Below are 50,729 nucleotides of genomic sequence, written 5' to 3'. Positions count from 1 at the left end.
GCCGTCTCGTATTCGACGTGCGCCGTCGAAATCGTGATGCCGCGGGCCTTCTCTTCGGGCGCCGCATCGATCTGGTCGTAGCGCTTGTACTCGCCAAAATACTTCGTGATCGCCGCCGTCAGCGACGTCTTGCCATGATCGACGTGGCCAATCGTGCCAATGTTCACATGAGGCTTGTTACGCTCGAATTTACCTTTTGCCATGTGATGTCTCCAATCTGCTCGCCCGTACGGGCCTTGAATTAAGTTACCGATGCAACCCGTTCAGGTTACGCGTATTTCTTCTGGACTTCCTGGGCGACCGCGGTCGGCACAGGCTCATAGTGATCGAACTGCATCGTGTAGGCCGCGCGGCCCTGGCTCATCGAGCGCAGGTTGTCGACGTACTTGAACATGTTGGCCAGCGGCACCATCGCGTTGATGACGACAGCCACGCCACGCGCTTCCTGGCCCTGGATCTGGCCGCGACGGCCGTTCAGGTCGCCGATGACGCTGCCGACATAGTCTTCCGGCGTCACGACTTCGACCTTCATGATCGGCTCGAGCAGCTGCACGCCAAGCTTGGGTGCGGCTTCACGGAAGCAGGCGCGGCCGGCGATTTCGAAGGCCAGGACGCTGGAGTCAACATCATGGTACGCGCCGTCGATGAGCGTCGCCTTGACGCCGATCATCGGGAAGCCCGCGAACGGACCCGACGACATGACGCTGTTGATGCCTTTTTCGACACCCGGGATGTATTCCTTGGGAACGGCGCCGCCGACGATCTTGGTCTCAAACTCGAACTCCGAGCTTTCCGGGTTCGGTTCGAACACGATCTTGACGCGAGCGAACTGACCGGTACCGCCGGTCTGCTTCTTGTGGGTGTAGTCCTGCTCGTGCCTGCGGGTGATGGTCTCGCGGTAAGCCACCTGCGGCGCGCCGACATTGGCCTCGACCTTGAACTCGCGACGCATGCGGTCGACGATGATGTCGAGGTGAAGTTCGCCCATGCCCGAAATGATGGTCTGGCCGCTTTCCTCGTCGGTCTTGACGCGGAAGGACGGATCCTCGGCGGCCAGGCGGTGAAGGGCGAGGCCCATCTTTTCCTGGTCGTTCTTGGTCTTCGGCTCGATGGCGATCTGGATGACCGGATCGGGGAATTCCATGCGCTCGAGGATGACCGGGTGCAGCGGATCGCTGAGCGTGTCGCCGGTGGTCGTGTCCTTGAGGCCGGCCAGAGCAACGATGTCGCCGGCAAAGGCTTCTTCGACGTCGGCGCGCGAATTCGCATGCATCTGCAGCATGCGGCCGATGCGCTCTTTCTTGCCCTTGACGGTGTTATCGACCGAGATGCCCTTGGTCAGTTTGCCCGAATAGATGCGGGCAAAGGTCAGCGAACCGACGAACGGGTCGTTCATGATCTTGAAGGCCAGCATCGACAGCGGCTCGTTGTCGTCGGCATGACGCTCGATCTCGGCGTCGGTCTTGGCGTCGACGCCCTTGATGGCGGGAACATCGGCCGGCGACGGCAGGTATTCGACGACGGCGTCGAGCAGCGGCTGCACGCCCTTGTTCTTGAAGGCCGAGCCACAGAACATCGGGTAGAACTTGACCGCGATGGTGCCCTTGCGGATCAGCGCGCGGATCTCGTCATTCGACGGCATCTTGCCTTCGAGGTAATTCTCGAGTGCCGTCTCGTCCATTTCGACAGCGGCTTCGATCATCTTCTCGCGGTATTCTTCGGCGCGAGCCTGCAGGTCGGCCGGGATCTCGACGACGTCCCAGGCAGCGCCCAGCGTCTCGTCGCGCCAGACCAGCGCGTTCATCTCGACGAGATCGACGACACCCTTGAACTCGGTCTCAGCGCCGATCGGCAGTTGCATGACGACGGCATGCGCACCAAGACGCGAGCCGATCATCTCGACCGAGCGGTAGAAGTCGGCGCCGATCTTATCCATCTTGTTGCAGAAGATCATGCGCGGAACTTTATACTTGTCGGCCTGGCGCCAGACGGTTTCCGTCTGCGGCTCGACACCGGCATTGGCATCGAGCAGCGCAATGGCGCCGTCGAGCACGCGCAGCGAACGCTCGACTTCGATGGTGAAGTCGACGTGTCCGGGAGTGTCGATGATGTTGAAGCGGTACATCTTGCCGCTGCGACCCTTCCAGAAGGTCGTGGTGGCGGCGGACGTGATGGTGATGCCGCGTTCCTGCTCCTGCTCCATCCAATCCATGGTGGCAGCGCCGTCGTGGACTTCGCCGATCTTGTGCGACTTGCCCGTGTAATAGAGGACGCGCTCGGTGGTCGTCGTCTTGCCGGCGTCAATATGCGCCATGATACCGAAATTGCGGTAGTCTTCGATTTTGTATTCGCGGGCCATCGTGGATGCCTTCTCAGTCTCGTTCGCGCTTTACCAGCGGTAGTGCGCGAAAGCGCGGTTGGCTTCTGCCATCTTGTGGGTGTCTTCACGCTTCTTCACGGCGGTGCCGCGGTTATTGGCCGCGTCCATCAGCTCGCCGGAGAGGCGGTCGACCATGGTGGTCTCGTTGCGGTTGCGCGCAGCTGCAATCAGCCAGCGGATCGCCAGGGCCTGGCGGCGCTCGGGGCGCACATCGACCGGAACCTGGTAGGTAGCGCCGCCGACGCGGCGCGACCGGACTTCCACATGCGGCGCGACATTGTCGAGCGCCTGATGGAAGACGGTGACCGGCTCCTGCTTGGTCTTCGACTGAACCTGGTCGAGCGCACCGTAGACGATGGTCTCGGCAACCGACTTCTTGCCGTCATACATGACGGCGTTCATGAACTTGGTGACGATCAGATCGCCGAACTTCGGGTCCGGATTGATCTCACGCTTTTCTGCACTGTGACGACGCGACATGGCTTTTGTCTCTCAATCTCGTAGCCCGACGCATTCAAGCAGCGCCAGGGCCGGAAAATCTTACTTCGGACGCCCCTTACTTCGGACGCTTGGCGCCGTACTTCGAACGGCGCTGCTTGCGGTTCTTCACGCCCTGCGTGTCGAGCACGCCGCGGATGATGTGGTAGCGCACGCCCGGAAGATCCTTGACGCGGCCGCCGCGGATCATGACCACGGAGTGTTCCTGAAGGTTGTGGCCTTCGCCGGGGATGTAGCCGATCACTTCAAAGCCGTTGGTCAGGCGGATCTTGGCCACCTTGCGCAGTGCCGAGTTCGGCTTCTTCGGCGTCGTTGTATAGACGCGCGTGCAGACGCCCCGCTTCTGCGGGTTCTGCTGCATGGCCGGGACCTTGTTGCGCTTCACCGGCGCAATGCGCGGCTTGCGGATCAGCTGGTTGACGGTAGGCATTAAACCCTCTTGTCTCTCAATTCCGTGTCTCGCCCGGTCAGGGCCGCTCAAAGCGCCAATTCCATACGCAAATTCGGGCCATAAACCGCGCCTCGCGGTCCTGCCCGAACAAAATGCAGAGGAAGCGGGAACCGCTTCATGCGCGCCGGAAATGTCTTTTCGCTCGTAAAACGAACCCTGTTTGAGGCAAACTCCAAAGCGTGTCGCTTCGGAAGGGAGAGCCTCACATCGGTTCTGACTGGGCGGCTTCTACTCGCAAGACCGTGAACCGTCAACCCCGGCACGCCAAATATTGCGCGCTGACGACGGCTTGGCAGCCATGTGAAAGACGCATGTAATTTTCTTTCTTCATTTTGCAAGGCAGAGGAAGAAAGTGACCCGCGCAGACAAGAAAGTGACCGGCTTTTGGCTGTCATGCGCGGGTTCTTCATGGCAAAAGGCACCATGGACAGCGCAAATCCCCTCGCCCGCACCCGTCTCAAAAGGAATCAGCCCGTGAACGACAATGAGGAGCGCCCGGTCACCATCATCACCGGCCGCGTCTGGAAAAAGAAGGGCGGCAAGCCGGAAGGCGTGCATGTGATGCTGGTCGCGCCCGACGACGATTCGGCCGTGCGCCGGGCGCTCGAATCGCTCGCCGCCGAAGGCTATGCCGAAGCTGAGCTCGACCAGATCGGCGATATGGAGGGCGTACCCGACGAGGAGCCGCATCTGTCGGCCTTCCAGGGCGCGCTCGAAGGCGAAGTGTCGATCGTTACGTTCGAGGTTCCGCTCTGAGCGTCGCCGGCTGCTTGCGCCTGTCACCGCGCCGGCTTGCCCGGCACCGGTTCTCTGCTAAGAACCGGGCGACTTAACCAGCCAAATTCGAATCCGCGGAGTTCCCATGCCCTCGAACAATGGTCCCATCAAGCTCGGCATCGTCGGCGTCGGCAAGATCGTGCGCGACCAGCATCTGCCGGCAGTGGCCAAGGATGCGGACTACCGCCTCATCGCCGCTGCCAGCCGGCACGGCAAGGTGGACGGCATCCCGAATTTTCCGACCATTGAGGCGATGCTCGACGCGGTGCCCGACCTCGAGGCCGTCTCGCTGTGCATGCCGCCGCAGTTCCGCTACGACGCGGCACGCACCGCGCTGATGGCGAAGAAGCATGTTTTCCTGGAGAAGCCGCCGGGCGCTACGGTCAGTGAGGTCGAGGACCTGAAGCAGCTGGCGGCAGCCAATGGCGTTTCACTGTTCGCCAGCTGGCATTCGCGCTACGCGCCGGCAGTGGAGGCCGCGCGCGCCTTCCTAGCGTCGGCCAAGGTCAACTCGGCTGCCATCGCCTGGAAGGAAGATGTCCGCCGCTGGCATCCGAACCAGGATTGGATCTGGGCGCCGGGCGGTTTCGGCGTCTTCGATCCCGGCATAAACGCACTGTCGATCGCAACCCACATCCTGCCGGCGATGTTCATCACCTCGGCCGTCCTCGACTTCCCGGAAAACCGCGCCTCGCCTGTGGCGGCCCACGTGACCTTCCGTACCTCGGATGGGTTGCCGGTGACCATGGAGCTCGACTGGCTGCAGACGGGACCACAGAGCTGGGACATCCTGGCCGACACCGACAAGGGCAAGATGGTGCTGTCCGGCGGCGGCACCAAGCTCGCCATCGACGGCAAGGTGGTTCACGACGAGCCGGAGGCCGAATATCCCCAGCTTTACCGGCGCTTCGCTGAAATCGTACGCGCCGGCGTCTCCGATGTCGATTTGGCACCCCTGCAGCACGTGGCCGACGCCTTCATGCTCGGCAAGCGCAATGTGGTGGGAGCGTTCTTCGATTGAACGATGAGTTCTGCCGGACCGCAGTCCGGACACTCACCATGCAGCCTTACTCGATGATCGCAATCGCAAAGCCGTCATAGCCTTTGGCGCCGACGGTCTGGATGGCGGTGCCGTCCAGGCGCTTGTCGCCGCCGATGAAGGAAAACGCACCGCGTGCGCCTTCGACATACGCGTCACGGCCATCGTCGTTGAGCACGGTGCCGTCGCGGATGACGTTGTCGCAGATGATGACCGTCCCCGGCCGCGACAGGCGCATGGCCCATGACAGATAATTCGGGTTGTTCGGCTTGTCCGCGTCGATGAAGATCAGATCGAACGGACCGGCATTTTCGGCAGCCAGCGTCTCAAGCGACTGAAGCGCGGGGCCGATCCTGAGCTCGACCTTGTCCGGCACCCCTGCCCGCTCGAGATTCGAGTGCGCGACTTTTGCATGATGCGGCTCGAGTTCGAGCGTCACGATCTTGCCGCCGACGGGCAATCCCCTTGCCATCCAGATGGTCGAGTAGCCGCCAAGCGTGCCGATCTCCAGCACCTTCCTGGCGCCGCTGATGCGGACCAGCAGCGACAGCAGCTTGCCCTGCGCCGGCGATACGTCGATGGCCGGCAGGCCCTGGTCGCGGTTGGCCGCAAGCACCGCTTCGAGGATGGGATCTGCCTCGAAGAGAGAGGAAACGATGTAGTCGTCGACGTCAGTCCAAACCTTCTTGCTCATGTTTTCCTCGATTCGATGGGGGTCAAAACGCGAAAAGGGGCCACTGGGGCCCCCTTCCTTCTTCTCGTCCTACCGCGCTTACTGCGCGGCGTTGACCATGTCGGTCAGCATCGGCTCGGCGACCTCGACACCGGACGCCTTGCGGCGCTCGTCGATGATCAGTTCGTCGCGCGAGGTGGCGATGCGCCGGATCTGGCTCATCGTGCCGCCGGTACCGGCCGGGATCAGCCGGCCGACGATGACGTTTTCCTTCAGGCCCTGCAGCATGTCGGTCTTGCCGGCAACCGCAGCTTCGGTCAGCACCCTGGTCGTCTCCTGGAAGGAGGCGGCCGAGATGAAGGAAGGCGTCTGCAGCGAGGCCTTGGTTATGCCCAGCAGCACCGGCTGGCCTTCGGCCGGCTTCTTGCCGTCCTCGACCAGGCGCTCGTTGACCTCTTCCAGTTCGATCACGTCGACGTGGTCGCCCGGAATGTAGGTCGAGTCGCCCTGTACCGTGATCTCAACCTTCTGCAGCATCTGGCGAACGATCACCTCGATGTGCTTGTCGTTGATCGACACGCCCTGCAGACGGTAGACTTCCTGGATTTCGTTCACGAGGTAGGAAGCAAGTGCTTCCACGCCCTTGATCGCCAGGATGTCGTGCGGCGCCGGATTGCCGTCGAGGATGTAGTCGCCCTTCTCGATGACGTCGCCGTCCTGGAGATGGAACGGCTTGCCCTTCGGGATCAGGTATTCGACCGGCTCAAGCGTCGAGTCATGCGGCTCGATGATGATGCGGCGCTTGTTCTTGTAGTCGCGGCCGAAGCGGATCGTGCCATCGATCTCGGCGATGATGGCGTGATCCTTCGGACGACGTGCCTCGAACAGCTCGGCAACACGCGGCAGACCGCCGGTGATGTCCTTGGTCTTCGCGCTTTCCATCGGGATACGCGCCAAAACGTCGCCGGGACGAACCTGCGAACCCGGCTCGACCGAAAGAATGGCCTCGACCGAGAGCAGGAAGCGGGCGTCGCCGCCCTTCGACAGCTTGCCGACCTTGCCCTTGGGGTCAAGGATGGCGATCGCCGGCTTGAGGTCGTTGCCGCGTGGCGTCGAGCGCCAGTCGATGACCTCGCGCTTGGTGATGCCGGTCGATTCGTCGGCCGTTTCCTGAACGGAAATGCCGTCGACCAGATCCTCGTACGACACCTTGCCTTCGATTTCGGTAAGGACAGGGCGGGTATAGGGATCCCATTCGGCGATACGCTGGCCCCGCTTCACCTTGTCGCCATCGTCCACGAAGATGCGCGAACCATAGGTAAGGCGATGCGAGGCACGCTCCTTGCCGGCTTCGTCGAGGATCAGCACCGCCATGTTGCGGCCCATGACCATCTGCTGGCCGTCCGAGTTGCGCACCACGTTGCGGTTGCGGATCTCGACCTTGCCCTCATACGAGGCTTCAAGGAACGAGCTGTCCACCACCTGCGCCGTACCGCCCATGTGGAAGGTACGCATGGTGAGCTGGGTGCCCGGCTCGCCGATCGACTGCGCCGCGATGACGCCGACGGCTTCGCCCTGGTTGACCGGGGTGCCGCGGGCAAGATCGCGTCCGTAGCAGACCGCGCACACGCCGATCCTGACCTCGCAGGTCAGTGCCGAGCGAATGCGGACCGACTGCACGCCGGCCTTTTCGATCTTTTCCACGTCACGTTCGTCCATCAGCGTTCCGGCCTTGACCAGAACTTCGCCCGAAACCGGATGCGTGATGTCGTCGAGCGAGGTGCGGCCCAGCACGCGCTGACCGACCGAAGCAACGACCTGACCGGCATCGACGATCGGCTGCATGGTGAGGCCCTTGTCGGTGCCGCAATCCACGGAGTTGACGATGCAGTCCTGCGCCACGTCGACCAGACGACGGGTGAGGTAACCCGAGTTCGCCGTCTTCAAGGCGGTGTCGGCCAGACCCTTGCGGGCGCCGTGGGTCGAGTTGAAGTACTCGAGCACGGTCAGGCCTTCCTTGAAGTTCGAGATGATCGGCGTCTCGATGATTTCACCCGAGGGCTTTGCCATCAGGCCGCGCATGCCGGCGAGCTGACGCATCTGGGTGGGCGAACCACGCGCACCCGAATGCGACATCATGTAGATCGAGTTCATCGGCTTTTGACGGCCACTGTCCTCGAACTCGACGGCCTTGATGCGGGCCATCATCTCGTCGGCGACCTTTTCCGAGCACTTGGCCCAGGCGTCGACGACCTTGTTGTACTTCTCGCCCTGAGTGATCAGGCCGTCATTGTACTGCTGCTCGTATTCCTTGGCCAAAGCTTCGGTGTCGGAAACCAACTTGATCTTGGCGTCCGGGATCAGCATGTCGTCCTTGCCGAACGAAATGCCGGCGCGGCAGGCGTGGCTGAAGCCGAGGGCCATGATGCGGTCGCAGAAAATGACCGTCTCCTTCTGACCGCAGTGGCGGTAGACGGTGTCGATCATCTTGGAGATGTTCTTCTTGGTCATCTCCTGGTTGGCGGTCTCGTAAGGCACGTTGACGTTCTTCGGCAGCAGTTCGCCGATGATCATGCGGCCAGGCGTGGTGTCGTAGATTTTCGACACGACCTTGCCTTCGGCGTCGACCGTGCGGAAGCGACCCTTGATCTTGGAGTGCAGCGTCACCGCCTTGGTCTCGAGCGCATGCTGGAGTTCGCCCATGTCGGCAAACACCATGCCTTCGCCCGGCTCGTTCTGATTGACGATCGAGAGATAGTAGAGACCCAGGACCATGTCCTGCGACGGCACGATGATCGGCGCGCCGGAAGCCGGGTGCAGGATGTTGTTGGTCGACATCATCAGCACGCGGGCTTCAAGCTGCGCTTCCAGCGACAGCGGCACGTGAACGGCCATCTGGTCGCCGTCGAAGTCGGCGTTGAAGGCCGTGCAGACCAGCGGATGCAGCTGGATCGCCTTGCCTTCGATCAGGATCGGCTCGAACGCCTGGATGCCGAGGCGGTGCAGCGTCGGCGCACGGTTCAAGAGCACCGGATGCTCGCGAATGACCTCGTCGAGGATATCCCAGACTTCCGGACGCTCCTTCTCGACCAGCTTCTTGGCCTGCTTGACGGTCGAGGAGAACCCCTTGGCGTCGAGGCGGGCGTAGATGAACGGCTTGAACAGTTCGAGCGCCATCTTCTTCGGCAGGCCGCATTGGTGCAGCTTGAGCTCCGGACCGGTGACGATGACCGAACGGCCCGAATAGTCGACGCGCTTGCCGAGCAGGTTCTGGCGGAACCGGCCCTGCTTGCCCTTCAACATGTCGGACAGCGACTTCAGCGGACGCTTGTTGGCGCCGGTGATGACGCGGCCGCGACGGCCGTTGTCGAACAGCGCATCGACGGCTTCCTGCAGCATGCGCTTTTCATTGCGCACGATGATGCCGGGGGCGCGCAGCTCGATCAGCCGCTTCAGACGGTTGTTGCGGTTGATGACGCGGCGATAGAGATCGTTCAGGTCGGACGTCGCGAAACGTCCACCATCCAGAGGAACCAGCGGGCGCAGGTCCGGCGGGATCACCGGAACCACCTTCATGATCATCCATTCCGGACGGTTGCCGGACTCCATGAAGTTCTCGACGACCTTGAGTCGCTTCAGATACTTCTTCTGCTTCAGCTCGGACGTGGTCGAAGCCAGTTCCGAACGCAGGTCGCCGGCGATCTTCTCCAGGTCCATGCCGGCCAGAAGGTCATGAATGGCCTCGGCACCGATCATGGCGGTGAACGAATCCTCGCCATATTCGTCGACGGCGATCATGTACTCTTCCTCGCTGAGCAGCTGGTGCTCCTTCAGCGCGGTGAGGCCAGGCTCGGTGACGATGTAGTTCTCGAAGTAGAGGACGCGCTCGATGTCCTTCAGCGTCATGTCGAGCAGTGTGCCGATGCGCGACGGCAGCGACTTCAGGAACCAGATGTGAGCGACAGGTGCCGCCAGCTCGATGTGGCCCATGCGTTCGCGGCGAACGCGCGACAGCGTGACTTCGACGCCGCACTTTTCGCAGATGACGCCCTTGTACTTCATGCGCTTGTACTTGCCGCACAGGCATTCATAGTCCTTGATCGGGCCAAAAATGCGCGCGCAGAACAGACCGTCACGCTCCGGCTTGAAGGTGCGGTAGTTGATGGTCTCCGGCTTCTTGATCTCGCCGAACGACCAGGACAGAATCTTCTCAGGGCTGGCGAGCGATATCCGGATGGAATCGAACACCTGCGCCGGCGCCTGCGGATTGAAGAGATTCATGACCTCTTGGTTCATGCCGTTCTCCTTTTCGGGGTCCTCGAAAACCCCTTGCATCTAACGCGGGCCAAATGCCCGCTGAGTGGTCGGCCCACTGGCCGTAGAATTTGTTGCATCCGGTCGCGGCGTTCCGCGACCGGATGTCTTGCTTACTCGGCCGCGCCCCTATTCGGCAGCATCTGGCAGCCGGACAGGGTTGTCGTCGAGCTTGGTATTCTCCAGCTCGACATTGAGGCCGAGAGACCGCATTTCCTTGACGAGCACGTTGAAGCTCTCGGGAATGCCGGCCTCGAACGTGTCGTCGCCGCGCACGATCGCCTCGTAGACCTTGGTGCGGCCGGCGACATCGTCCGACTTCACCGTCAGCATTTCCTGCAGCGTGTAGGCGGCGCCATAGGCTTCCAGCGCCCAGACCTCCATTTCGCCGAAGCGCTGGCCACCGAACTGCGCCTTGCCGCCCAGCGGCTGCTGGGTAACGAGCGAGTACGGACCGATCGAACGCGCGTGGATCTTGTCGTCCACCAGGTGGTGAAGCTTGAGCATATAGATATAGCCCATCGTCACCTTGCGATCGAACGGCTCGCCGGTGCGTCCGTCATAGAGCTGCGACTGACCGCTGGTGTGCAGGCCCGCCTGCTCCAGCATGATGTTGATGTCGACTTCATGCGCGCCGTCGAACACCGGTGTCGCGATAGAGACGCCGCGGCGCATCTGCTCGCTGAGGCGAACGATGCTCTCGTCGTCATATTCGCGGACCGGCTCGTTGCGGTCGTTGGCTGGGATGAAGCTCTCGAGCGTCTTGCGCAACGGCTTGATGTCTCCAGCCGTCTTGTACGCGTCGATCAGCTCGCCGATCTTCTTGCCCATGCCCGCGCATGCCCAGCCCAGATGCGTTTCCAGGATCTGGCCGACATTCATGCGGCTCGGCACACCCAGCGGGTTGAGCACGATATCGGCATGCGTGCCGTCCTCGAGGAAAGGCATGTCCTCGACCGGAACGATCCGCGACACGACACCCTTGTTGCCGTGACGTCCCGCCATCTTGTCGCCCGGCTGCATCTTGCGCTTCACGGCCACGAAGACCTTGACCATCTTCATGACGCCCGGAGGCATTTCGTCGCCGCGCTGGACCTTCTCGACCTTGTCCATGAAGCGCTGCTCGAGCGCCTTCTTGGAATCGTCGTACTGGCCACGCAGGGCTTCCAGTTCGCTCTGGAGCTTTTCGTTCTCCACTGCAAACTGCCACCACTGCGAACGCGGATACTCGTCCAGCGTATCCTTCGACAGCTTCGAGCCCTTCTTGAAGCCCTTCGGCCCGGCAATCGCTTCCTTGCCGACGAGAACGTCGGAAAGCCGCGAATAGACGTTGCGGTCGAGGATCGCCTGCTCGTCGTCGCGGTCCTTGGCGAGGCGTTCGATCTCCTCGCGTTCGATCGCCATGGCGCGCTCGTCCTTCTCGACGCCGTGGCGGTTGAAGACGCGCACTTCGACGACGGTGCCGAAGGTGCCCGGAGGCATGCGCATCGAGGTGTCGCGAACGTCGGACGCCTTTTCACCGAAGATGGCGCGCAGGAGCTTTTCTTCCGGCGTCATCGGGCTTTCGCCCTTCGGCGTGATCTTGCCGACCAGGATGTCGCCCGGCTGCACTTCCGCGCCGATATAGACGATGCCGGCTTCGTCGAGGTTCTTCAGCGCTTCTTCCGAAACGTTCGGAATGTCGCGTGTGATTTCCTCCGGTCCAAGCTTGGTGTCGCGGGCCATGACCTCGAATTCCTCGATGTGGATCGAGGTGAAGACGTCGTCGGCCACGATGCGCTCGGAGAGCAGGATCGAGTCCTCGTAGTTGTAGCCGTTCCACGGCATGAACGCGACCAGCACGTTGCGGCCGAGCGCCAGATCGCCGAGCTCGGTCGACGGACCGTCGGCGATGATGTCGCCCTTGTTGACGCGGTCGCCCATGCGCACCAGCGGACGCTGGTTGATGCAGGTGTTCTGGTTCGAACGCTGGAACTTCATCAGCCGGTAGATGTCGACGCCCGACTTGCCGGGATCGAGATCTTCCGTGGCGCGGATGACGATACGCGTCGCGTCCACCTGGTCGACGATGCCGCCGCGGCGGGCGCCGATGGCGGCGCCCGAGTCACGGGCAACGATCGGCTCCATGCCGGTGCCTACGAACGGCGCTTCGGCGCGCACCAGCGGCACGGCCTGACGCTGCATGTTGGAGCCCATCAGCGCGCGGTTGGCGTCGTCGTTCTCGAGGAACGGGATCAGCGCCGCGGCCACGGACACCATCTGCTTGGGCGACACGTCCATCAGATCGACGTTTTCGCGCGGCGCCATCATCACTTCGCCGGCGCTGCGGCAAATGACGAATTCGTCGACGAAACCACCATTCTTGTCGAGCTCGGCATTGGCCTGCGCGACGTGGTGCTTGGACTCTTCCATAGCGGAGAGATAGACGACCTCATTGGTCAGCTTGCCGTTGACGATCTTGCGGTACGGGCTTTCGATGAAGCCGTACTTGTTGACGCGCGCGAAGGTCGCCAGCGAGTTGATCAGACCGATGTTCGGGCCTTCCGGCGTCTCGATCGGGCAGATGCGGCCGTAATGCGTCGGGTGCACGTCGCGCACTTCGAAGCCGGCGCGCTCGCGGGTCAGACCGCCCGGGCCAAGTGCCGACAGGCGGCGCTTGTGGGTGATCTCCGACAGCGGGTTGGTCTGATCCATGAACTGCGACAGCTGCGAGGAACCGAAGAACTCGCGCACGGCGGCAGCCGCCGGCTTGGCGTTGATCAGGTCCTGCGGCATCACCGTATCGATCTCGATCGAGGACATACGTTCCTTGATCGCGCGCTCCATGCGCAGCAGGCCGACGCGGTACTGGTTCTCCATCAGCTCGCCGACAGAACGCACGCGGCGGTTGCCGAGATTGTCGATGTCGTCGATCTCGCCCTTGCCGTCGCGCAGTTCGACCAGCGTCTTGACCACGGCCAGGATGTCATCCTTGCGCAGCACGCGCACGGTATCCTCAGCCTTGAGCTCGAGGCGCATGTTCATCTTGACGCGGCCGACGGCCGACAGGTCGTAGCGCTCCGAGTCGAAGAACAGCGAGTTGAACATGGCTTCGGCGGTTTCAAGCGTCGGCGGCTCGCCCGGGCGCATGACACGGTAGATGTCGAACAGTGCGTCCTGGCGGCTCTCGTTCTTGTCGACGTTGAGCGTATTGCGGATGTAGGCGCCGACATTGACGTGGTCGATGTCGAGAACCTTGATCTCGCTTTCGCCCGTGCCGAGCAGCACCTTCAGCGTCTTTTCGTCGATCTCGTCGCCGGCTTCGAGGAAAATCTCTCCGGTGCCGTAGTTGACGATGTCCTCGGCCAGGTAATTGCCGAGCAGATCCTCGTCGGTCGCCTTGATCGCCTTCAGACCCTTTTCGCCAAGCGCTCTTGCCTGGCGGGCGGTGATCTTCTTGCCGGCCTCGACGACAACTTCGCCGGTGTCGGCATCGACGAGGTCGCCAACGGCCTTCAGGCCGCGGAAACGCTCGACGTTGAACGGGATGCGCCAGTGGTCACCGGCGCGCTTGTAGGTGATCTTGTTGTAGAAGGTCGACAGGATTTCTTCGCCGTCCATGCCGAGCGCCATCAAGAGCGACGTCACCGGAATCTTGCGGCGGCGGTCGATGCGGGCGTGCACGACGTCCTTGGAATCGAACTCGATGTCGAGCCACGAACCGCGATAGGGAATGACGCGCGCCGCAAACAAAAGCTTGCCCGAGGAGTGCGACTTGCCCTTGTCATGGTCGAAGAAGACGCCCGGCGAACGGTGCATCTGCGAGACGATGACGCGCTCCGTGCCATTGACGATGAAGGTGCCGTTGAGCGTCATGAGCGGCATGTCGCCCATATAGACGTCCTGCTCCTTGATGTCCTTGATCGACTTTGCGCCGGTATCCTCGTCGATATCGAACACGATGAGGCGCAGCGTCACCTTGAGTGGCGCGGCATAGGTCAGGTCGCGCTGACGGCATTCGTCAACGTCGAATTTCGGTCCTTCGAACTCGTACTTCACGAACTCCAGCATCGAGGAGCCGGAGAAATCGGAGATCGGGAAAACCGACTTGAAAACGGCCTGCAGTCCCTCGTCCGGACGCCCACCCTTGGGCTCCGCCACCATCAGGAACTGGTCATAGGATGCTTTTTGAACCTCGATCAGGTTCGGCATCTCCGCAACTTCCGGAATCTTTCCGAAGAACTTGCGTACGCGTCTGCGGCCATTGAAAGTCTGGGTCTGGGCCATCGTCGCTCCTTAGCTATAAACTCGGGGCGAGCCTCGCCGCGGCTCACCTTGCATGCGCGGCCACCTCGGCGGCGGCCCCTGATCTGTTTCCCGCCGCCTGGCGGCGACGGCTAAAACGGGAGAAAACCCGTTTCCTGAAGGCCGGTTTCGGCCCTCAGGAAAGAGGTTCTCGTACATCTCGCGCTACGCATCCTCCCCTCTGATGAAGGGAGTGGCGGACGGCGCGAGGCCGCCCGCCGCTTTTACGCTTACTTCAGGTCGACCTTGGCGCCGGCTGCTTCCAGCTGGGCCTTGAACTTCTCAGCGTCAGCCTTGGAAACGGCTTCCTTGACCGGCTTCGGAGCTGCTTCGACCAGATCCTTGGCTTCCTTGAGGCCCAGGCCGGTGATGGCGCGGACTTCCTTGATGACGTTGATCTTCTGAGCGCCTGCCTCGGTGAGGACGACGTCGAATTCCGTCTTTTCCTCAGCCGGAGCAGCAGCAGCGGCAGCGCCGCCGGCAGCGGCAACCGCCACCGGAGCAGCAGCCGAAACGCCCCACTTTTCTTCCAGAAGCTTCGACAGCTCGGCCGCCTCGAGGACGGTCAGCTTCGAAAGGTCGTCTACGATCTTTGCCAGATCAGCCATTGTTGTATTCCTTCATCAGGTTCGAACGTGTGTTTGTGATAGCGAGGAACGGCCTCATGCCGCCTCGTCCTTCCGGGCGTAAGCGCCGATGACGCGCGCGACCGAAGCCGCTGGCGCATTGACGATCTGGGCGATCCGGGTTGCCGGCGTGGCGATCATGCCAACCAGCCTGGCGCGCAGCTCATCGAGCGACGGAAGTGTGGCGAGTGCCTTCACACCGTCGGCGTTGAGCGAGGTGGTGCCCATTGCGCCGCCGAGAATGACCAACTTGTCATTTCCCTTGGCGAAATCGGACGCGACCTTCGGCGCCGCAATCGGATCCTCCGAATAAGCGATCAGCGTCTGTCCCTTGAACAGGTCGATGATCGATGCGGAGTCCGTGCCCTGAAGAGCGATTTTGGCGAGACGGTTCTTCGCGACTTTGACGGTGCCACCGGCAGCGCGCATTTTCGACCGAAGGTCGTTCATTTGCGCGACGGTGATACCGGCGTAGTGGGCCACGACGACTGAACCAGCGCCTGCAAAAGCACCATTCAGGCCCGTGACGAGTTCGCGTTTTTCCGCTCTGTCCACTGCCTATCTCCAGTTGACCCCTGCCCCGCTAGTGGGACAGGCGTCGGGTTGCCTTTTTGCCGGCCGGGCCATCCATTACAGATCTCCCGAACGACGCTCGAGGATCCTGCCCCCTTTCGCCACATCGACGGCAAGCCGGAGATGCGCAGACAAAAGGCAAACACGGTTCGAACCTTTCATTGGAGCTTGTCGCTCCGTTGTCAGGTTTTCACCCGTCTCATGCAGGCCCAATTCAATTAAGGCTTCTGGGCCGCCTGCAATCTCGGACAGGATGTCCGGAAGCCTCTCGACTTCCGGTACCGGGCCGCCGACAAGTCGGAGGCCCGGAATTCACTTGCGGATCAGCGCCTTGGCAGCCGATCCAGATGTTCGTATCAAGACGCTGCGAGCGTCGAGACGTCGAGCTTGAGGCCCGGGCCCATCGTCGAGGTGACCGACACCTTCTTGACGTAGTTGCCCTTGGCGCCAGCCGGCTTTGCCTTGGTCACGGCATCGGCGAAGGCGCGGACGTTTTCTTCCAGCGCCTTGACGTCGAACGAAACCTTGCCGACGCCGGCATGAACGATGCCGGCCTTCTCGACGCGGAACTCGACAGCGCCGCCCTTCGATGCCTTGACGGCGGCGGCGACGTCGGTGGTGACGGTGCCGACCTTCGGGTTCGGCATCATGCCGCGCGGGCCCAGCACCTTGCCCAGACGGCCGACCAGCGGCATCATGTCCGGCGTGGCGATGCAGCGATCGAAGTCGATCGTGCCCTTCTGGACGATGTCGACCAGATCCTCGGCACCGACGATGTCGGCGCCGGCGGCGCGAGCCTCATCGGCCTTGCCGCCACGTGCGAACACGGCGACGCGGACAGAGCGGCCGGTGCCGTTCGGCAGGTTGACCACGCCGCGGACCATCTGGTCGGCATGGCGCGGGTCGACGCCGAGGTTCATCGCAACTTCGATGGTCTCGTCGAACTTCACCGTCGAACGGTCCTTGAGCAGCTTCAGCGCCTCACCAAGGGCATAGGCCTTGTTGGGGTCGATGCCGTCGCGGGACTTCGATACACGCTTTGCAATCTTTGCCATGATCTCAGCCCACCACTTCCAGACCCATCGAGCGGGCGGAGCCCTCGACCATGCGCATGGCCGCCTCGACGTCGTTTGCGTTCAGATCCTTCATCTTCTGTTCGGCGATGGCGCGCACCTTGTCGCGACCGATCGTGCCGGCCTTGATCTTGCCCGGCTCTTTCGAACCCGAAGTCAAGTTCGCCGCCTTTTTCAGGAAGTAGCTCACCGGCGGCGTCTTCATGACGAAGGTGAAGGACTTGTCCTGGTAATAGGTGATGACGACCGGGATCGGCGATCCCTTTTCCATTTCCTGGGTCTGCGCGTTGAACGCCTTGCAGAATTCCATGATGTTGATGCCGCGCTGACCAAGTGCCGGGCCGATAGGCGGAGACGGCGTAGCCGATCCCGCTTTGACCTGGAGCTTGAGCTGGCCTGCAATTTTCTTAGCCATCTCTTTCCTGCCTTTATCTCATGCCGGCCCCAGTATCGGGAACACCGGCGGTTGCAGTCTGGTGGTGCGGTCCGCGCGGCCGGCTAAAGCCGCATTCGCCTCCCACCCGTTCACGGCCGCGCGCTTCCCGCGCCGCCTCCCCTTGCCGGCGAACCGGCGCAGGGTTTTCGGATCAGCCCTTTTCGACCTGTCCGAATTCCAGATCGACCGGCACGGCGCGCCCGAAGATCGAAACTTCCACCTTGAGCCGCGCCCGCTCCTCGTCCACTTCCTGGACGAAACCGTTGAACGAGGCGAACGGACCATCCGAAACGCGGATCGCCTCGCCGATCTCGAAAGTGACCGAGGGCTTCGGCCGCTCGACGCCTTCCTGAACCTGGTTCAGGATGCGCTGCGCCTCGGCTTCGGTGATCGGCACCGGCTTGGAGTCACCGAGGAAGCCGGTGACCTTCGGCGTGTTCTTGACAAGCGAGAACACCGCATCGGTCAGATTGGCCTTGAGCAGCACATAGCCCGGAAAGAACTTGCGCTCGGCATCGACCTTGCGGCCGCGGCGGATTTCGACGACCTTCTCGGTCGGCACCACGATCTGCTCGATATCGGCGGACAGGCCCTTCTGCTTGGCCTTGTTCTCAATGTCCTCGGCGACCTTCTTTTCGAAGTTCGAATAGGCGTGGACGATGTACCAGCGCGCGGTCATTTCAAGACTTCTCCGTAATCGCCGGACTTAATGGCCGAGGCTCAGTAACCGCTCGATCGCGTAGCCCATGGCCACGTCGGCGGTGAAGAAAAAGATCATCGCGATGACCGCGAATACGAGCACCATCACCGTCGAGATCATCGTCTCCCGGCGCGACGGCCAAGTCACCTTGGCGGTCTCCGCGCGGACCTGCTGGAGAAAGACGAAAGGATTTGTGGTTTTCGAAGCCATATGCCGCTCTGTCTTCAAGACCCGTTGGCCGGGTCTCCTGGATGATCCCGCTGGCCGGGACGTGCCGCCTGGGTTCAAGTCGGCGCCGAATCAGCGCCATTTCGCCCATGCAAATCGGACGCGTAAAGCCGGCTTCCCAGCTCCACGCGTCGCGTGTCTGTTGTGTCTACATAAAACCGATTCTTGATCCACGCAAGTGGCAAGTGTCCGCTTTATGACCAAACGCCGCCTCGGAACCATCCAGTCGTCCCGTCCCGGCTATCGGGGCCTTATGCCTCAGTTCGCCCAATATGGCAAGCCACCTGCCGTTTTTCAATGCCAGACCCCATTCCAGGGGTGCATCCGGAAATCAGGCACGTGATTACAAGTTCGAGGAAATGGCGTTGCGGACGAACCTGCGACCTGCTGTTTTGGAAACCAAATGAAGCGCACGCAAGATTGGAATCCAGCTGCCCATGCCGAGGCAGCTGGATCAACCCAAGGTTAGCTCAGGCGCAGGCGAGTTCGACCCCGGCCACTGCGCCGATTCCGCGTGGTGGGCGTGGGCGCGGCGCGATCACTGCCGGGCACGGGGGCGGGTCGTCGTCATCGTCGGGGCCGAAAGAACGGCCACTATGCCGCCAAGCTTTGAGAACGCTGCGGCGCGAGGAGGGTCGCCAAGGCAGCACCCGGCCTGAAGTCTCTTTCCCCAGCGTGGGTTTCTCATCCAGAGCCTTCAACGCCCTCAGAATCTGGTCGACAGGGATTACCGTGCCGTTGTCCAGGCGGCGCAAGGCAGGCTGGTTTTCCACCGCGCAGGCATCGGACGCCCACGAGGAAAGCAGTGCCCGCTTTTCTCCACGACTGAGGCGCGGATGGTTGATGACGTTGTCTGGATTGTCGAGCAGGCACAAAGAAGTTTCAATTTTGCCCGAGCGTGCCGCAGAAAGTGTCGGTGTCTCGTAGAAGTTGTCCATCTCCATTCTCCGCAATCTGGGCCTCCCGGCCGAAGCCGGGAGGCGGACCGCAGGGATAACTGAATCGATACGATCAGGCCGCTTTGCGGGTGCGTTCCGTATCCTGGGCGATCTGCTTGCCGCCCACCTGGGCGTCGCCGGCCCCGATGCTGATGCGGCGCGGCTTCAGCTCTTCGGGAATCTCACGGACGATGTCGATGGTCAGGAGACCCTTCTCAAGGTTTGCTGCCTTGATCTTCATGTGGTCGGCAAGCTTGAACGTCTGCCTGAAACTGCGATAGGCGATGCCCTGGTGCANACGGTAATCGTTCTCGTCGACCTTCTCGATGTTATAGGGCGGCCAGTCTGGACGCGTGCCGCTGTCGAGCATGTCAAAAAGCCGGTCGAAACCGACGGTGGTCCGATAGAGAGTATCAAAGGTTCTCATAGCCACATCCTCCTTGAAGCAACATGGGTACAAGGGCGCCGCCCAGCAGCGCCGCCTTTTGCCAAGCCAATCGGCCTCGGCGGGAAACGAATTAGGAAGGGCTGAAAACCGGTTCAAGAGCCCTATTCAAAAAAATTCCAGAAGCCAGGCCAGCATCCCGCTTCCAATAATTCGCAGCCGCTGAAAAGCAGCCGGCGGCAGCAAAATAGGCCTATTCTGAATTGTGAACGCAAACGGCAATTGGCTCGCCAATGGCAGTTGAATCAAGGAAATCGGTCGTGGAAATACGCCGACTTCGGCATTGCGCATCAGCGCTCTCGCTCTGCGCATGCCTTCGGAACGTCGCTCGTCGAGTACGCGGCTTCAGCCCAACCAAACGAGGAGCCAAAACAAGGCGTTTCTAAAATGCCGGATTCCAATGAGGAAAATGGCACGGGCAGCAGGGCTCGAACCTACGACCTGCGGTTTTGGAGACCGCCGCTCTACCAACTGAGCTATGCCCGTACGCGCGTTTCAGCGCAGGCGCTTCCTAAAAGCTTCCGGGCGCGCTGTAAAGAGTTGTCTGACGCGCTTTCAGATCCTTTGCCGGAAATCCGGATAGGTGATGACCAGCCCGTCCCTGCCGATCTCGATTTTTCGCCTGCCTGAAGCCGCATGCCGGCGCTCAATCCCCGGCCGGCGGCTTGTACGGCCCGCCCGGTACGCCCCAGCCCCAGGCCGGCATCGGTTCGGTCTGCGGGTCGCAGGTCTCGCCGAGGGTGGAATTCATCTTGGCAAGCCGTGACCCCCATTCGACATAGCCCATGAAGGCGGAACGGAATTCGGGATCGTCCGGCAGCCCGACCGCATCGGCGGCATCGGCAAGCAGGCTGATCCAGCGGCGGCGCTGTTCCTCCGTCAGATGCTTGCCCAAGTGATGCATGACCATCTCGCGATGGCCGCCATGCTGTTCGCTGTAGGTCTTGGGTCCGCCAAAAACCTCGCCGATGAAGGCCGCGACATGCGCCGGATGATCCGGCGACATGTGTTTGAACACCGGGCCGACCACCGGGTCGCGGGACACCTTGTCGTAAAAGGTTTCCGTCAGCCGATTGAGGGCTTCGATGCCGCCGGCCCATTCGTAGAGTGTCGGAATATCCTGGCTCATTCTCGATCCTCCCCCGGGCGACGCCTGCCACGACGATAGCGGAGAAATCGGGCATGGCTCAACCTGGCTCGATGGCCAGTTTCTGCGATGCCTACAGTTTGGCGGGCGACTCGGCCTTGGCTGTCGGCGGAAGCAAACAGTTGTCGGGCTTGGGTGAGGTTTTGCAAATAGCGGGGCCAGTTAGCGCCTCCACCGACTCCGGCCCGGTTGTCAGCCCGACTTTGAGCATCATGTCGGGCTCGAGCTGACGCTCGACCGAGCCTATCGCGGCGAACAGAGCTGGGTCCATCTCCATCTCCTCCAGGTAGGCTTTAACCAACTGCGTCTGTCCCCTCGAGGACATGCTGAGCCTCGCCTTGGGATCGACCAGCCTTTTGGCGCCGGCGGCAAGCATGAGCGCGCAGGCCGAATCGCACTCCACTCCAAAATCGCTAATCAGCCCGACATAGGCACCGTTATCGGCCAAGCAGCCTGCCTCGGGCGGGTCGCAGCCGACGATAGTGGTGCGAGCGACGGCGACGTCGAGCTTCCGTTCATGGATAAGCCTTCCCGCGGCCAGAGCGCTGAACAGGCTGCCCCCCTGTGAGCTGATCACCACCGGCAGCCGCCGGTTGCCAAGGGTGTCGAGCAACTGGCGCAACTTTTGCGGGGTCTGAGGCGTCATCGCGCCTTCCGCCGAGATCCATTCCGGGCAATCGGGATTGCAGAGCGAGTCTCTGCCGCGAACGACAACGAAGCGCATATCTGGCGTCGAATTCCCTGGCGCTGCCTGCAACGGCTTGGGAGCTGGAGCCTTGGCCGCCTGAGAAAGTGGGGGGCCGGTCTTTGCCTTGATCGCAGCCACCACGGCCGGCTTGGCCACGGGCGTTTGTCCGCCGGCTGGCTTGTTTCCCGGTATTTCCCGGCAGTTCGGAGCCGGCGGGTCGAACATGCACAAACTTGCTCTGGTAAACAGCTCAAGAGTGTCCGTGCTGGTCGCCAGTTTCATCGTCAGCATATCGTGGAGGCCGATCTCCCTGATGTCGCTCGCCGGCGTCGCCTTCATCAAGTCCAGCACGCCCTGCCCGATACCCATCTCTCGGAGATAGGCCGAGATCTTTCTCGCGTACCCCTTGCTCATCTCATAGGTCTTGTAGCTTTCACCTTGAGTGACCGTTTGCGTGGTGACCCGATATTTTTTGCCCCGTTTGACGCGATATGTGGTCCGGTAGTGCGTTGTGGAGGGGAACCAGGTGGTGGTGATCTGATGAACACCCAGATAGTTCCAGCCGCCGGCCACGCGGCGGACGCCACCGGCAAACATCAGCGGACAGGCGGAGTTGCAGCTGGCGCCATCAGACGCCCGGCCGAGATAGGCGGAACCTTTGCCGTAACTAAAACCACAACCATCCGTCCCGGGCCAACAGTCGGAAAACTCGGTCTTGCCTACGGCGATATCGAGCTTGTTCTTGCGGATTATCCGGCCAAGTTCGAGCGCTGCATTGACGTTGCCGCCAAAGGAATTGACGATAATCGGCAGTTTGCGACCGCCTAGCTTCTTCAAGGTGCGCTTGAGCAGGGCTGGCGTGCCGGCTGCGATGTCGCCTTCGGCGGAGATCCACTCCGGACAATTGGGCTCGCAGCCCGGTGCGTTGCTGCGCGCGACGACAAACTTCATCTCCGAGCGATCCTCGGACCATATCGTCGGATCATTCGTCGGATAGGGCACTCCCTGCAGAGGGGGTACTGTCTGCCATGTCCCGGGGGAGGCATCCTCGGCCTTCGCGGCGAAGGCAGCCATCGCCATCGCGGCCACCGTCGACAGCCGGACCAGCCCGCGCCGCCACCGTCCCACAGTGTCTGAACGTTGTCCCAAAACCACGCCCGGCAAACCCCTCAATGCAATCCATAATAGTTGCGGCGACGGTGCTTGCAATAGCTTTGAAACAATCGTGCAATACTTGTGCCGCGCAACGCCGGAAACAAAAAGGCAGCCCCAAAGACCGCCCTTTCCTGGTCCATCCGGCTGACACCTGCTCGACTATTTCTCGATGGTGATGACGACGCCGGCACGACGGTGCGGCCGCCTTCACGGAAGGCGAAGCAAGGCTTCTCTTCCATGACGATAGGCGCGATCAGCCATTGGACGACGGCACCACGCGGCAATTCTCAGGTTTCGGCGCCGATCTGCAGATGCTGGACCCCGTCAGCGCATCCACCGACTGGCGCCCGGTCGTCAGGCCGACCTCCAGCATCATGTCGGGTTCGAGCTGACGCTCGACCGAACTGCCCTGGAGCGCCCGGAACAAAGCGGGGCTGATCGCCATCTCGTCGAGGTAGGATTTGACCGCCTGCTTCTGCCCCATCAGATAGAGGCTGAGCCGCGCCTGGGAACCGACAAGCCGCCTGGCGCCACCGGCCAGCATGAGCGCGCAGGCCGAATCGCAGTCGCCGTCGCCATCGACGCTCAGCCCGGCATAGGCGCCTTCCCTGGCCAGGCAATTCCACTCTGCCGGGTCGCAGCCGACGAAATCGGTGCGGGCAACGGCAACGTCGAGCTTCTTTTCATGGATGATCCGGCCCGCCGCCAGGGCGCCGGAGAGGTCGCCGCCTCGCGAGCTGATCACCACCGGCAGCCGCCGGTTGCCAAGCGTGGCGAGCAATTGGCTGAGTTTCTGCGGCGTCTGGGGCGTAATCGCGCCTTGCGCTGCAATCCATTCCGGGCAGTCGGGATTGCAGAGCGGGTTGCTGCCGCGAACCACGACAAAGCGCATGCCGTCATCGTGCGGCGCGCTCTCCGGCTTCACCGGCAGCGGCGCAGCCTTTGCCACGTCCGGCAGGCCGCCGGCTGGCTTGTTCTCCGGTATTTCCCGGCAATTCGGAGCCGGAAGGTCCAGCCTGCACAGGCTTGCGCTGGTCAGCAAATCTGCAGCGTCTTCGCTGGTGACTAGCTTCATTGCCAGCATGTCGCTGAGGTCGATCTGCTGGATGTCGCTGGCCGGCGTGCTCTTCATCGTCTCGATGATGCTGAGGTCGACACCCATCTCCTTGAAATAGGCGGACAGCTTGCGCTCCACCCCCTTGCTCATCTCGTAGGTCTTGTAGCTGCCGGTGTTCTTGCGGCTGACGACCTTCTTGCTGATGACCCGCTTCTTGCCTTTCACGATCCGGTAGCGGACCTGATATTGCACGTTCATCTGCACGATCGTGGTGGTGATCTGGTGGACGCCGAGATAGGCCAGCGGCCCGACCATGCGTCTGGTGCCGCCGGCCAGCATCATTGGACAAGCGGACGCGCAATAGCTGCCGAGCACATAGGGGCTGCCGATATAGTGCGCGCCTCTGGCGTCGTTCTCCTTGCAGTTTTTCACCCCTGGCTCGCAGCCGACGAACCAGGTCCTGCCGACCGCGATGTCGAGCTTGTTCTTGCGTATCATCCGGCCCATGGCGATGGCTGCATCGACATCGCCGCCGGGAGAGTTGATGACGATCGGCAATTTGCGGCCGCCGAGCGTTTTCAGGGCAGCCTTGAGCAGCGCCGGCGACTTGGCCGATATCGCACCCTCGGCCGATATCCATTCCGGACAGGTCGGCTCACAGCCCGCCGCGTCGCTGCGCACGACGACGAACCGCATCGGCGGATCCGGATCCGGCTCTGAATTTTTTGTCTCGGCCGCGAAGGCGGCACTGCCCACGGCAAACATCGACACCAGGCAGATCAGCCCCAGTGCCCACCATGACCGACTATGCAAACGGTGCTGTGGAACCATCCGACCAAGCCCTCAATGCAATCTATACTGTAGAGGCTCACAGACTTGCAACAGAGATTGGGACCCCAAAACAGGCACATCTGGCCAACGAAAAAGGGCGGCCCGAGGGCCGCCCCTATCCGTTTCGATCCGGCGATGCCGGGCTCGATTACTCTTTGATGGTGACGACGATGCCGGCACCGACGGTGCGGCCGCCTTCACGGATGGCGAAGCGCAGCNGTTTAAGTCTAAATTACTCTTTGATGGTGACGACGATGCCGGCACCGACGGTGCGGCCGCCTTCACGGATGGGGAAGCGCAGCTTCTCTTCCATGGCGATCGGCACGATCAGCTCGACATCGACCGTGATGTTGTCGCCGGGCATAACCATTTCCGTGCCTTCCGGCAGCGACACGATGCCGGTCACGTCGGTCGTGCGGAAGTAGAACTGCGGACGGTAGTTGGTGAAGAACGGCGTGTGACGGCCACCTTCGTCCTTGGTCAGGATGTAGGCTTCGGCCACGAACTTCTTGTGCGGCTTCACCGTACCGGGCTTGGCCAGAACCTGGCCGCGCTCGACGCCTTCACGATCAACGCCGCGCAGCAGCGCGCCGATGTTGTCGCCAGCCTGGCCCTGATCGAGCAGCTTGCGGAACATCTCGACGCCCGTGCAGGTCGTCTTGGTCGTCGGACGGATGCCGNGGCTTGGCCAGAACCTGGCCGCGCTCGACGCCTTCACGATCAACGCCGCGCAGCAGCGCGCCGATGTTGTCGCCGGCCTGGCCCTGATCGAGCAGCTTGCGGAACATCTCGACGCCCGTGCAGGTCGTCTTGGTCGTCGGACGGATGCCGATGATTTCCAGTTCCTCGCCGACCTTGACGATGCCGCGCTCGACGCGGCCGGTCACGACCGTGCCACGGCCCGAGATCGAGAACACGTCTTCGATCGGCATCAGGAACGGCTTGTCCAGCGGACGAACCGGCGTCGGGATNACGGCCCGAGATCGAGAACACGTCTTCGATCGGCATCAGGAACGGCTTGTCCAGCGGACGAACCGGCGTCGGGATGTAAGCATCGACCGCAGCCATCAGCTCGCGGATCGCGTCTTCGCCGATGGTCTTGTTGGAATCTTCCAGAGCAGCCAGCGCCGAACCCTTGACGATCGGAATGTCGTCGCCGGGGAACTCGTTCTTCGACAGAAGCTCGCGAACCTCGAGCTCGACCAGTTCGAGCAGCTCGGCATCGTCGACCTGGTCGACCTTGTTCAGGAACACCACGATCGACGGCACGCCGACCTGACGGGCAAGCAGGATGTGCTCGCGGGTCTGCGGCATCGGGCCGTCGGCGGCCGACACCACCAGGATCGCGCCGTCCATCTGCGCGGCGCCGGTGATCATGTTCTTCACATAGTCGGCGTGGCCGGGGCAGTCGACATGGGCGTAGTGGCGCGCTGCCGTCTCGTATTCGACGTGCGCCGTCGAAATCGTGATGCCGCGGGCCTTCTCTTCGGGCGCCGCATCGATCTGGTCGTAGCGCTTGTATTCGCCAAAATACTTCGTNCGGCACGCCGACCTGACGGGCAAGCAGGATGTGCTCGCGGGTCTGCGGCATCGGGCCGTCGGCGGCCGACACGACCAGGATCGCGCCGTCCATCTGCGCAGCGCCCGTGATCATGTTCTTCACATAGTCGGCGTGGCCGGGGCAGTCGACATGGGCGTAGTGGCGCGCAGCCGTCTCGTATTCGACGTGCGCCGTCGAAATCGTGATGCCGCGGGCCTTCTCTTCGGGCGCCGCATCGATCTGGNGCCGTCTCGTATTCGACGTGCGCCGTCGAAATCGTGATGCCGCGGGCCTTCTCTTCGGGCGCCGCATCGATCTGGTCGTAGCGCTTGTATTCGCCAAAATACTTCGTGATCGCCGCCGTCAGCGACGTCTTGCCATGATCGACGTGGCCAATCGTGCCAATGTTCACATGAGGCTTGTTACGCTCGAATTTACCTTTTGCCATAGTCTCTTTCCTTGGACGGCCTTGACCTTCAGTTCAGTCGAATGCGGGGCGATTAGCGACTACGGCCGAAAAACACAAGTGCCTTGTGGCCGGGTGCGCTGTCCACTCGGTGCGAACCGATGATCCGATTGCGGGGATGTGGCGCTGATATAGGAACGCGCGAACGGAAATGAAATGGGGGCTGCGGGCTCCAGCACCTGTTTGCTATTCCCGCCCATGTCCTGTCCCGCCCATGTCCTGGCCTTTGCCTGCCGGATGTGCAGCCGGCGCCTGGCCCATTGCCGCTGCGGCGGCGGTCTGATTTGGTTGCCCCATGCAATTCATACCGACCTCCATACGCGGCCCGCTGTTCATGATCGTTTCGACGGGGTCGTACCTCGTCAACGACACGATGATGAAGCTCGCCACAGCGGGATTGCCGTCCTATGAAGTGCTGTTCCTGCGCGGGGTCGCGGCCACGCTATGGGGCATGCCGCTGCTGTTCCTGCTGGGCTATGGCAGGCAGATCCCTTTGATCTTCGACAAACGCGTGCTGCGCCGCAACCTGCTCGAGCTGGCGGCCATCCTTTGCTACGTCGTGGCGCTGGCCAACATGCAGATCGCCGATTCGACCGCGCTCGGGCAGATCACCCCGCTTTTGATGCTGGTCGGCTCCTCCATCCTGTTCGGCGAACGGATCGGCGGCGTGCGCATGGCGCTGATCGGGCTCGGCTTCATCGGTGCGCTTATGGTGGCCCAGCCGACCATGCAGGGCATCTCGGTCTATGCGTTGCTGGCGCTCGGCAACGCGGCATTGGCGGCGGCGCGCGATCTTGCCGGCAGGCGGGTCGCGGCCGAAGTGCCGGGCATGATCGTCGCCATTTCCGCCGTCGTGGTGGTGCTGATCGGCGCGGGCGCCGCGCATCTCGTTTCCGAGCGCTGGGTGATGCCGGAAGCCCGGCACCTGCTGCTCATGGCCGGCGCCGGATTCTTCCTGATCTTCGGCCATTTCTTCATCTTCATGGCCTATCGCGTCGGTCCGACCGGCGTGGTGGCGCCGTTCTACTACTGCTTTACCGTCTGGGCGGTCATCTCAGGCGTGCTGGTATAGATCGGAAGAGCACACGTCTGNATCCTGCTGGTGGTCGCGAGCGGGCTGACCATCGTCTCGCTTGATGAACGCAAACGCAGGCTGACCGTCGTCGCCTGACCTTCAAGTCAACGCGTCGAAGCAGGTTTGGCCGTCCTGCGGTCAGCCAGTCGGCAGACTGGTGCCTAAAGCGTTCGCTTGCCGGAGAACTGGTGATAGGCCCACAGCACGACCACCGCGCCGATGACGGCGACGATCAGGCTCCAGATGTTGAGGCCGGTCACGCCCGTGGCGCCAAAGGCGCTGAAGATCAGCCCGCCGACGATGGCGCCGACAATGCCGAGCACGATATCCATGATCAGGCCCTGGCCGGTCTTGTTGACGATCTTGCTGCCGATAAAGCCGGCGATGACGCCGAGGATGATCCAACTGATAATGCCCATTTTTCCTCTCCATTCCCCCGCCGGCCGATCATGGTCACATGATTGTCAAAAGCTCAAGCCAACTTGAATTTCCGCCCGCATGCTCCATTGTAGCCGGCGGGACGGGCTTGGTCGTTATGGAGGATTGACCTATGGGACTTTTTGACAACGCCGTACCTGGCGGCAACATCACCAAACCGCTGATGATCGCGCTCGGCGCGCTGCTGGTGGGAAAGATGCTGAGCGGCAGAAGCGCCGAACAGACGAGTGCCGAAGAGACGGGCGAGCCCGCCCAGCCTCAAACGCCAGCCCCCACCGGAACCACGGCCTCAGGGGATGGCGGCCTGCTTGGCGGACTGGGCGGACTGCTCGACAAGCTCAAGACTGCCGGCCAAGGCAATGTCGCTGACTCCTGGGTCGGCACCGGACAGAACCAGCCGATCAACGCCAATGATCTCGGCAAGGCGATCGGCCCGCAGGTCATTCGAGAGATCGCGCAAAGGACCGGACTGGACGAGCAGGAGTTGCTCAAGCAATTGTCCACAGCCCTGCCCGGCATTGTCGACAGACTGACGCCGAACGGACAGGTGCCGCAGCAACACCAGGTCGCGTCCGCCTTCAACAGCTAGACTTCTGCGCCTGCATCACGCGCAAACACGCCCGGCACCGCCTTGCGGCTGTCGGGCGTTGCTGCGACCAGCGCCGCGAACCGCCTGGCAGTCGACGCATCGACCGGCGTGTAGACGGAAACCGAGAAATCACTGTCGCGGCCGCCCGGCTGCAGCGTGGCGAAATCGAACGACATCGCGCCGGCGACAGGGTGCCGGATGGATTTCCGCCAGATCGGTGGCTCGGCGATGTCGCGGCTGTTCCAGCACGTGGCGAACGCTTCGCTTGCCGCTTCCAGTGACGAAACCAGCGCAGCCAGCACCGGATCGCGAGTCATGGCGACAGTGGCAAGCCGGAACTGCGCCGCCGCCGAGCGCAAAACCTCCGGCCAGTCGACAAAGCGCTGCCGCCATTCCAGGTCGAGAAACAGCCGGGCGAGCAGGCTGCCGGACCACTCATCATCCGTCTCGAAATCCCCAAGCAGCACCGCCGCCGGATGGTTACAGGCGACGACCTGCCAGTAGCGATTGACGACATATGCCGGGTGCGGCGCCAGCCCGTCGAGCAGGCTGAGCAACGGCGCGCTGGGCAGGCCTTGCGCGCCGAGCCGGTTTCGCCAATCGAGATCGGGCCGCGCCAATTGGAAGAGATAGGCCTGCTCCGACCGGCTCAGTCTCAGCACCCGCGCCAGCGAGCGAAGCACCTGCGGCGACGCGTTCACCTCCCGTCCCTGCTCGAGCCAGGTGTACCAGGTGGTGCTGATCCCCGCCTGGGCGGCGACCTCTTCGCGCCTGAGGCCCGGCGCCCGGCGGCGGCCATTGGCGCCATCGATCCGCGGCAAGCGGTCCCGCCGCTCGCGCAGGAAGCGGGCAAGCTCATCGTGCCGTGGGCCGTCGTATGGCATGCAGTCACCTCCGATACCAGTATAAGCTATAGTCTTGTACTACTTTAAAGGAAAGCTAGGTTGCGGGCGATCGAACATCTGCCCACGGGACTTCGACAATGAATGCGCTCAATGAAATCCGTCAGATCGACTACACCGTCATCTTCGCCCGCGACATGGCCGCCATGCGGCACTTCTACGGGGATGTGATGGAATTTGATCTGCAGCGCGAACTCGGCGACAGGTGGATCGAATATCGGGTCGGCCCGAACACGCTGGCCTTGACCAGCCTCGGCATGATGTTCAACGACACGCCGCAGCAGCGGGATGCGCTGTCGCTTCAGCTGGCATTCCGGGTGGCGCCGGAGATGGTCGCTGCTTGCGCCGAGGCGCTTCAGGCCAAGGGCGTGCAGCCGGTCCTGCCGCTCACCGACCAGGAATGAGGCCACAGGACAGTGTTCTTCCGCGATCCGGACGGCAACGTTGTGGAGATATTCGCTGAGATCTGATGCGGAGTGGGGAGTTTGGAGCGGGTAGCGGGAATCGAACCCGCATATTCAGCTTGGAAGGCTGCTGCTCTACCACTGAGCTATACCCGCATCGTCCTCAAGGTTCGCGGGCTGGCAGTGGTGGAGAGGGTTGGATTCGAACCAACGTAAGCTAAGCTAACGGATTTACAGTCCGTCCCCTTTAACCACTCGGGCACCTCTCCAGCCTGCCGTCGAAGCCTTGCAACGAGGCATTCTCGCCGATCAGGTCGAAACCAGGGTTTTGTCCGAAATCAGCGAAGCGCCTTATGGCGGCAAGGCCAGTGGGTGTCAACCGCACCGCAAGGCAAAATGCGCTGAATTTGACAGCCTGCCCGGCAAGCCGGCTTTCTGCCTGTATCCACAGCCCGGCGACGCGGCTATAGAAGCCGGCCATGAGCAATGACAACACGCCCAAGACCGCCAAAGACACCCATTACGCCAAGCTGCGCCGCGCCCATCGCGACGAGAAGGCCGGCGGCGCGCCCGCCTTCCGGCCGCGCCAGCCGGTGCCGCCGGGCGAAAACGCCGCCGACGGGCTGGTCAGGCTCTATGGCCTGCATACGGTGCGCGCGGCGCTCGACAATCCGCGGCGGAAGATCCGTAAAATGCTGGTGACGCGCAATGCCGCCGAGCGGCTGGCGATCGCCGACCTCGCCGCTTTGCCGTTCAAGGCCGAACTCGTCGAGCCCAAGGAGATCGACAAGATCACCGGTTCGGATGCCGTGCATCAGGGCGTGCTGATCGAAGCCGAACCGTTGAAGCCGAAACGCCTCGACACGCTCGGCGACACGAAACTGGTGCTGGTACTCGACCAGGTCACCGACCCGCACAATGTCGGCGCCATATTGCGCTCGGCGGTCGCCTTCGGCGCCGGCGCACTGATCACCACGGCCCGCCACAGCCCGCAGGAATCCGGCGTGCTGGCCAAATCCGCCTCCGGCGCACTGGAGCATATCGACCAGATCGAGGTGAAGAACCTGGCCGACGCGCTGGGACAGCTGCACGATGCCGGCTTCCAGACCATCGGCCTCGATTCGGACGGGCCGGCCGAACTCGAAACGGGTTTTTCAGGCGAGAAGATCGCGCTGGTGCTTGGCGCCGAAGGCAAGGGCCTGCGCCAGAAGACGCGCGAGACGGTGACGACACTCGCCCGCCTCGACATGCCCGGCGCCATCCGCTCGCTCAACGTGTCGAACGCCGCGGCGGTGAGCCTTTATGCGGCACGGAAATTCCTTGGAAAGTGAATGGTGAAATAGTGAATGGTGAATGGTGAATGGAAGCGTTCTTACCATTCACCATTCACCGCACTTCATGTCCCGCCATCCGCTCCAGCGCACGAACCAGCGCTGAGTGATCCTCTTTTGCACCGCCATTCGCCGAGCATGAGTTGAACAGCTGCTGCGTCGTCGAGGTATTGGGCAGCGAGACACCGAGTGCCTTGGCGCCTTCCAGCGCCAGGTTGAGATCCTTCTGGTGCAGTTCGATGCGGAAGCCCGGCGCGAAGGTGCGCTTTATCATGCGCTCGCCATGCACTTCGAGGATGCGCGATGCCGCCAGCCCGCCCATCAGCGCCTGCCGGACCCTGGCCGGATCGGCGCCGGCTTTTGCGGCGAAGACCAGCGCCTCGGCGACCGCCTCGATGGTCAGGGCCACGACGATCTGGTTGGCAACCTTGGTGGTCTGGCCGACGCCGTTCGGGCCGACAAGCGTGATGTTCTTGCCCATCTTTTCGAACACGGGCTTGGCGCGCTCGAACGCCTTGTCCTCGCCGCCGACCATGATGGTCAGCGACGCCGCCTTTGCGCCGACCTCGCCGCCCGACACCGGCGCGTCAAGATAGTCGCAGCCGAGATCGTTGATTTTCTTGGCGAAAACCTTGGTCTCGATCGGCGAGATCGAGCTCATGTCGATGACCAGCTTGCCCTTGCTCAGGCCGGAAGCGACACCGTTCTCGCCGAACAGCACCTCGGCTACCTGCGGGGTGTCGGGAACCATGGTGATGATGATATCCGCGGCCTTCGCCACTGCCGCGTGGCCGGTGATGCTTCTCAAGCCCTTGGCGACGAGATCGGCCGGCGGCTTCGAGCGGTGGTCGCTGGCAATGACGGCGTAGCCGGCATCCAGGAGATGCCCCGCCATCGGCGCGCCCATGATGCCAAGGCCGATGAAGCCGATGGTTTCCATTGTTTTCTCCTTTGTTGAGGCTGAGTTCCTTCGCGCCCCCTCTGGCCTGCCGGCCATCTCCCCCACTTGTGGGGAGATTGGCAGTTTCGGCGCCTCGCTCACCCTGCAATGTTGGGGAGCGAAAGCCGGGATGACGTCCGATCTCCCCACCTGTGGGGGAGATGGCCGGCAGGCCAGAGGGGGGCGCGAAGGAACGCGACTTCAATCGTAACAGCTAAGCCGCGGCACTCCCCTGCCCGTTAAGCTCCCGAAACCACCCCAGCCCAGCCTCCGTCCCCGCCTTCGGTTTGTATTCCGCTCCGACCCAGCCGGAATAGCCGGTCCTGTCGATATGCTCGTAGAGGAAGGGATAATTGATCTCGCCCGTCCCCGGCTCGTGACGGCCGGGATTGTCCGCAAGCTGGATATGCGCGATGCGGCCGAGGTTGGCCTCGATGGTACGGGCGAGATCCCCCTCCATGATCTGCATGTGATAGATGTCGTATTGCAGGAACAGGTTCTTCGAACCGACGCGCTCGATCAGCGCCAGCGCCTGCTCCGAATAGTTCAGGAAAAAACCCGGTATGTCGCGCGTGTTGATCGGCTCGATCAAAAGCCGGATGCCGGCCTGCTCCAGTTTCTCGGCTGCAAACGCGAGGTTCTCGGCTAAAGTATTTTCCAGCACCGAACGATCCACGCCCTGCGGCGCGATGCCGGCGAGGCAATTGACCTGCTCGCAGCCGAGCGCATGGGCATAGCTGATCGCCTTGGCGATGCCTTGCCGGAATTCCGGCGCGCGGTCGGGCAAAACCGCGATGCCGCGCTCGCCCTTGCCCCAGTCGCCGGCCGGGAGGTTGAACAGCACCTGTGTCAAGCCGTTCTTCTTCAGCCGGGCCGCGACCACGTCAGGCGTATGATCATAGGGGCCGATATATTCGACGCCCTTGAAGCCGGCGCGGGCTGCGGCATCGAAGCGATCGAGGAACTCATGCTCGCCAAAGAGCATCGACAGATTGGCTGAAAAACGCGGCATTCTTTTTCTCCTTCTTCTGCTTGGCCCTAGGCGTGTTGAGATTCAGGTCGGGCAGAGTCGAAAACGGTGACTTTCGAGAACCGGAGCGGAACGTACTTTCTGTACGTGAGCACCGGAAGCGCAGGAAGGCGCCGTTTGCAGGCCTGTCTCACCTGAATATCGGCGCGCCTAATCGAGCAACACAATCGCCGTCGGCGCATCCTCATGGCTTTCGGCAAGGTCCTCGAATTCGGTGATCTTGTCGATTTCCGTGCCCATGGAAATGTTGGTGACGCGTTCGAGGATGAATTCAAGCACCACCGGCACCTGGTATTCCTTCATCAGCCGCTGCGCTTCCTTGAACGCGCCGGCGAACTCTTCCGGTTTGCGCACCCGGACCGCCTTGCAGCCCATCGCTTCTGCGACCGCGACATGGTCGACGCCGTAGCCGGCCTCCGGATCGTTGGCGCGGTTGACGTTCTCGAAGGCCAGGCTCACCTCGAAATCCATCGCAAAACCGCGCTGCGCCTGGCGGATCAGGCCGAGATAGGCATTGTTCACGACGACATGGATATACGGCAGTTTGTGCTGTGCGCCGGCCGCCAGTTCCTCGATCATGAACTGGAAGTCGTAGTCGCCCGACAGCGCCACGATGGTGCGATCCGGATCGGCGGCGCGCACGCCAAGCGCTGCCGGCAGCGTCCAGCCGAGCGGGCCGGCCTGGCCGCAATTGATCCAGTTGCGCGGCTTGTAGACATGCAGGAACTGCGCCCCGGCGATCTGCGAGAGGCCGATCGTGGTGACGTAGGTGGTGTCACGGCCGAACGCCTTGTTCATCTCCTCATAGACGCGCTGCGGCTTCAGCGGCACCTGCTCGAAATGCGTCTTGCGCTTCATCGTCTTCTTGCGGGTCTGGCNGGTCTGGCATTCCTTCGCCCAGCCCGACCAGTCGCGCAGCTTTCCTGCCGTCTTCCATTCGGTGGCGACGTCGAGCAGCATCTTTAGTGCCGCACCGGCGTCCGAGACGACGCCGAGATCCGGCGCGAACACCCGGCCGATCTGGGTCGGTTCGATGTCGACATGGATGAATTTCTTGCCCTTGGTGTAGACATCGACCGAACCGGTGTGGCGGTTGGCCCAGCGATTGCCGATGCCAAAGACGAAATCGGCTTCCAACATCGTCGCATTGCCATAGCGATGCGAGGTCTGCAGCCCGCACATGCCGGCCATCAGCCGGTGGTCGTCGGGGATCGCGCCCCAGCCCATTAGCGTCGGGATGACCGGCACGCCCGTTATCTCGGCGAATTCGATCAACAGATCCGACGCATCGGCGTTGATGATGCCGCCGCCGGCGACGATCAGCGGCTTTTCCGCGGCATTGAGCATCGCCAAGGCCTTTTCGGCCTGGGCGCGCGACATTGCCGGCTTGAACGGGACCAGCGGTTCATAGGCATCGATATCGAATTCGATCTCGGCCACTTGCACGTCGACCGGCAGGTCGATGAGCACCGGGCCCGGTCGCGACGAGCGCATCAGGTGAAATGCCTTCTGCAGCGCCATCGGCACGAGATAGGGCTCCATGACCGTGACCGCCAATTTGGCGACGGGTGCGGCTATGGCGGCGATATCGACCGCCTGGAAATCCTCCTTGTTGAGCCGTGCCCGCGGCGCCTGACCAGTGATGCACAGGATCGGGATGGAGTCCGCCGCCGCCGAATAGAGCCCGGTGACCATGTCGGTGCCGGCCGGGCCCGACGTGCCGATGCACAGCCCGATATTGCCTGATTTAGCTCTCGTGTAGCCCTCGGCCATATGCGAGGCCGCCTCGACATGGCGCGCCAGGATGTGGCGGATCGAGCCCCTCGCCTTCAGCGCCGAATAGAACGGATTGATCGCCGCGCCCGGCACGCCGAAGCCGCAGGAAACGCCTTCCTTTTCGAGAACGAGAACCGCTGCATCTACAGCGCGCATCCTGGCCATGTCCAGCCTCCGCAAATTGTTGGTCGACCGACAATGCCAGTATGGTTTTCATTTTTCAATTTTTTCAGAATAATTTTTCATTTCTAGAAAACGGCTCCTTTCCACTGATTTCGCTGGCTTTTCCGTTTTTCATGAATCCGGGCACCAGAATCTGTGAAAAAGTTTTTCATTGCGATTTCGGCGAAACCGGCGACAATGCCGCCATGGAAACCAGCGAAAAACGCCAGCGCGGCCGGCCGCGCGCTTTCAACGGTCCGTCCGAGGCCGGTTCTGTACAGTCGCTGGACCGGGCCTTGCGCATCCTGGCCATCGTCGCTGAAGGCAGTGGCCTGTCGCTGAGCGAGATTTCGGCGCGTAGCGAGCTCGCGGCGTCCACCGCCTACCGCATGCTGACGACGCTGCAGAACCACGGCATGGTCGAGTTCGATACATCGGACCAGCTGTGGTCGATCGGCGTCGAGACCTACCGCATGGGTGCCGCCTTCCTGCGCCGCCGCAAGCTTGTCGACCGGGCCCGCGTGGTCATGCAGGAATTGATGGAGAAGACCGGTGAAACCGCCAATCTCGGCGTCGCCGAGGACGATTGCGTCGTTTTCGTCAGCCAGGTCGAGACCCATCAGGCGATCCGCGCCTTCTTCCGCCCGGGCACGCGCAGCTCTTTCCATGCCTCGGGCATCGGCAAGGCGGTGCTGGCGCAGCTCGAGCCGGAACGCGTCGCCGCCATCCTGCGCAAGTCGGGCCTGCAGCGCTTCACCGACAAGACGCTGTCCGACATTTCGGCGCTGGCCCATGACCTGGCTGTCATCAAGCACCGTGGCTGGTCGGTCGACGACGAGGAGCGGCATCCCGGCATGCGCTGCGTGGCCGCCGCCATTTTCAACGAGTTCGGCGAGCCGATCGGCGGTGTCTCGGTCTCCGGACCGACGGTGCGGGTGACGATGGAGCGGCTGGACGAGATCGGGCCGCTGGTGCGCGACGCCGCCGCTGAGGTGACGAGGATGATCGGCGGGTTCCGATTATAATGCGGAGAACGCTTCAGCTTTTGCTCGCCGCTTCACTGTGCGGATGCGTGGCGACGGCGCCCGAACCCGCCCCTGTCTCCCAGCAAGTCAGCGAGATTCCGATCTCGCTCGCTTTGGAGGAGACAATCACGATCGGCATTCGCCAGCATTTGCAGGATCCTGTATCCGCCAAATTCGGGACGATGCGCGCCGGCGAGCGGACGCTCAACGGCCGCCGGGAAATCGTGGTCTGCGGCCATGTCGCCGCGAAGTCATCGTCCGGTGGTCATACAACAGACCAACCGTTCGCCGCCAAGATCTATCCGGATGAAGGAAGCAGCTTCGAACTCATCGCCATGGGCGATCAATCGCTGAATGCGAGCGGTGGTGTTGTCGGCACCTGCCATGCAGCCGGATTACCGATCTCCAAACCGTAGCTGACACTGCCACGCGCTCAAATGTAGGAAAGAGGGGCTGCGTACAGCCCCTCCTTCTTGTGGGGAGCCTCCTCTTAGAGGCGGCAATAGTGGCGGTAGCCGTCATAGCCGACATAGGTGTCGGAGTACGGATCGTAGCTGGCGTAGCGATTGGCGCAGCGGCGGACGTGCCAGGAACCACCCTCGTCGTCGACATAGACGGTGCGGGGCTGCTGGTTGAGCAGGCTGCCGAGCACGAAGCCGCCGACGCCGGCGGCGATGCCGATGCCGATTTCGCGGTTGTGGTGATGGCTGTGGGCGGCCGAGGGCTGGACGGTGCCGACCAGCGAGGTGGCGGCGACGGTGCTGGCGATGAGGGCAGAAGCGATTTTGCGCGTGAACATGACGATCTCCTTGTTTCGTTGCGAGAGGCGATCCATCCGCCTCTTGATCATCTGTCGTTTCGGCGCGGAAAAAGGTTCGAAAGAATTTGGGATTTTCTTGAAGGCCGGAAATCAGCCGATGGAATCCAAGATCTGATCGATCGAGCGCTCAACGCAAAAAAGGGCGGCCGAAGCCGCCCTTCCGCGAGGCAGGTCGTCTCGCTCAAAGGAAGATGATCACCTTGCCGTGGTGATGATGATGCTTGTGGTGATGGTGCTTGTGTTGATGGTTCCACCACCAAGAGGGCTTGTCGTGGTGCTTGTGATGGTGGTGATGATGGCTGTGAGCGGAGGACGACTGCACGGTACCGGCGAGCGCGCCGGTGGCGACGAAGATGGCGACCAGGCCCGAAGTAAGACTGCGCTTCAACATGATGATCTCCTTGATCGAGGCGACCATTCGCCTCTGGAGATCAGTCGCGGTGACGTGGTGAAAGGTTCGAGGTTTTGAGCGAGTAGTGAGTAGTCAATGGTCCGAAAGGCGTTCGCCCATTCACCATTCACCATTCATCCCCATCCCAGTCACATGCCGCAGCCAAAACGCCATCGCGATAAAACCGACGATGGCGGCGATGCCGGTCCAGTCGACATTGGCGCTCTTCACGTCCCTGATGAGCTTTACCGCAAGCAGCCAGGCAATGACGACAAGCGGCAGGATGATGACAAGTCTGATCATGCGACACCCCGTTCGATGCGTTTGCACCTGAGAGATATGTAGGGATCGCATTGGCGGTTTTCAGCATGGCGGCCCGCCCACCTCGGCGGGGTCCATTAGCGATCGAAAACGGAGTTTTGTCTTTACTGGCGCACGAAATATGCTAACCGGAGCGCCGTGCCCTTGTAGCTCAGCTGGTAGAGCAGCGGTTTTGTAAACCGAAGGTCGGCGGTTCGATTCCGTCCGGGGGCACCACCCTTCGCTCTTCGAGCTTCGGGTGGCAGGCCACTCGAAGCTCGTTAGTCGAAGGAGGACTGCCGACGGTTCTATTCGGCGGAGCTGGCAGCACGACATCAGGCCAACTCGCAGCCGTCGGACCTTCTAGGAAAATGTGGCAGCCTGTATGGCTGCCGTATCGCCGAACGTGTTCCTCACCCTAACCGACCTGTAGACGTAGGCGGCCCAGATCCCTGTGACTATGAAGGATGCCAAAGGTGTAACCAGAGCTCCTCCGGCAAGCAAACGGTTTACCGGGACACCCAGAACAGTCGATATCCAAACTGTGTCCAGTACGAATAAGAGAGGGATCGCAAACCACAGACATATGAACAGCTGCGGAAAGCGGTGGCTTCGCCGCAGCATCGAAACAAGCACGACCAGCTGAAGCACCAGAAATGCCAGATTGAGGGCTGCCTCGCCATAGATGGCCAAGGCCCCGTTGGGCACTGTAACAAGCTGTTGGTAGGTTTTGACCAGACTGGCCATATCGACAAGTGTGCGCAACGGCGAAAGGGACAGGCTGATCGCCAGCAGGATCAGCCAGCCGCCGAACCCCACGAGGTCATCTGGGCTCTGTGAGGATTTGCGCGACGACCGGACGGCGAAGAAAACCGGCACGCCAATCAGCAACAGAAGTATCGCCCAATGCCACATTTACCCACCCTCGAATGCATCCCTGGGTTGTTTAGCTCGCACCTCTGGATTGTGCAAGCGTTTTTACAGAGATCAAGGCATCGTAGAGATTTTCGGGTTTAGGTTTGCAGAGGACGCTTTCGTCGCTCGCAATGGCCGCATCTCACCCCAAGTCAAAATGCCGCGGAAAGGCCTGGTGCAGCAGGAGCAGCATGGTCTTGCGCAGCACGTCGGTGTCGCGGCTGGACGGGTTGAGATGGTCCCAATACCAGGCGCCGTGAACCAGATAATTCAGGCTCTCCGACAGCGTGTCTATGTCGACGCCGGTGTAACCGCCGCTGCGCGAAATCTCGATCAGCAGTTCGCGCGCTTCGGCCGTGTAGGCGAGATCGCTGGGCAGGCCTATCTCGTTGTAGAGCTGCATGCTCTTGCGGTCGCTGGAGAACACGACGAAGACCGACACCCAATTCGGATGCTGGCGGGCAAAGCGTTGCGCGCAATCGACCGCGCCCAAGACCCGCTCGACCGGCGACAGGCCGGGCGCCCGCACCAGCGTCAGCCACAGCGCGTCATATTGGTCGCTGAGATATTGCAGGACGGCTCGGAACAGGTTCTCCTTGCTGCGAAAATGAAAGACCACCAGTGCGTTGGACGAGCCGACATGCTCGGCGATGCGCTGCATGGTGACGCTGGCCAGCCCCTCCTCCGCGATGAGCTCGATTGTGGCGTCGATGATGCGCTGGATGCTCGCTTCGCCGCGCTCGCGCCGGCGGTCCTTGGGCGCAGCGTCGTTCGCCGCACCCTTGGCCGCCTTGCTTTTTCCCGCATCCGGAGTGGCTATGCGTTGCGCCATTGTCGTCAGGCCTTTCCCCGGCGGCCGAAACATCCCGCCGCTGCCTTGGCATGCCGGCGCCCTGCGGACTCACAGCGCCGGGCGTGTCCCGGCATTCGTGTACCACTGACCACGAGCCGTCTCATAGGCCATACCCGCCCGGAACACGTCAGCGTCGCTATAGGTGCGGCCGACAATCTGGATGCCTGTCGGCACGCCGTTGGCGGCGCGGCCCGACGGGATCGACAGAACCGGGCAGCGGCTCAGCATGTTGAACGGCGTCGTCATCACCCAGCCCAGCGACGGGTTCACCTCTCGTCCATTGATCTCGACCTTGCCTTTGGTCTGATCGAATTCCGCCGGCACTGCGGGAAGCGCATTGGTCGGGCAGATCAGCACGTCGTATTTTTCCAGCAAAGGCCCCAGCGTCAGGTACATCCTGGCCGCCACATCGAGCGTCGCGACAAAATCCGTCGCCTTCGACTTCTGCCCGTCCTGCGCGAACTGCCTGGCATAGCTGGTCATGTCCTTGCCGTTCTTGGCGAGCAGCGGCGACAGCGAGGCGCCGAAGAGATGTTCGAGATAGGCCATGCCGGCCTTGAGCACCTCGTCGCCCCAGCCGAGGTCCACCTCCTCGACGGTGGCGCCGAGCGAGCGGAACACATCGCAGGCAGCGAGCGTGTTCTTGCGCACGTCCGCATCCACCTCGAAGGACCCGAGATCCATGGAGAATGCGATCTTCCAACCCTTGATCGGCTTGTAGTCGAGCGGCAGGCGCAGTTTCGGGCGCAGCGTGGCGATGTCGAGCGGGCTCGGCCCGGCCATGACGTTCTGCAGCAGGATCGCATCCCCGACGTTTCGGGCCAAGGGCCCGGTGTGGCAGAAAAAATCGAGATTGAACGGCGGCTCATCGGGATTGCGGCCGTAAGGCGGCTTGAAGCCGACCAGGCCGCAGGCCGAGGCAGGGATGCGGATTGAGCCCGCTATGTCCGAGCCGGTTGCGATCGACGACGTGCCGGAGGCCAGCGTTGCCGCCGAACCGCCCGACGAACCGCCCGGCGTGAAATCCGGGTTCCAGGGGTTGCGCGTGACGCCCCAGCGCTTCGACCAGGTATAACCGGCGCAGCTGAATTCGGGCGTCGCGGTGCGGGCGTGGACGATGCCGCCGGCCTTCATGACACGCTCGTTCATGGTCGAGGTATGGCCGCCAATGGCGTCCCCGGACAGCAGCGAGCCATGCGAGGTCGGCTTGCCCTTGATGTAGCTCTCATCCTTGATGCCGATCGGCAGGCCCTCGAGCGCGCCGGTCCTGGCGCCTCTGGCGTATTTCGCCTCGGCTTTTCTGGCGAGATCCATCGCCTCGTCGAAATGCGTGAAGGTGAGGCAGTTGATCGTCGCCTTGGTTGCCTCGGCGCGGCGGATGGTGGCCTGCATCAGTTCCAGAGGCGACAGTTTCTTCGCCTTGAACAGCCGCAACGCCTCGCTGGCCGGCATGTAGCAAAGGTCGAGATCGGACATAAAAAATCTCCCGCGGCGGCTTTACGGCATCTGGCATTGGGGATGGCCGAGCCGCGATGCGCGGCCCGATGTTGGTCAGCTTCGGCCGGCGGCGCTGCTATTTCTGCAGATCGGTCCAGATCCTGGTGTAGAGCGCCTGGACGTCGGCGGGACAGGCCGACATGAATTGGCCCTTGTCGGCAAATTCGGCCGGAACATCCACTTCGGGCGCGCCCTTCATATCGGCCGGCAGGAAGGGCTCGGAGCCCTTGATGCCATTGGCGTAGTGCGCGAAGGCCGAGATCATCGCTGCATTCCTGGGGTCCATGATGAAATTCTGGAAGAGCTTGGCGTTCTCGACGTTCTTGGCATCCTTGAGCACCGCGACATTGTCCATCCAGATTGGAAAGCCCTCCTTGGGATAGCCGTAGACGATCTTGTCGTTCTCCAGCCGCTCGCGCAGCGATATGCCGTTCCAGTTGACGCCGGCGGCAATGTCGCCCCTGCCGAGACCGTCGACGGCCGCATAGTCGAGCGACAGCCATTTCGCTTTCGCCTCGATGAGCTTGTCATGCACCTTTTTCAAAAGCACCTTGTCGTCGGTGCAGTACTTACCGCCCTCATAGGCAATGGCGAGGAACATGATGTCTCCCATTTCGGGCACGACATTGATCTTGCCCACGAGTTCCGGCGGCGGATCGAGGAAAATCGCCGAGGTGTTCGGATCGCCCGCATAGACCGATTTGTTGACCGAGATGCCGGTCGTGCCCCATTGCCACGGCACCGAATATTTGCGGCCGGGGTCGAACGGCACGTCGACCCATCTCGGATCGACGTTTCTAAAGTTCTCCATCGTGTTGGGATCGGTTTCCAAGAGCAGGCCTTCGCTGATCCAGATCGGCATCACGCTGGCCGATGGAACGACGATGTCATAGCCGGAAGCGCCCTGGCGGACCTTGGCCAGAGCCGTATCGTTGGAGTCGTAGTCGGTGACGGTAACCTTGACCTTGTAGGTTTCCTCGAACTTCTTGATCAGGTCCGGGCTGGTGTAGTTGCCCCAATTGTAGATTTGGAGTTCGCCCTCGGCGCGGGCAATGCCGGTCATCGCCAGCAGCGACAGGCCGAGCGCCGTGGCGGTCGATTTCAACTGCATGCTTGTGTCTCCCATTGTTGGGACCGGCGGGATTGCGCCTCGAGTCCCTAAGTTCCCTTCGTCCTGGTGATCATTCACCGGCGAATGCCGGCTGACCAACTCGGTATCTCGGGCAACGGTATTAATTACTAAACATACAGTCAATATCTTTTAGCGACACAACTGCATCATCGGCACCGGCAGTGCGCCGGCGAAGCCGACATGATATGGTCAAGGTTGGGCCATTGATGAATTGGGGCAAGCCGTGGCGTGAGCGCCGCAGCCTGCAGGGCTTGGATCACGGTCATGCGCCTTTTTCTGGCGGTCGTGCTGCTGATGACCATGGCGCTCTTCTCCGCTGCGCGCGGCGAAGAGCGGATAGCGCTGGTTGTCGCCAATCCGGCCTCTGAGGGCTCACCGGCAATCGCCAACGCCGACCTCAGTGCCGAACTCGTTGCAGCGACACTACGATCGCTTGGCTTCACCGTCCGGCAGGTGTCGGATGGCGACCGCGCCGATGTCGCGCGCGCCATGCATGATTTCGCCCAATCCCTGGCCAAACCGGACTCCGTCGGCATCTTCTACTATGTCGGCCACACCGCGCAGGCCAACGGCAGGAACTATTTACTGACGCGCGGCACCCGGATCGATTCAAAGGAAACGGTCGACCAGACGGCATTGCCCCTCGATCTGTTCATGCAGGCGCTCGAGGCAACCCCGACATTGAAGGTGGTTCTGCTCGACAATCCCGGCGATGGCCACAACCCTACTTCCGGCGTGATGCAGGGTCTGGCGGCGGTCGATCCCCTCACCCACGCCATCGTCGCTCTGTCGGCCAAACCCGGAACCGTTGCACTGGGCGAAGCCCGCCCCGTCACCGTATTTGCCGATGCGCTCACCGCTGCGCTGGTCAAGCGCGGCGCGGACATAGCCATCATCCTCGCCTCGGTCAGGCAAACCACTATCGACAAAACGTCAGGCGCCCAGTGGCCATGGATGGCATATGGCCGCTCGGCAGACGCTGCCTTTGTGCTGACGCCGGACCAGGTGGCCGGCGCGGCACCGGCGCTGCCGCTTGTGCCGGAACCGGCACCGCCGGCGATGGCGAGCGGCGGCTACATCTCCGGGAGTGGCGGTTGGGAGCCTGATGGCAGCGACTACGCCGATGGCAGCGGTCAGGAGCCCTACCCCATGGACGTTGCACCGGGCTCCGGCAGTCCCGATGCCGCGATGGGCGACAGCGCCAAGGAGGCGGCGCTCTACGAGGAATACAAACGCCAGGAACAGCAGCGCCAATTGCAGGAAGAGCAGGCTCGGCAACGATACGAAGAGGAAAAGCAACGTCTTGAAGACGCAGCTGTGGCCGCTGCCCAGAACAATCTCGGCGGGACCTATCCGCAGGATGGCGGAGCCACCGGCGCCGAACCGCCCCCCGATAAGGCAGGGATCCCCCCTGAGGACGGCATGACATCGGCCCCGCCACCCGCGACCGGCGCCGAAAGTCCGCCGGAGGCGCAGGCGCCACCGAAACCAGCGCCGCCGCCCATCGACCAGGCGCAAAGCCCTCCTTCCGGCGGCGCCCTTCCACAACCCGAGACGGGCGCTGTCGAGGTGGTGCGCCATCCAACCATCGATGCGCCGGATGAGATTGTCGCCGGCGAGACGGTGACCGTTTCGATCGCCCTTACCGAAGAGCAATTCACGCCCGAAGTGAAGGTGAAGGCAGCGCCGGGCTCGTCGGTGACGGAAGATGGCGCCCTGGCCATGGCGATGCCGGCGGGAACCGAGCAATGGCCGATCGATATCGATCTGTTCGCCTCCGGCTTCGATCTCGCTGACGGCGGCAAATGGAGCCGACGGACGACGCTCTACCGCCAGGGCGACAGCGACTTCGTCCGCTTCGACGTCAAGGCGCGGCCGATCGCCAAGGACAGCAAGCCGGCCCAGTTCATCGCGCGCATCTACAGCGCCGGGAGGTTCCTGGGATCGGCATCGCGGTCGGTTATCATTCGCCGCACCGCGCCTGTCGAGGCAGCCGCTCTGAGCGCCACAGCCGAACGCTCCGCAGCACCTGCCATGCTGATGCTGGCCGCAGCGGCGCCGCAGCCGGCGGTAACTGGCAATGTGACGCTCGGCGGCGCAGCCGGCGATGACGTCCCCGATCTCGACGTGACCATCCTCTATGACGATCCGAGCGGGCTGGGTTCGGGGCAGATCATCATCCATTCGCCGCATCTGGCCGGTCCGGTGACCGATACGTTCTCGACGCCACCTGAGATGGCGGCATGGCTGGACTCCGAATACCGCCGCCTGCTGCAGCTCGGATTGAGCCTGCGCGGCGCCGTTTCGCTGCAGCAGCCTGCCGCAAGCAGCGATACGGGGGCGCAAAAGCGCTTTGTCACGCTCGCCGCCGAAGGTTTTGGCGATGCGCTCTACCGCGACTATGTGCCGAAACCGTTCAAGGACGTGTTCTGGTCGCTGCGCGGCAAAGGCGAACTCCATTCGATCCAGATCACCTCGAACAGCCCGACGCTGCCCTGGGAATTGATCCGCCCGCGCAGCGCCGACGGCGCCGTCGCCGACGGTTTTCTCGGCATGGGCTACCGGCTGGCGCGCTGGGCTCCGCGCAGCAGTGCCTCACAGGTCGACAACCCGCTCGACCGCATGACCTTCACCGGCGTCGCGGCCGTCGCGCCCTCCTATCTCGACAAGCGCTCGCTGCGCTTTCAGCAGGACGAGATCGCGGCGCTGAGCAAGCTTTACGGCTACCGCCGCTTCGATGGCGATTTCACCTCTTTCGAGAAACTGGTCGGTGAAGTCTCGACCGGTTTCATTCATTTCTCCGGTCATGGCGAGGTCAACCAGCCGAGCAGTGGCCGGCCGGTCTTTGCCATCGATCTCGTCGACCAGTCGCTCGACCCCGATACATGGGCCGCGCTGGTCGCGGCCGCGCATGGCAAGGGCAATCCGTTCTACTTTTTCAACGCCTGCGACACCGGCCGTTCGCAGATGCTCGGCGGTTTCGTGCAGGGCTGGGGTCCGGCGGTGCTGGCGGGCGGCGCTTCCGGCTTCATCGGCGGCATGTGGCCACTGACCGACCGCGCGGCAGCGGCCTTCTCGACCGATTTCTATGGCGGCATCAGCACGCGGATCAAGGACGGGCCGGTCTATCTGGCCGAGATCCTGCAGGATGTCCGCAGAGAATTCTACCGGACCGGCGATCCGACCTATCTCGCCTACACATTCTACGGCAACGCCAATCTGAGGATTGTCGGGCAGTAGGCGACGGATCGTCGTTGGCGGATTGGCTTCGCCTACAATGCGTTTTGCGGGCATGGCACGCCGGCGCCGCCGCAGCGTGAGGCCATCGGCCTGGAGCTCATGTCTTCGGACTGCCGCACAAGCTCCGCAAAGAGAAGGGCGAAACTTCCCATCACAAGGAAGACGATAATCAGGCGTGTCACCGGCAATAGACAGGTCTCGACTGGCTAGCCCCCCAGCCACCCATCCTCTGTCGGCTAACATGATCGATCAGGCTTTACGAGTGCTTAAGCTCGCACTTAACCATCACATTCGCCGTTCCGGCGACATGAAGCGCGAGCCGCCGATTTCGTTTCGCCGCGGCCGCAACTGGCCCGGACGATGCCTCCCTTTGCAGATGCGCTTGCCCATGCTACCCCACGCAACCGCCGCCGACCGCCATCGGCCGACCGCCATCGGAATGTCATGAGCAAAGCCAATCTCGCCTTCGTCTCCTCCGACACTGCCGATGCCAAGGCGGCGATGGAGAGCCTGTCGGCCCGCTATGGCCAGGCATCCTTCGACGACGCCCAGGTGGTGGTGGCACTGGGTGGCGACGGCTTCCTGCTGCAGACCTTGCGCGACACGATGAGCACGGGAAAGAAGGTCTACGGCATGAACCGTGGCACCATCGGCTTCCTGATGAACGAGTACCGCGTCGGGGGCCTCACCGAGCGCATCGCGGCCGCCGTCGCCGAAACGATCCGCCCGCTGGAAATGCTGGCGTTGACGCATGAGGGCGAGACGGTTTCGGCACTCGCCATCAACGAGGTGGCGCTGTGGCGTCAGTCCTACCAGACGGCAAAGATCCGCATCACCGTCGACGAGCAGGTCCGCATCGAGGAACTGAACTGCGACGGCGTGATGATCGCGACGCCGGCCGGCTCCACCGCGTACAATCTTTCGGCGCACGGGCCGATCCTGCCGCTGGATGCGCCGTTGCTCGCGCTGACCCCGGTCAGCCCGTTCCGGCCGCGCCGTTGGCGGGGTGCCTTGTTGTCAAACAAGGCGACCGTACGCTTCGATATTCTGGAGTCGGAAAAGCGCCCGGTGAACACCGCCGCCGACCACACCGAGGTCAAGGCGGTGGCTTCCGTAACGGTCCGCGAATCGCCGACTGCGACGGCAACGCTGCTGTTTGATCCCAACCATTCGTGGAACGAACGCATTCTCGCCGAGCAGTTCCGCTATTGAGCCGGCGCAAAGAGTGACTACCTAATTAAGCATCGCGATTAAGCTTACGTTTTCACAATCGTGCCAATCCCGCCCGTTTCTGTTGACAAATCGCGGGCTTGCGCCTAATCGCAATACCAATCTTGCAGGCACGCTGTGCTTGCCGCGACGGATGCCGTTGCGCTTCCCCGAACCAGCCAAAGACAGCAACTCTTGTCCTCAGACACCACGACCGCTCTAGAAGCGTTGACCTTTTCAGACCTCGGCCTGTCGCCCAAGGTCCTTTCCGCAGTCACCGATGCGGGCTACACCGTGCCGACGCCGATCCAGGCTGGCGCCATCCCGCATGCCTTGCTCGGCAAGGATATTCTGGGCATAGCACAGACCGGCACCGGCAAGACGGCTTCCTTCGTGCTGCCGATGCTGACCCGCCTCGAAAAAGGCAGGGCCCGTGCCCGCATGCCGCGCACGCTGATCCTCGAGCCGACGCGCGAGCTCGCCGCGCAGGTCGAAGAGAATTTCATCAGATACGGCAAGAACCACAAGCTCAACATCGCGCTGCTGATCGGCGGCGTCTCCTTCGACGAGCAGGACAAGAAGCTGGAGCGCGGCGCCGACGTGCTGATCGCCACGCCCGGCCGTCTGCTCGATCACCGCGAGCGCGGCAAGCTGTTGCTCAACGGCGTCGAGATCCTCGTCATCGACGAGGCCGACCGCATGCTGGACATGGGCTTCATCCCCGACATCGAGCGCATCTGCGAGATGATCCCGTTCACCAGGCAGACGCTGTTCTTCTCAGCGACCATGCCGCCGGAGATCACCAAGCTCACCGAGAAGTTCCTGCATGCGCCGGTGCGCGTCGAGGTTTCCAAGGCGGCATCCGCTGCCACCAACATCATCCAGCGCCTGGTCAAGTCCGGCTCCAAGCCGTGGGACAAGCGCGAGACGCTTCGCAACCTGATAAAGGCCGAAGACGCCGAGCTGAAGAACGCTATCATTTTCTGCAACCGCAAGGTCGAGGTCGCGGAGCTGTTCCGCTCGCTGCTGAAGTATGATTTCGACGCCGGCGCCCTGCATGGCGACATGGACCAGCGCGCCCGCATGCAGATGCTGGCCAATTTCCGCGATGGCAAATTGCGCTATCTCGTGGCGTCCGACGTCGCCGCGCGCGGCCTCGACATTCCCGACGTCAGCCACGTCTTCAACTACGACGTGCCGATCCACGCCGAAGACTATGTCCACCGCATCGGCCGCACCGGCCGCGCCGGACGCTCGGGCAAATCCTTCACCATCGCCACCAAGTCCGACACCAAATACATCGACGCCATCGAGCGGCTGATCGGCAACAAGATCGAGTGGCATGACGGCGACCTGTCGACCGTGGTCGCCAGCGAAGGCGGCGAGGACGAAGCGCCCCGCCGTGGCCGTGGCGCTCCGCGCCGCGCCGGCCGCAAGGACGAGGACCGCAAGGCCCATGATCGCAAGGAGGGTGGCGAGCGCAAGCCGCGCGAACGCCATGCCAAGCGCAGCGACGACGCGCCAGCGGCAGATGCCGCGCGCGAGGAACAGCCGGTGGTAGCCGAGGCCGCGGTCGCCGACATCGGCGAACGGCATCAGCGCAAGGAAGCGATCCGCTCCGAAAACAGCGACCGCAAGGTCTCCGATCGCAACAACGAGAACCGCGCCCCGGAACGCGGCGACACAAGGCCGCAGCGCGCCAGCAACAGCCGCCCTGCCCGCGGCAACAACCGCGGTGAAGACAATGACGGCACCGTCGGCTTCGGCGACGACATGCCGGCCTTCATGAAGATCGTCGCCAAGGTCTGATTCCATGAGCCGCGGCGTCCCGAGGACGCGCGGCTTTCCTGGACGCGATTGGGATGCGAGATCTGGAGCCCGCTCAGGATCAATCAGCGCCATGCGCGGTAATCGCAAGACAGGCTCGATCTGCCCGATCTCTTCCGGCCTGGAGCGCTTCAAATACCCGTCGATGCTACAGGCTTTTGAGTTCCAGGCGGGATGCCAATAAATCCAGAAATGCCCGAACCTTGGCCGAAGATGACCGGCCTTCCTGCCACAAGGCATGGATCGGCACCGGTGCCGGCTCGAATTCCGTCAAAACCAGTTCGACGAGACCGTCGTCGACCAAATGTCTTATCTGCCACAGAGGCGAGAAGCCCAAACCCAGTCCGTGGATTGCGGCGGCATAGACCGAGGTCATCAGATTGGAGCGAAAAGCGCCTGCGACCTTCACGGTCCGGGGTTTCCCGTCGATCTGAAACGTCCATTCACCTGGACGCTCGTTAGCGGTTCTGATGATGCAACTGTGCTCACTCAGCTGGAAGGGATGGGCCGGCCGGTCGCACCGCGCGAAATAGGAAGGCGCGCCGAACACAACGCGCCGCAACGCTCCCAGGCGTTTGGCTTTCAAGTTGGAATCCGGCAAATCGCCGATGCGTATTGCCAGGTCGAGACCTTCGGCGCCAAGATCGGCAAATCCATCGGAAAGTTGAAGATCGACCTCGACCCGGGGAAATGTCCGCATGTATTCCGCGATGACAGGCATCAGGACGTTCGGGCCAAACAGAACCGGCGCCCCGATGCGCAGGACGCCTGCCGGCTCCGATCGTTGATTGATCGCCTGAAGTCTTGCGTCGTTTATTTCGTCGACCGCGGGTTTGATCCGGTTGAAAAAGGCTGCTCCGACTTCACTTGGTGTCGAGCGACGCGTTGTCCTGTGGATCAGCTCGACGCCGACTGATTGCTCCAGTGCCGCCAGGGACCGGCTGACCGACTGCAGCGAGCGGTTCAGCCGATGTGCGGCAGTCGTCAGACTTCCATGCTCGACGATCGCGATGAAAGCCTCGAAATCGTCCATTCGGCTCATGCATTCTCCCGACATTCGACATAATATATCGCAAAAACGGGTAATTGTAACGACAATTGCGACGTCGTACCTCTCTGCAAGTTGTCCCGCGAGGACAGGCTTGATGGAAGGAAATCGTCATGCAAGTAGCCAATCCAACTGTTCTGGTTGTTGGTGCCACAGGCCGAGTTGCGGGACTTGTCGTGCCTGAACTTGTCCGCCGCAATGCCAATGTTCGAGCGCTCGTTCGCGACCCTGCGAATGCCGAAAAGGCCCGGAAGGTGGGGGCATCCGAGGTTGCGACAGGAGATTTGCGAAATCGTCAGAGCCTCGAAAGGGCGGTCGCGGGCGTCGACGGCGTCTTTCACATTGGGCCGGCTTTTGCTCCCGATGAAGCAGCCATGGGCGTTGCCATGGTTGAGGCCGCCACGCGAGCAGGAGTTCGAAAGTTCGTCTTCTCGTCGGTGATCCAGCCTACCAATACGCGACTGAAGAACCATGCCAGCAAGGTGCCTGTCGAGGCTGCTCTCTACTCGACGACGATGGAATATACGATTCTGCACCCTGCCAATTTCATGCAGAACCTCGCAGCGGCCTGGCCGTCCGTCGTTGAACATGGTGTTTTCTCGGAACCGTTTCCAAAGACGGCGAAGCTGGCCCGCGTCGACTACCGCGATGTCGCTGAGGTGGCGGCGATCGCCCTAACCGAAGCGCGATTGTCCTACGCGACCCTCGATCTGTGCGCTGACGGCATGCACAGCCGGGAAGACATCGTTGCGATGATGAGTGAGGAACTTGGCAGACCCATCTCTTCTGGTGAGCCGACATTTGGCGAGTGGGCGGCCGAGGCACGCCTTCCCTACAATGACCGCCAAATGCAGGTGCTGGCCAAAATATACGCCCACTATGCCCACTATGGCCTTGGCGGAAACAGTCTGACATTGCGCGCCGCCCTGGGCCGCGAACCGCGTTCGTTGCGCGGCTTTATTCGAAACCTTGCCCAGCAAATGGCGCAGGCCGCCTGACTGCGCCCAGCCGCGCATACTTCCACTTTTCGAGAAGGAGATAGGTGATGCGACCGTCATCCCACAAGGTTTTGAAATCGAGGAAGCTACCGGCCTCCTACAATGCGCTGGTAATGCCATTCGTACTTTCCATCCTGATGTCGTGCATTGTTTCCGCGGTAGCGACGCTGATCAATGCGGGCTGGACAACCGGTTTCGTGGCGACCTGGCCGTATGCATGGGGAGCATCATGGCTAGTGGGCTTTCCAAGTCTGCTGCTGGTCTTGCCGATCGTGCGCCGTATCGTTGCGGCAATTGTCGATCAGCCGACCTCGTAGGCCTTGATTACGGAGTCCGACATGCCAAACAAGAACGGCCCTTGCGGGCCGCTTTTACCTTCGACTGACGGCTCGCAGCGCCATTGTCGACTTCCGCGACCAGATACCTGTCTTCATGCGGGCAGCCTTCATGCGCGCCGGCCCTCATGCCGATCGTCGTCCGAGCCTGACTCCCGAGCGCTCTCAAATGC

Annotated in this window: 46 protein-coding genes, 4 tRNA genes and 4 pseudogenes; 14 read left to right on the top strand and 40 right to left on the bottom strand. The window is 62.2% G+C overall.

Annotated features, from left to right (window positions below; translation table 11 throughout):
• The 4 genes from X757_RS155745 to rpsL all read right to left on the bottom strand — a co-directional run.
• On the bottom strand, positions 1–203 hold a 203-nt coding region (locus X757_RS155745), incomplete at its 3' end, for a GTP-binding protein (protein ID WP_023716381.1).
• 65 nt (positions 204–268) lie between these two features.
• Entirely contained in the window at positions 269–2,359 is a 2,091-nt protein-coding gene (gene fusA / locus X757_RS155750; protein ID WP_023667430.1) for an elongation factor G, read from the bottom strand.
• Between the two features lie 30 nt (positions 2,360–2,389).
• A complete protein-coding gene (gene rpsG / locus X757_RS155755) occupies positions 2,390–2,860 on the bottom strand; it encodes a 30S ribosomal protein S7 (RefSeq protein WP_008875664.1) in 471 nt (156 codons plus the stop codon).
• A 76-nt stretch (positions 2,861–2,936) separates the two neighbouring features.
• Positions 2,937–3,308, bottom strand: coding sequence for a 30S ribosomal protein S12 (rpsL, locus tag X757_RS155760; protein ID WP_006333356.1), 372 nt, complete (start codon positions 3,306–3,308; stop codon positions 2,937–2,939).
• A 495-nt stretch (positions 3,309–3,803) separates the two neighbouring features.
• Here rpsL and X757_RS155765 point away from each other — a divergent pair, with 495 nt between their 5' ends.
• Together X757_RS155765 and X757_RS155770 are read left to right on the top strand one after the other, a co-directional pair.
• The gene (locus X757_RS155765) at positions 3,804–4,085 is read left to right on the top strand and encodes a transcriptional regulator (protein WP_023713029.1); all 282 of its coding nucleotides are present in this window, start codon (positions 3,804–3,806) and stop codon (positions 4,083–4,085) included.
• A gap of 106 nt (positions 4,086–4,191) precedes the next feature.
• Positions 4,192–5,127: a Gfo/Idh/MocA family protein gene (locus X757_RS155770; protein WP_023667432.1), complete on the top strand. Its 936-nt coding sequence runs from the start codon at positions 4,192–4,194 to the stop codon at positions 5,125–5,127.
• Between the two features lie 46 nt (positions 5,128–5,173).
• Here X757_RS155770 and X757_RS155775 read toward each other — a convergent pair whose 3' ends face one another.
• The 20 genes and pseudogenes from X757_RS155775 to X757_RS1000000169665 all read right to left on the bottom strand — a co-directional run.
• Complete coding sequence (locus X757_RS155775) at positions 5,174–5,839, bottom strand: O-methyltransferase (RefSeq protein WP_023725783.1); 666 nt, start codon at positions 5,837–5,839, stop codon at positions 5,174–5,176.
• A 78-nt stretch (positions 5,840–5,917) separates the two neighbouring features.
• Entirely contained in the window at positions 5,918–10,114 is a 4,197-nt protein-coding gene (gene rpoC / locus X757_RS155780) for a DNA-directed RNA polymerase subunit beta' (RefSeq protein WP_023667434.1), read from the bottom strand.
• Between the two features lie 147 nt (positions 10,115–10,261).
• Positions 10,262–14,398, bottom strand: coding sequence for a DNA-directed RNA polymerase subunit beta (gene rpoB, locus X757_RS155785; RefSeq protein WP_023686024.1), 4,137 nt, complete (start codon positions 14,396–14,398; stop codon positions 10,262–10,264).
• Positions 14,399–14,646: 248 nt separating this feature from the next.
• Positions 14,647–15,024 (bottom strand): 50S ribosomal protein L7/L12, encoded by a 378-nt coding sequence (gene rplL, locus X757_RS155790; RefSeq protein WP_023667436.1) that lies wholly within the window; start codon positions 15,022–15,024, stop codon positions 14,647–14,649.
• A 54-nt stretch (positions 15,025–15,078) separates the two neighbouring features.
• Positions 15,079–15,597 carry a 50S ribosomal protein L10 gene (rplJ, locus tag X757_RS155795; protein ID WP_023667437.1) on the bottom strand — a complete coding sequence of 173 codons (519 nt, stop codon included), beginning with the start codon at positions 15,595–15,597 and terminating at the stop codon, positions 15,079–15,081.
• 374 nt (positions 15,598–15,971) lie between these two features.
• The gene (gene rplA, locus X757_RS155800; RefSeq protein ID WP_023667438.1) at positions 15,972–16,670 is read right to left on the bottom strand and encodes a 50S ribosomal protein L1; all 699 of its coding nucleotides are present in this window, start codon (positions 16,668–16,670) and stop codon (positions 15,972–15,974) included.
• A gap of 4 nt (positions 16,671–16,674) precedes the next feature.
• On the bottom strand, positions 16,675–17,103 hold the full coding sequence (gene rplK, locus X757_RS155805; RefSeq protein WP_006333334.1) for a 50S ribosomal protein L11: 429 nt from the start codon (positions 17,101–17,103) through the stop codon (positions 16,675–16,677).
• A gap of 172 nt (positions 17,104–17,275) precedes the next feature.
• Positions 17,276–17,803, bottom strand: a complete 528-nt coding sequence (gene nusG, locus X757_RS155810; RefSeq protein WP_006333333.1) for a transcription termination/antitermination protein NusG — start codon at positions 17,801–17,803, stop codon at positions 17,276–17,278.
• A 27-nt stretch (positions 17,804–17,830) separates the two neighbouring features.
• Positions 17,831–18,034: a preprotein translocase subunit SecE gene (gene secE, locus X757_RS155815; RefSeq protein ID WP_023667439.1), complete on the bottom strand. Its 204-nt coding sequence runs from the start codon at positions 18,032–18,034 to the stop codon at positions 17,831–17,833.
• A gap of 488 nt (positions 18,035–18,522) precedes the next feature.
• Positions 18,523–18,990 (bottom strand): hypothetical protein, encoded by a 468-nt coding sequence (locus X757_RS1000000167860; RefSeq protein ID WP_023725782.1) that lies wholly within the window; start codon positions 18,988–18,990, stop codon positions 18,523–18,525.
• A gap of 73 nt (positions 18,991–19,063) precedes the next feature.
• The gene (locus X757_RS155820) at positions 19,064–19,417 is read right to left on the bottom strand and encodes an Hsp20 family protein (protein ID WP_023725781.1); all 354 of its coding nucleotides are present in this window, start codon (positions 19,415–19,417) and stop codon (positions 19,064–19,066) included.
• A gap of 126 nt (positions 19,418–19,543) precedes the next feature.
• Entirely contained in the window at positions 19,544–19,726 is a 183-nt protein-coding gene (locus X757_RS1000000167855) for a hypothetical protein (RefSeq protein ID WP_156933420.1), read from the bottom strand.
• A gap of 119 nt (positions 19,727–19,845) precedes the next feature.
• Positions 19,846–19,921: transfer RNA gene (locus X757_RS155825), tRNA-Trp, on the bottom strand.
• Positions 19,922–20,081: 160 nt separating this feature from the next.
• Positions 20,082–20,564 carry a group II truncated hemoglobin gene (locus X757_RS155830; RefSeq protein WP_023667442.1) on the bottom strand — a complete coding sequence of 161 codons (483 nt, stop codon included), beginning with the start codon at positions 20,562–20,564 and terminating at the stop codon, positions 20,082–20,084.
• 91 nt (positions 20,565–20,655) lie between these two features.
• On the bottom strand, positions 20,656–22,221 hold the full coding sequence (locus tag X757_RS155835; RefSeq protein ID WP_023725780.1) for a hypothetical protein: 1,566 nt from the start codon (positions 22,219–22,221) through the stop codon (positions 20,656–20,658).
• 457 nt (positions 22,222–22,678) lie between these two features.
• Positions 22,679–24,313 (bottom strand): hypothetical protein, encoded by a 1,635-nt coding sequence (locus X757_RS155840; protein WP_023725779.1) that lies wholly within the window; start codon positions 24,311–24,313, stop codon positions 22,679–22,681.
• Between the two features lie 148 nt (positions 24,314–24,461).
• A pseudogene (locus tag X757_RS0133675) lies at positions 24,462–25,031 on the bottom strand (EF-Tu/IF-2/RF-3 family GTPase).
• Positions 24,997–25,864: pseudogene (locus X757_RS1000000168870) on the bottom strand (GTP-binding protein); the annotation flags it as partial. The pseudogenes X757_RS1000000168870 and X757_RS0133675, both read right to left, overlap by 35 nt.
• A gap of 40 nt (positions 25,865–25,904) precedes the next feature.
• Positions 25,905–26,165, bottom strand: a pseudogene (locus X757_RS1000000166340) (GTP-binding protein); the annotation flags it as partial.
• 43 nt (positions 26,166–26,208) lie between these two features.
• A pseudogene (locus X757_RS1000000169665) lies at positions 26,209–26,301 on the bottom strand (GTP-binding protein); the annotation flags it as partial.
• A 313-nt stretch (positions 26,302–26,614) separates the two neighbouring features.
• On the opposite strand from X757_RS1000000169665, the gene X757_RS01000000164670 reads away from it, so the two are divergent.
• Complete coding sequence (locus tag X757_RS01000000164670) at positions 26,615–27,391, top strand: DMT family transporter (RefSeq protein WP_245275044.1); 777 nt, start codon at positions 26,615–26,617, stop codon at positions 27,389–27,391.
• A gap of 164 nt (positions 27,392–27,555) precedes the next feature.
• On the opposite strand, the gene X757_RS155845 is transcribed toward X757_RS01000000164670, so the two are convergent.
• Positions 27,556–27,813 (bottom strand): GlsB/YeaQ/YmgE family stress response membrane protein, encoded by a 258-nt coding sequence (locus X757_RS155845; RefSeq protein WP_023667446.1) that lies wholly within the window; start codon positions 27,811–27,813, stop codon positions 27,556–27,558.
• Positions 27,814–27,944: 131 nt separating this feature from the next.
• Here X757_RS155845 and X757_RS155850 point away from each other — a divergent pair, with 131 nt between their 5' ends.
• A complete protein-coding gene (locus X757_RS155850; protein ID WP_023681465.1) occupies positions 27,945–28,421 on the top strand; it encodes a YidB family protein in 477 nt (158 codons plus the stop codon).
• On the opposite strand, the gene X757_RS155855 is transcribed toward X757_RS155850, so the two are convergent.
• Complete coding sequence (locus X757_RS155855; protein WP_023725777.1) at positions 28,418–29,305, bottom strand: helix-turn-helix transcriptional regulator; 888 nt, start codon at positions 29,303–29,305, stop codon at positions 28,418–28,420. The genes X757_RS155850 and X757_RS155855 overlap by 4 nt on opposite strands.
• Before the next feature lie 98 nt (positions 29,306–29,403).
• On the opposite strand from X757_RS155855, the gene X757_RS01000000164665 reads away from it, so the two are divergent.
• On the top strand, positions 29,404–29,727 hold the full coding sequence (locus X757_RS01000000164665) for a VOC family protein (RefSeq protein ID WP_306413607.1): 324 nt from the start codon (positions 29,404–29,406) through the stop codon (positions 29,725–29,727).
• An 82-nt stretch (positions 29,728–29,809) separates the two neighbouring features.
• Here X757_RS01000000164665 and X757_RS155860 read toward each other — a convergent pair.
• From X757_RS155860 to X757_RS1000000166335, 3 genes are all read right to left on the bottom strand, one after another.
• Positions 29,810–29,883, bottom strand: a tRNA-Gly gene (locus tag X757_RS155860).
• A gap of 28 nt (positions 29,884–29,911) precedes the next feature.
• Positions 29,912–29,996 (bottom strand) — tRNA-Tyr (locus X757_RS155865).
• Positions 29,975–30,214, bottom strand: a complete 240-nt coding sequence (locus X757_RS1000000166335; RefSeq protein WP_155929598.1) for a hypothetical protein — start codon at positions 30,212–30,214, stop codon at positions 29,975–29,977. The genes X757_RS155865 and X757_RS1000000166335 overlap by 22 nt, the downstream gene beginning before the upstream one ends.
• On the opposite strand from X757_RS1000000166335, the gene X757_RS155870 reads away from it, so the two are divergent.
• Positions 30,207–31,058 (top strand): RNA methyltransferase, encoded by an 852-nt coding sequence (locus tag X757_RS155870; RefSeq protein WP_023725776.1) that lies wholly within the window; start codon positions 30,207–30,209, stop codon positions 31,056–31,058. The genes X757_RS1000000166335 and X757_RS155870 overlap by 8 nt on opposite strands.
• Positions 31,059–31,113: 55 nt before the next feature.
• Here the strand turns inward: X757_RS155870 and X757_RS155875 are convergent, their stop codons facing one another.
• From X757_RS155875 to gcl, 3 genes are all read right to left on the bottom strand, one after another.
• On the bottom strand, positions 31,114–31,998 hold the full coding sequence (locus X757_RS155875; protein ID WP_023725775.1) for a 2-hydroxy-3-oxopropionate reductase: 885 nt from the start codon (positions 31,996–31,998) through the stop codon (positions 31,114–31,116).
• Between the two features lie 214 nt (positions 31,999–32,212).
• Positions 32,213–33,010 carry a hydroxypyruvate isomerase gene (gene hyi / locus X757_RS155880; protein ID WP_023702459.1) on the bottom strand — a complete coding sequence of 266 codons (798 nt, stop codon included), beginning with the start codon at positions 33,008–33,010 and terminating at the stop codon, positions 32,213–32,215.
• Positions 33,011–33,178: 168 nt separating this feature from the next.
• A complete protein-coding gene (gcl, locus tag X757_RS155885; RefSeq protein ID WP_023725774.1) occupies positions 33,179–34,969 on the bottom strand; it encodes a glyoxylate carboligase in 1,791 nt (596 codons plus the stop codon).
• A 203-nt stretch (positions 34,970–35,172) separates the two neighbouring features.
• Between gcl and bhcR the strand changes: the two genes are divergently transcribed.
• Positions 35,173–35,991, top strand: a complete 819-nt coding sequence (gene bhcR, locus X757_RS155890) for an HTH-type transcriptional regulator BhcR (RefSeq protein WP_023681470.1) — start codon at positions 35,173–35,175, stop codon at positions 35,989–35,991.
• A 47-nt stretch (positions 35,992–36,038) separates the two neighbouring features.
• Positions 36,039–36,407 carry a hypothetical protein gene (locus X757_RS155895; protein ID WP_245261846.1) on the top strand — a complete coding sequence of 123 codons (369 nt, stop codon included), beginning with the start codon at positions 36,039–36,041 and terminating at the stop codon, positions 36,405–36,407.
• Positions 36,408–36,481: 74 nt separating this feature from the next.
• Here the strand turns inward: X757_RS155895 and X757_RS155900 are convergent, their stop codons facing one another.
• The 3 genes from X757_RS155900 to X757_RS155910 all read right to left on the bottom strand — a co-directional run bounded on the left by X757_RS155900 (position 36,482) and on the right by X757_RS155910 (position 37,505).
• The gene (locus X757_RS155900) at positions 36,482–36,790 is read right to left on the bottom strand and encodes a BA14K family protein (protein WP_023667455.1); all 309 of its coding nucleotides are present in this window, start codon (positions 36,788–36,790) and stop codon (positions 36,482–36,484) included.
• 202 nt (positions 36,791–36,992) lie between these two features.
• Positions 36,993–37,202, bottom strand: coding sequence for a hypothetical protein (locus tag X757_RS155905; protein WP_023688402.1), 210 nt, complete (start codon positions 37,200–37,202; stop codon positions 36,993–36,995).
• Between the two features lie 120 nt (positions 37,203–37,322).
• Positions 37,323–37,505 (bottom strand): hypothetical protein, encoded by a 183-nt coding sequence (locus X757_RS155910; RefSeq protein ID WP_023667458.1) that lies wholly within the window; start codon positions 37,503–37,505, stop codon positions 37,323–37,325.
• A gap of 158 nt (positions 37,506–37,663) precedes the next feature.
• Here X757_RS155910 and X757_RS155915 point away from each other — a divergent pair.
• Positions 37,664–37,739, top strand: a tRNA-Thr gene (locus X757_RS155915).
• A 126-nt stretch (positions 37,740–37,865) separates the two neighbouring features.
• Here X757_RS155915 and X757_RS155920 read toward each other — a convergent pair.
• The 4 genes from X757_RS155920 to X757_RS155935 all read right to left on the bottom strand — a co-directional run bounded on the left by X757_RS155920 (position 37,866) and on the right by X757_RS155935 (position 41,878).
• The gene (locus tag X757_RS155920) at positions 37,866–38,393 is read right to left on the bottom strand and encodes a DUF2569 family protein (protein WP_245260196.1); all 528 of its coding nucleotides are present in this window, start codon (positions 38,391–38,393) and stop codon (positions 37,866–37,868) included.
• A gap of 166 nt (positions 38,394–38,559) precedes the next feature.
• Positions 38,560–39,249 carry a TetR/AcrR family transcriptional regulator gene (locus tag X757_RS155925; RefSeq protein ID WP_023725772.1) on the bottom strand — a complete coding sequence of 230 codons (690 nt, stop codon included), beginning with the start codon at positions 39,247–39,249 and terminating at the stop codon, positions 38,560–38,562.
• Between the two features lie 69 nt (positions 39,250–39,318).
• The gene (locus X757_RS155930) at positions 39,319–40,746 is read right to left on the bottom strand and encodes an amidase (RefSeq protein WP_023688399.1); all 1,428 of its coding nucleotides are present in this window, start codon (positions 40,744–40,746) and stop codon (positions 39,319–39,321) included.
• Positions 40,747–40,843: 97 nt separating this feature from the next.
• The gene (locus tag X757_RS155935) at positions 40,844–41,878 is read right to left on the bottom strand and encodes an extracellular solute-binding protein (protein ID WP_023688398.1); all 1,035 of its coding nucleotides are present in this window, start codon (positions 41,876–41,878) and stop codon (positions 40,844–40,846) included.
• A gap of 285 nt (positions 41,879–42,163) precedes the next feature.
• Between X757_RS155935 and X757_RS155940 the strand changes: the two genes are divergently transcribed.
• The 3 genes from X757_RS155940 (at position 42,164) to X757_RS155950 (ending at position 48,157) form a co-directional block, all read left to right on the top strand.
• Positions 42,164–45,139: a caspase family protein gene (locus X757_RS155940; protein ID WP_023807391.1), complete on the top strand. Its 2,976-nt coding sequence runs from the start codon at positions 42,164–42,166 to the stop codon at positions 45,137–45,139.
• Positions 45,140–45,583: 444 nt separating this feature from the next.
• A complete protein-coding gene (locus X757_RS155945; RefSeq protein ID WP_023681482.1) occupies positions 45,584–46,351 on the top strand; it encodes an NAD kinase in 768 nt (255 codons plus the stop codon).
• Positions 46,352–46,543: 192 nt separating this feature from the next.
• Entirely contained in the window at positions 46,544–48,157 is a 1,614-nt protein-coding gene (locus X757_RS155950) for a DEAD/DEAH box helicase (RefSeq protein ID WP_031196539.1), read from the top strand.
• Positions 48,158–48,323: 166 nt separating this feature from the next.
• Here X757_RS155950 and X757_RS155955 read toward each other — a convergent pair whose 3' ends face one another.
• Positions 48,324–49,217 carry a LysR family transcriptional regulator gene (locus tag X757_RS155955; protein ID WP_023691233.1) on the bottom strand — a complete coding sequence of 298 codons (894 nt, stop codon included), beginning with the start codon at positions 49,215–49,217 and terminating at the stop codon, positions 48,324–48,326.
• A gap of 119 nt (positions 49,218–49,336) precedes the next feature.
• Here X757_RS155955 and X757_RS155960 point away from each other — a divergent pair, with 119 nt between their 5' ends.
• Both X757_RS155960 and X757_RS155965 read left to right on the top strand, forming a co-directional pair.
• The gene (locus X757_RS155960; RefSeq protein ID WP_023691232.1) at positions 49,337–50,221 is read left to right on the top strand and encodes an NmrA/HSCARG family protein; all 885 of its coding nucleotides are present in this window, start codon (positions 49,337–49,339) and stop codon (positions 50,219–50,221) included.
• 47 nt (positions 50,222–50,268) lie between these two features.
• A complete protein-coding gene (locus X757_RS155965) occupies positions 50,269–50,538 on the top strand; it encodes a DUF2798 domain-containing protein (RefSeq protein ID WP_023667468.1) in 270 nt (89 codons plus the stop codon).
• The last annotated feature ends 191 nt before the right edge of the window (positions 50,539–50,729 follow it).

The sequence above is a fragment of the Mesorhizobium sp. LSHC412B00 genome (assembly GCF_000503035.1).
Classification (GTDB): domain Bacteria; phylum Pseudomonadota; class Alphaproteobacteria; order Rhizobiales; family Rhizobiaceae; genus Mesorhizobium.
This window is presented reverse-complemented; position numbering and strand designations above follow the sequence as displayed.

Excerpts from the sequence above, each read along its gene's own strand:
- fusA (WP_023667430.1), bottom strand. The coding sequence starts at position 2,359 with ATGGCCCGCGAATACAAAATCGAAGACTACCGCAATTTCGGTATCATG.
- rpsG (WP_008875664.1), bottom strand. The coding sequence starts at position 2,860 with ATGTCGCGTCGTCACAGTGCAGAAAAGCGTGAGATCAATCCGGACCCG.
- rpsL (WP_006333356.1), bottom strand. The coding sequence starts at position 3,308 with ATGCCTACCGTCAACCAGCTGATCCGCAAGCCGCGCATTGCGCCGGTG.
- X757_RS155770 (WP_023667432.1), top strand. The coding sequence starts at position 4,192 with ATGCCCTCGAACAATGGTCCCATCAAGCTCGGCATCGTCGGCGTCGGC.
- X757_RS155775 (WP_023725783.1), bottom strand. The coding sequence starts at position 5,839 with ATGAGCAAGAAGGTTTGGACTGACGTCGACGACTACATCGTTTCCTCT.
- rpoC (WP_023667434.1), bottom strand. The coding sequence starts at position 10,114 with ATGAACCAAGAGGTCATGAATCTCTTCAATCCGCAGGCGCCGGCGCAG.
- rpoB (WP_023686024.1), bottom strand. The coding sequence starts at position 14,398 with ATGGCCCAGACCCAGACTTTCAATGGCCGCAGACGCGTACGCAAGTTC.
- rplL (WP_023667436.1), bottom strand. The coding sequence starts at position 15,024 with ATGGCTGATCTGGCAAAGATCGTAGACGACCTTTCGAAGCTGACCGTC.
- rplA (WP_023667438.1), bottom strand. The coding sequence starts at position 16,670 with ATGGCAAAGATTGCAAAGCGTGTATCGAAGTCCCGCGACGGCATCGAC.
- rplK (WP_006333334.1), bottom strand. The coding sequence starts at position 17,103 with ATGGCTAAGAAAATTGCAGGCCAGCTCAAGCTCCAGGTCAAAGCGGGA.
- nusG (WP_006333333.1), bottom strand. The coding sequence starts at position 17,803 with ATGACCGCGCGCTGGTACATCGTCCACGCCTATTCGAACTTCGAAAAG.
- secE (WP_023667439.1), bottom strand. The coding sequence starts at position 18,034 with ATGGCTTCGAAAACCACAAATCCTTTCGTCTTTCTCCAGCAGGTCCGC.
- X757_RS1000000167860 (WP_023725782.1), bottom strand. The coding sequence starts at position 18,990 with ATGGACAACTTCTACGAGACACCGACACTTTCTGCGGCACGCTCGGGC.
- X757_RS1000000167855 (WP_156933420.1), bottom strand. The coding sequence starts at position 19,726 with ATGCGCAATGCCGAAGTCGGCGTATTTCCACGACCGATTTCCTTGATT.
- X757_RS155830 (WP_023667442.1), bottom strand. The coding sequence starts at position 20,564 with ATGAGCCAGGATATTCCGACACTCTACGAATGGGCCGGCGGCATCGAA.
- X757_RS155835 (WP_023725780.1), bottom strand. The coding sequence starts at position 22,221 with ATGAAGTTTGTCGTCGCGCGCAGCAACGCACCGGGCTGCGAGCCCAAT.
- X757_RS155840 (WP_023725779.1), bottom strand. The coding sequence starts at position 24,313 with ATGGTTCCACAGCACCGTTTGCATAGTCGGTCATGGTGGGCACTGGGG.
- X757_RS01000000164670 (WP_245275044.1), top strand. The coding sequence starts at position 26,615 with ATGCAATTCATACCGACCTCCATACGCGGCCCGCTGTTCATGATCGTT.
- X757_RS155845 (WP_023667446.1), bottom strand. The coding sequence starts at position 27,813 with ATGGGCATTATCAGTTGGATCATCCTCGGCGTCATCGCCGGCTTTATC.
- X757_RS155850 (WP_023681465.1), top strand. The coding sequence starts at position 27,945 with ATGGGACTTTTTGACAACGCCGTACCTGGCGGCAACATCACCAAACCG.
- X757_RS155855 (WP_023725777.1), bottom strand. The coding sequence starts at position 29,305 with ATGCCATACGACGGCCCACGGCACGATGAGCTTGCCCGCTTCCTGCGC.
- X757_RS01000000164665 (WP_306413607.1), top strand. The coding sequence starts at position 29,404 with ATGAATGCGCTCAATGAAATCCGTCAGATCGACTACACCGTCATCTTC.
- X757_RS155870 (WP_023725776.1), top strand. The coding sequence starts at position 30,207 with ATGAGCAATGACAACACGCCCAAGACCGCCAAAGACACCCATTACGCC.
- X757_RS155875 (WP_023725775.1), bottom strand. The coding sequence starts at position 31,998 with ATGGAAACCATCGGCTTCATCGGCCTTGGCATCATGGGCGCGCCGATG.
- hyi (WP_023702459.1), bottom strand. The coding sequence starts at position 33,010 with ATGCCGCGTTTTTCAGCCAATCTGTCGATGCTCTTTGGCGAGCATGAG.
- bhcR (WP_023681470.1), top strand. The coding sequence starts at position 35,173 with ATGGAAACCAGCGAAAAACGCCAGCGCGGCCGGCCGCGCGCTTTCAAC.
- X757_RS155900 (WP_023667455.1), bottom strand. The coding sequence starts at position 36,790 with ATGTTCACGCGCAAAATCGCTTCTGCCCTCATCGCCAGCACCGTCGCC.
- X757_RS155905 (WP_023688402.1), bottom strand. The coding sequence starts at position 37,202 with ATGTTGAAGCGCAGTCTTACTTCGGGCCTGGTCGCCATCTTCGTCGCC.
- X757_RS155910 (WP_023667458.1), bottom strand. The coding sequence starts at position 37,505 with ATGATCAGACTTGTCATCATCCTGCCGCTTGTCGTCATTGCCTGGCTG.
- X757_RS155925 (WP_023725772.1), bottom strand. The coding sequence starts at position 39,249 with ATGGCGCAACGCATAGCCACTCCGGATGCGGGAAAAAGCAAGGCGGCC.
- X757_RS155930 (WP_023688399.1), bottom strand. The coding sequence starts at position 40,746 with ATGTCCGATCTCGACCTTTGCTACATGCCGGCCAGCGAGGCGTTGCGG.
- X757_RS155935 (WP_023688398.1), bottom strand. The coding sequence starts at position 41,878 with ATGCAGTTGAAATCGACCGCCACGGCGCTCGGCCTGTCGCTGCTGGCG.
- X757_RS155940 (WP_023807391.1), top strand. The coding sequence starts at position 42,164 with ATGCGCCTTTTTCTGGCGGTCGTGCTGCTGATGACCATGGCGCTCTTC.
- X757_RS155945 (WP_023681482.1), top strand. The coding sequence starts at position 45,584 with ATGAGCAAAGCCAATCTCGCCTTCGTCTCCTCCGACACTGCCGATGCC.
- X757_RS155955 (WP_023691233.1), bottom strand. The coding sequence starts at position 49,217 with ATGAGCCGAATGGACGATTTCGAGGCTTTCATCGCGATCGTCGAGCAT.
- X757_RS155960 (WP_023691232.1), top strand. The coding sequence starts at position 49,337 with ATGCAAGTAGCCAATCCAACTGTTCTGGTTGTTGGTGCCACAGGCCGA.
- X757_RS155965 (WP_023667468.1), top strand. The coding sequence starts at position 50,269 with ATGCGACCGTCATCCCACAAGGTTTTGAAATCGAGGAAGCTACCGGCC.